Here is a 57671-nt window from a genome sequence, read left to right as displayed (position 1 = left end):
AACCATACGATCGGCGCAAGGCAGACCAGCGCCCAGCTTCCCAGCACCAGGTAGCGCAGCACCAGGCTTCCCGCCCGGCGGGACTTTCGCGCCTTTGTCATGGCGTTTTCCCCGAATGGAAGGCGCGCTTGACGATGGTCTGCGCCAGGATCGTCATCACGATCAGCATCAGCACCGAGGCGGCCGAGGCATAGCCGAAGCTGAACATGCGAAAGCCCTGGCGATAGATGAAGTAGCTCATCGTCTCCGTCGCGCCGCCAGGCGAGCCCTGCGTCATGATATAGACATTGGCGAACATGGTGGTGATATCGATGCCGCGCAGGGTCACCGCGACCACGATGATTGGCCGCATCATCGGCAGCGAGATGTTCCAGAAGATTGCGGGCCAGCTGGCGCCGTCGAGCCGCGCCGCTTCCTCGATTTCCTGGTCCTGCCCCTGCAGGCCCGCGACGAAAATGATGAACAGGAACGGCGTCCATTGCCAGACATCGGCGACGATCAGGATCAGGCGCGCCAGCCATTCCGAGCCGGTCCAGTCGACATAGGTCTCGACCAGGCCAAGCCGCATCAGGAGATCCGAAATCACCCGGCCATCGTTGAAGGCCAGCTTCCACATGAACGCGACAGCCGAGGGCATGAACAGCATGGGCATGAGAAAGACGATGCGCCAGCCGCGCACCAGCGGGTCGCGATAGGCAAAATAGGCCAGCGCCAGCGCGATGCCGGACTGCAGGGCAAGCGAGATGCTGCCGATGATCGCGGTATTGCCCAGCGCCGCCCAGAATTCGCGGTCGCGCAGGATGCCGGCGTAATTGTTGAGCCCGGCGAAAGTCCAGGAATTGAAGCGGACGACGAACAGGCTCTGATAAATGGCGAAAATGCCGGGATAGAGCGTGATCACCAGAAGGTAGATGACCGCCGGCCCGACCAGCAGGTAGGGAAACGCGCGGCGCAGCCAGGGGCTGCGCCGGCGCATCACGGCGCGTGGGAGGCTCGGGGTGGAAGCGCCACCCCAGCCGTGATTGGTGTGGACGCGTCCGTGGTCATCAGAACGGCAGCGCCTTGCCCTCGCCCTGGTAGAGGCCGGGCTTGATATCGGCAAAGGCGACAGGGCCGGTGCCGCCGCTGAAGCCGTTCTTTTCCATGATCGCCTTCCAGGCGGTCTGGCCGTTTTCCAGCGCTTCCTTGCCCGAGATCTGCCCGCTGATGGCGCGGTTGATCTCGTTGCCCAGGGCCTGCTCCATTTCGAACATGCCGGGCAGGCGCGGCGCGCACCAGGCGTGTTCGAGGCTGTTGGCCCACACTTCCATGGGCTGCGACACGGCGCGCAGCTTGGCGTTGGCCAGCACCGAGCGATAGCCGGGCGCGACGCCATTGGCATTGGCCTCGTTCATCGCCATGATCGAGGACGTGGTCAGGAAGGCCAGCATCAGGAAGGCGCCTTCCGGATTCTGCGCGCTGGCGGCCACACAGGAGGTCGACCCGGCAATATTGGGCGGGGCGAATACGCCGCCGGCGATGCGCGGCTCGTAGATGGTGACGAAGTCGTCGACGATCTTGGACTGGTCGGGGCGCATCGCCTGCGTCCCCGAATCCTGCCAGCTGATATTGGCGGCGACCTGGCCGCCCAGCCAGGCGGCGCGGTTTTCGCCCCAGCCAGCTGCCGACACGCCCTCGATGGCGTTTTTCTGCAGCGCCAGGATGATGTCCATGGCCTTGATGCCCGCCTCGCTGGTGAGCGTGGGGTTGAACTGCTCGTCGAACAGCTGCAGTCCGGCCTGGGCGCCAATGTGCTCCCAGGTATAGGTGGCCTAGAAACCGCGGGCGCCCATCATGCCGATGCCGCGGACATCGCCCCCCAGCTTGGCGGCTTCGCCCGTCACCCGGATCAGCTCGTCATAGCTGGGGACCGAATTGACGCGGTCGATCTCGCCACCCAGGATCGGCTCCATGATGGACTTGCGCAGATGCACCATCTGGATATCGCAGTCGAACGGCAGTCCCACCAGCTTGCCGCCGAAATAGCCGTAGTTCAGCTTGTACGTGTCATAGAAATCGTCGAGCGGCAGGTTCCACTTGGCGGCATAGTCGTCGAGCGAGGCCAGAAAGCCCGGCGCGGCGAAATCGCCAAGCCACGGCGAGAAAAATTGCAGCGCGTCGAACGAGGCATTGCCGGAAATGAATTCGGCGATCGCCTTGTCGTAAAAGCTGTCGTCCGGAATTGGCACCAGCTCGACCTTGATCCCCGACAATTGTTCGAACGGCACCAGTCCTTGGCCGGCCGACTCAAGATCCGCAGCGCCGATGGCGAAACGGACGCTCTTGCCCGCCTGCTCGGAGCGCACCTTTTCCCAATCCACGGTGCGGATCCAGTCTTTGGCCGGGTCCCACAGCGGGTCGCTGCTCATCTTGTAAAGCGTACGGTAATCCTCGCGCACGTAGCCATCGACGGAAATGCCGTCGAGCACGCCGTCAATGTCCGGCAGGTCCTGCGCGAAAGCAGGAAGCCGCAGGCTCGATGCCACACCCACGACACCAAAGGCAGTACCCATCCGCAACAGCGAACGGCGAGACATTTTCGATCCCAAAACCATAACTGATCATCCTCCCTGGATTAGGCTACTCCGTCGCGAAAAATCGTCTAGCCGGTTTCTTCTCCTCACTCCTCGGAGACAGCGGCATCGTACGGTCGCAAGGCGTACTTTCGTTACACTAAATTATCATGTGTTCAGACAATTTGCATGTCAACACCCAAAATACGCGGTTCGCGGTGCCGTATTATTAGAACTTATGATTTACAAAAGAACATATGTTCATTTAACTGAGGGTAGTTGGAGGAGAAGCATCGATGCCCACGAATGTCGCGCTCACCGGTTTGGCCAATGACTTGGCGTTGCGCGCTGCCGGAGGCACGCCCATCCGCATCGGATTGGTCGGCGCCGGGGAAATGGGCACCGATATCGTCAGCCGTGTCGCCCACATGACAGGCATCGAAATCGGCGCCATCAGCGAGCTCAAGCCCGGCGCGGCCCGCCGCTCGGTCGAAATCGCCTATGGCGATACCGAGCGCGCCGCCGAGGTCTTGACCACCGATGCCGCCAACGCCGCCATCGAGGCCGGCAAGGTGGCCGTGACCGACAATGTCCAGGTCCTGCTGGAGTCGGGGCTGATCGACGTCGTCGTCGACGCCACCGGAATTCCCGCCGTCGGCGCGGAGATCGGCCTGTCCGCCATGGAGCGTGGCAAGCATCTGGTCATGATGAATGTCGAGGCCGACGTCACCATCGGCGCTTACCTGCGCCACGAGGCCGAACGCCTGGGCGTAATCTATTCGCTCGGCGCCGGCGACGAGCCGTCATCCTGCATGGAGCTCATCGAATTCGTCAGCGCCATGGGCCATCGCATCGTCAGCGCCGGCAAGGGCAAGAACAATCCGCTCAACATCGACGCAACGCCCGACCTTTATGAGCAAGAGGCGATCAGCCGCCACATGAACCCGCGCATGCTGGTCGAATTCGTCGATGGCTCCAAGACCATGGTGGAAATGGCCGCCATTGCCAATGCCACCGGCCTCATCCCCGACCGTCCCGGCATGCACGGGCCGGCCGTCGGCCGCGACGAGCTCAATCGCGTGCTCGTGCCGCAATCGGCTGGCGGCATCCTCTCCTCGGGCGATGGCCGGGTCGATTACACCATTGGCAAGGGCGTCGCACCGGGCGTGTTCGTTGTCGCCGAAATGGACCATCCCCGCGTCCGCGAGCGGATGGAAGACCTCAAAATGGGCCAGGGCCCCTACTTCACTTTTTTCCGCCCCTACCATCTGACCTCGCTCGAAGTGCCGCTGACCTGCGCCCGCGTCGTGCTCTACGGCAAGGCCGATATGGTGCCCCTGCCCCAGCCGGTGGCGGAGGTCGGCGCGGTCGCCAAGCGGAACCTGCATGTCGGCGACACGCTCGACGAAATCGGCCAGTTCACCTACCGCGCCTGGATCATGGAGGCGGTCGAGGCCCGTCAGCATGGCGCCCTGCCTTGCGGTCTGCTGGCGGGCGCCAGGGTCACCCAGACGATCCGCAAGGGCGAGTTGATCACCAGGGCCAATACGCAAGTCCTTGCCGGCAGCAAGATCGCCATTTTGCGCGCGCGCCAGGACGCCATGCTGGGCCAGGCTTGAGAGGCAGATATGAACGAGATCGACAACCGCCCCTTCGCCATCCGCATCTACCCGGCCGAACGCCTGCGCGAGGCCTTGCACAAGATGTATCTGATCCGCGCCTTCGAGGAGGGCGCCGAGGACAGTTATACCCGCGGCCTGATCCACGGCACCATGCACCTGTCGATCGGCCAGGAAGCCAGCGCCATGGCCACCTGCATGGACCTGGCGCGCACCGACAAGATTACCTCGACCCATCGCGGCCATGGCCATTGCATTGCCAAGGGCGCCGATGTGGGGCGCATGCTGGCCGAGTTCTTCGGCAAGCAAACCGGCTATTGCCACGGTCGCGGCGGCTCGATGCACATTGCCGATATCACCACCGGCAATCTGGGCGCCAATGGCATTGTCGGCGGCGGTCTGCCCATTGCCGTTGGTTCGGCCCTGTCGGCGAAGCGGCTGGGCAAGCCCGATGTCACCGTCTGCTTCTTTGGCGACGGCGCCAACAATGAAGGCGCCTTTCACGAAGCTCTCAACATGGCCGCGATCTGGAAACTGCCGGTCGTCTTCGTTTGCGAAAACAACAAATACGGCATGTCGACCTCGACCGAACGTTCCACCGCCGTCAAACAGATCGCCGAGCGCGCCGCCGCCTATGCCATGCCGGGTGTCACCGTGGATGGCAACGACTTCTCCGCCATCGCCCAGGCCGCCCATGCCGCCATTGCCCGCGCCCGGGCCGGCGAAGGTCCGAGCCTTGTCGAAAACATGACCTATCGCTGGCGCGGCCATTCCAAGTCCGACCGCAACCGCTACCGCACCAAGGACGAGATCGAGTCCTGGATCGCGCTCGACCCCATCCTGCGCTTCCGGTCCGAGCTGGTTGCCCATGGCGTCATCAGCGAAGCCGACGGCGACACCATAGCGGCCACCGCCCGCGCCGAAGTCCGCGACGGCATCGAATTCGCCAAGGCCAGCCCGTCCCCCAAGCTCTCCGAAGTCACCCGCTTCGTCTATGCGGACGCCTGACATGAACGCCGTTGCCCCCGCCACCGAGACCCGCGTCCTGAGCTATGCCGAAGCCATCCGCGAGGCCATGGCCATCGCCTTGGAGCGCGACCCCACCGTGGTGCTGATGGGCGAGGATATCGGCGTCTATGGCGGCGCCTTCCAGGTGACCCTCGACCTCGTCGACCGTTTCGGCACCGATCGCGTCATCGACACGCCGATTTCCGAACTGGGCGGCGCCGGCGTTGCCGTTGGCGCAGCGCTGACCGGCCTCAAGCCCATCTTCGAGTTCCAGTTCTCCGACTTTGCAGCGCTGGCCATGGAGCAGATCGTCAATCAGGCCGCCAAGCTGCGCTACATGCTGGGCGGCGAGGCCGCTGTCCCGGTCGTCTTCCGCATGCCCGCGGGCTCTGGCACTGGTGCCGCCGCCCAGCACAGCCAGAGCCTTGAAGCCTGGTTCGGCCACGTCCCCGGCCTCAAGGTCATCCAGCCCTCGACGCCCGAAGACGCCAAGGGCATGCTCCTGGCCGCCCTCGACGATCCCGACCCCGTGCTGATCTTCGAGCACAAGCTGCTCTACAAGATGAAGGGCGATGTGCCCGAAGGCCATTACATCACGCCTATCGGCAAGGCGGCGATCCGCCGCCCCGGCAGCCAGCTCACCATCGTTGCCAGTTCCATCATGGTGCATCGCGCGCTTGAAGCCGCCGAGACCCTCGCCGCCGAGGGCGCCGAGATCGAAGTCATCGACCTGCGCTCGATCAGGCCGGTGGATCACGAGACTATCATTGCCAGCGTGCGCAAGACCGGCCGCCTGCTGGTGGTCTACGAGGGCGTCAAGAGCTATGGCGTCGGCGCCGAGATCAGCGCCATGATCGCCGAAAGCGATGCCTTCGATTTCCTCGATGCGCCCATCCTGCGCCTGGGTGGCGCCGAGTCGCCCATCCCTTACAATCCCGAACTCGAAAAAGCTGCCGTCCCGCAGGTCGATACCATTATCGCGGCAGCGCGCCGCCTCGTCCGGCGCGAGGTCTGACCCGCCATGCCCACCGAAGTCATCATGCCCAAGGTCGATATGGACATGACCCACGGCACCTTCGCCACCTGGCACGTCGCCGAGGGCGCCGAAGTCCGCCAGGGCGATCCGCTCTTTGATATCGAAACTGAAAAGGCCGCCATGGAGGTGGAAGCGCCGGTTTCCGGACGCCTGCGCCATATCGCCGCCCAACCCGGCGACCGCATTGCAGTCGGCGCCGCCATCGCCTGGCTCTATGCCCAAGGTGAAACCGAAACGCCGCCCCCCGCTGCCGCGACCTCGCCTCCGCCCCCAGTCCAGGCCGCCGCGCCCGTTGCAACCCAGGCAGCCGCAGCGCCTCCCGCCGCTCTCGACCTATCCAGCCCCCTCGCCACCCCGGCCGCCCGGGCCGCTGCGCGCCGCGCCGGCCTCGAACTCGCCGACATTGCCGGCACCGGTCCCCAAGGCCGCATCCAGCGCGACGACATCGACACCCTGGCCCGGGCCCCCGCGCCGACGCCTGCGGCACCCGCCATCTGGCATCCCCAGCCCGGCGCGCTCAACCTTACTCGCCGACCCGGCACCGGCATGCCGCTCCTGTTGCTGCACGGCTTCGCCGCCGACTCCAAATCCTGGGCCCCGCTCGAAAACGCATTGGCTGTCGACCGCCCCCTCATCCGCATCGACTTGCCGGGCCATGGCCGCTCCCCGCAGCGCAGCATCGACAGCTTCGCCGCGCTGGCCAGGATGCTGGTCGAGGCCTTCGACGCCGCCCTGCCGGACAGGGGCGCCACCCACATCCTCGCCCATTCCCTTGGCGGTGCCCTGGCGCTGGCCATTGCCGACATCCGTCCGCGCCAGGTATGAGCCTCACGCTCATCGCCCCCGCGGGCCTTGGCCCGCAGATCGATGCCGAGACCTTGATTGGCATCACCCGCGCCAGCCATCCCACGAGCCTTGCGCCCTGGCTGCGCAACTTGGTCGCCGATCCAAAGACCATCAGCGACCACTATGCCGCCGCCGCCTTCCGGCAGCGCACCGACCCGGCCATGCGCGCCGCCCAGGCCGATATGGCCAACGCCCTGTTCCGCGACGGCACGCAGACCTTCGACTTGCGCCCGGCGCTGGCCCGGCTGCAAGTCCCGGCACAGATCGTGTGGGGCCGGCAGGATCGCGTGCTGCCTTTCCAGCAGGCCCTGGCTGCTCGCGGCGAGTTCGGACTGCATCTTGTCGAAGGTGCCGGACATCTTCCACACTACGAGGTTCCCGAAAGGATCGCTCGAATTGCCATGCGGTTTATGGCAGGGGTAGAAGCATCGACCTAGATGTTACCCCTCGTGAGGCACGCATGGAGCCGGCCGTTATCGCCGCCCTTACCCAGAAGGAACCGGACCGCCTTCGGGCGAGAGCCGTCTGGCTTTACCACGTCGAAGGACGAACCCAGAACGAGATTGCCAATCTTTTGGGCATCAACCGCATCGCCGTGGTCCGCCTGCTTGCCGACGCCCGCCTGCGCAACGAAGTTCGGGTGACGATCTCCGCCCCGCTGGCCGAACTGGTGAGCCTGGAACGGCAGGTGGAGCTCCGCTTTGGCATCGGCCGCGTGGTGGTGGCCCCGTTCTCCGATCCCGAGGGCGATCCGACACGGGTCATCGCCGCCGCGGCGGGCAGCGTGATTTCGGCGCTCATGCGACCCGGAATGACCGTCGGCGTCGGCTGGGGGCGCACGCTTTACAACACCTTGCCCTTCATTTCAGGTGGCACGCTGGACAGCTTTCGTGTCGTTTCGCTCTTGGGGGGGATAGCGGCGGCACGCCGCTTCAACCCCGCCGAATTTGCCTGGCAGTTTGCCGAACTGTTTCAGGCCGAAGGCTTCCTGATCCCCGCCCCCGCCGTCGTCGACAGCCCCGATACCCGACATGCCCTGCTCGAGCGATGCGGCCTGTCGGCAATCTTTGAAATGGCCGAAAAGCTCGACGTCGCGATCTTGTCGGTTGGCGGCATCTCGTCGCTGACCACCAGCTACCGAACCGGCTACCTGTCGGAGTCCGACCGGCGGTCGCTCATCGATGCCGGCGCCGTCGGCGACGTATTGTACAATTTCATCGATCTGGATGGCGATATCGTCGATCACGAGGTCAACTATCGGGTGATCTCGGCAAGCCTGGACAAACTCAAGCGCACTCCCGAAAAACTGCTCATCTCCGGTGGCAGGGAAAAGCACAACGCCATCCGCGCCGCCATCCGCACGCTGCAGCCCACGACCCTGATAACGGACGAAATGACCGCGACTGCCTTGGTGACCACGGGCGTCAACGCCGCCTAGCCCAGTGCAATCGGGTGACGCCTGCAGGAGTCTGACCCCGGGATCGTCATGTCACCGCAGCAGTGCTCGCCTGCATTTTCCCGGATGAGTGGCCAGCACCGCTATGGCGGCGAACACGACGATAGCAATCGATCCTATGCCGGCGGTAGCCCACAATGCCGCTGGCACTCCGATCTGGCCCATCACCACGGCCAGGATGAAGGGCGAGACGGCCGAGGCCGTCTGCCGGGCGGAGGACAGCCATCCTAACTTGGCGCCGTACCGTTCGCGCCCATAAAGCTCGAGCGGCAAGGATCCCGATATGATGCTGGTCAAACCCGAGCCGAGGCCGAACATCACGGCGAAGGCGACGGCCCAGGCAATCGATGGTGCAGTCAGCGCTAGGATCGCAATGCCCACCGGGAGCAACAAGGCCGTGACGATACCGAGACGGGTCGCGGGAAAATCCTTGCCGAACATCATGTTGGTTAGCCGCGACAACACCTGGGCCGGCCCGAACAGGCTCGTTACCAGCAGCATGCCGCTGCCCATGCCGAGTGCGGTCAGGATGGGAACGATCTGCAGCAAAATGGCCGAGAGCACGAAGCCTTCGATGGCGAAGCCGAACAGCAATAGTCCAAAAGCCATCCGACGCCGGTTTACCGGCATAACGCCTTCGGGCCCGGCGCTCGGATCGCTGAGGGTCTCGCCTGCCGGTTCGCCGGCAAGGCCGGTCCCCATCCGCCCCAGCCGGAAATGCAGCGGCGCACAGACCAACAGGTTGATGGCGGCGAATATTCCGTACACGGCACGCCAATCCATAATGGACAGCAACGTTGCAGTAAGCGGCCAGAAGATGGTGGAGGCGAACCCGGCGATCAGCGTCAAATGGGTGATGCTGCGCTGCGCAGTGCGGCCGCCGAGCTGCACCAGCGCCGCAAAGGCCGCCGCATAGAGCACCAGCGTCGAGGCCAATTCCATCAGCAACAGCGCGGCGGAAAACAGATACCCATCTGCAGCGACCGCTGCCAGCGCCAGCGATGCGGCAGCGATTATGGACCCGATTGTCATCGTGCGCGCGGCCCCGAAGCGGTCGACAAGGTGTCCGCTGAAGGGGGAAATCAATCCTCCAGCCAGCAGGGCTATGGTCAGAGCGCCGAAAATCCATTCCGGCGGCCAGCCGAAGGTCTGCCCGATCGTCGGTGCGACCGCGCTGAACGAATAGTAGAGCGTGCCATAGCCAATGATCTGGGTCACGCCCAACGCCCAGATGGCGCGGGCCGGAATGCGCGAAGTCATGGTGAAGTCCTTGGACGGAGCGGTTAGCAGCAGCTCGTTTTGCCATGGGGTGCACAGCAGGCCGGTGCCGCCGCTTCCTGCTCTGCGCGGTGACGGGGCTTGCAGATGGCCGGACGGGCTGCGAGTCGCAGCACGGCGGTTTCGTTTTCGATGGCGACATCGGCGACGTCGAACACCTGCATGGGTTCGCCCGGACGGCTGACCTCAAAGGTCAGCCGGGCATCGCCGTTGAGCCGCACCTTGCGGTCCACCAGGACGAGGATGCCGCAAAACTTGGCCACGGTCATGAAGGTGCGCCCCTCGCTGGCCGCAATATCCTCGACCTGCAGCACGGTTTCCTGCCAGGCGTCGGGGTTGCCGCCGCAGTCCAGCGTGACGAAGGAACCCGCCTTGACCTCGGTAACATGGTAGCCGGGCTGGATGCGTCGGTCGGCGTAGTCGATGACCAATAGCTTGGCCTCGTGGCTTTCCAGCGCCGCCAGCAACTGGTCCAGCGAGGCGTCGGTCGGAACAAGAGGGGTGGCGTGCCCGTCCACGATGGGATATCCTTCATTTCAATTATTGTTGAGATATTGAAATGAAAATGGAAGAACATCAAGCCCTCAATGCGTTTGGTGCCTTGTCGCAGCAAACCCGACTCAGGATGGTCCGCACCCTTGTGGTCGCGGGGCCCGATGGCCTGGCCGCCGGAGCCGTCGGCGCTGCGGTGCGCGCTTCCTCATCAAGTGCGTCGTTTCATCTGTCGCACTTGGAAAGAGCTGGGTTGATCACCTCGCGGCGCGAGGCTCGCTCCATCATCTATTGTGCCAACTATGATGGCTTGGCCGGGCTCATCGCCTTCCTGATGGAGGATTGCTGCCAGGGTCGACCCGAGATTTGTGCGCCGGCTGCCCAGACGGCCGCAAATTGCCGCGTACCGACCTCCGCCGCATCATGAGCAATCTGGCCCGCCGCCTGGTGGCAGAAGGTCTGGGGACCGGGTTGCTGGTCGCCACCGTCGTCGGTTCGGGGATCATGGCGCAGACACTGACCACCGATTCGGGTTTGGCACTGCTTGCCAACACCCTCGCCACGGGCGCTATTCTGGTGGTGTTGATCACCATATTTGGGCCGATATCCGGGGCGCATTTCAATCCCGCCATATCATGGGTTTTTGCCCTTCGGAAAGAGCTGAAGACGGCAGACGCGGGGCTCTATATCCTGGTTCAGGTAATTGGTGGCGTCACCGGCACGATGGCCGCGCATCTCATGTTTGCCCAGTCCGTGCTGCAAGTGTCGACACACGTCCGCACGGGTGGGCCACAATGGCTTTCCGAGGGCGTAGCTGCCTTTGGCCTGGTCACCGTCATTCTGGCCGGACTGCGCTTCCAGCGGACTGCCGTCCCCTGGCTGGTCGGGCTCTACATCACCGCTGCTTACTGGTTCACCGCATCGACCTCGTTTGCCAATCCCGCCGTGGCCATCGCTCGGTCCCTGACCGACACATTTTCGGGCATCCGTCCGCTGGACCTGCCCGGGTTCATCGCCGCTCAACTGGTCGGTGCATTGCTGGGGCTGGCCCTGATGACCTGGCTGTTGCACGGACCGGGGCTGGCCATGGACGAAACGAAAGCTGCATCATGACAATCACCATCTACCACAACCCCGATTGCGGCACGTCCCGCAACACGCTGGCGATGATCCGCCAGTCCGGCGAGGAACCCAGGATCATCCTTTACCTGCAAACGCCGCCCGGCCGCGACACGATCAAAGGTCTGGTTGCGGCTTCCGGACTGACCCTGCGCCAGGCGCTGCGCCAGAAGGATACCCCTTACGCCGGCCTTGGCCTCGACAATCCCCATCTGGACGACGCGGCGCTGCTCGATGCCATCGCCATGCACCCAATCCTGCTCAACCGGCCTTTCGTGGTGACACAGCAGGGCACCCGGCTTTGCAGGCCTTCAGAAGTCGTGCTCGATATCCTGCCCAACCCGGATATTGGCCCGTTCACCAAGGAAGATGGAGAGGTCATCTTGAACGCGCCGGGCAGGCGCGCGCTCTGATGGACGACCGGCTCTGAAGCGATGAACTGCCCTGACCTGCACAGCGAGAGGCGCTCGGTACAACCTCAATCCGTCAGCATATCGAGAAAAGCCCGTAATGGCGCGGGCATGAAACGCTTGGAGAAATAGATCCAGGGACCCTCGAATCTGGTCCACCAATCCGCTAGGACCGGTTGCAACGTACCATCCGATAAATAGGGCATGAGCCAGTTCTCGAAAGTGCCGACAATGCCGCGTCCGTCGCGTGCAAAATTGATCGCCGCGGGTGCTGCATCGACCCCGATGATGAGCCGACCAGGTGGATCGAGCGTAAGCGTCTCTCCCGCCCGCTCGAAACTCCACTCTACGAGCGCGCCGCTGGAAAAGCGCATCCGCACACAATCATGCTTCAGGACGTCTCGGGGGTGCTGCGGAATGCCGCGCTCTTGCAGGTAAGACGGTGCCGCTGCATAGGCCAGGCGTTGGGTGCGAGGACCGATGGGAATGGCAATCATGTCTTGGGCCAAATGCTCTCCATAGCGGATGCCAGCATCGCAGCCTGCAGCGGTTACGTCGACGAGCCGATCTTCGACCATGATCTCGACCCGCACCTCGGGATGACGAGCCAGGAAGCGGTCGATGATCGGCGGCAGGATATCCACCATCACGGCACCGGTCACGTTCAGCTTGAGCAGGCCACGCACCGTCTGTTGTGCGCTCGCCGCATCCTGCAGCGCGGCCCGGGTCTCGATGAACAGCGGCGCGATTCGATTGGCGAGCGACCTGCCGGCTTCGGTTGCCGACAGGCTTCGGGTTGTCCGGATCAGAAGCGGCACGCCCAGTCGCAGTTCCAGCTGGGTGATCTTTTCGCTCACACTGGACGCAGAAAGACCAAGCCGCTTGGCTGCGGTCCGAAACCCGCCACTCTCCAGAACGGCCAGAAAGACCGACAGATCATCAAGGTGCATGCGCTCGTCATTGTTCGCCATGCCGATCAAGGTATGCGGTTTTTAGTCGATTCTCAAACCACCCAAAACAACGCTACACCGTCTGCACCGAGGCCACTTGGCCACAAGGAGCAATGCAATGACGAACAAGACGGCACTCATCACCGGTGCGAACAAAAGCATCGGGTACGAAACGGCGCGACAACTCGGCAAGCTGGGCTATCGGGTTTTGCTGGGCGCCCGTGACCTCGAGCGCGGGCGGTCGGCAGCACAAGCGTTGGTGGCCGAAGGCTTGGACATCCGTCCGCTATCGATTGACGTTACCGACGAAGCCAGCATACGCGACGCTGCGGCATGGGTTTCCGACCATGACGGAAAGCTGGATATCCTGATCAACAATGCTGGCATTCCAGGCCGGCAACCTGTTGCCCCGAGCGAGCAGGGCGTCGATGATATTCGGGCCATTTACGAAACCAATGTCTTCGGGCCAATCCGCGTCACCCAGGCTTTCCTGCCGCTGCTCAAGGCCGCGGAGCGTGCCAACATCGTCATGGTGAGTAGCGGATTGGGGTCTCTTGGCTGGCTGTCGGACCCGGCCAATATGTTCTTCGGCGTCAACATCCTGGGCTATAACAGCTCCAAGACCGCCTTGAATGCGGTCACCGTCGCCTTCGCCAAAGAACTGGCCGATACCGCCATCAAGGTCAACGCGGCCGACCCCGGCTACACTGCGACCGATTTTAACGGCCACACTGGCTATCGCACTGTCGAGCAGGCTGCCGCCGGCATCGTTTGGCTGGCTACGCTCGACGCCTCAGGCCCCAACGGCGCCTTTTACTTCGAGCAAACCCAGGTGCCCTGGTAAGGCCCGCTCGGGTTTACCGGCGGAAGGATCGGCGATGCGAGGCCAGGTCAGCCACAATGGTGACCCTCGCATCCCAGATGCAAGGAACCGTCGCGGCCGCTGCTCGCTCGAAGCACATGATGAACGGGCGGCGCCGTCTTCAGGCTGAAGATCCCAGCAGGTTGCGCACCTTGCGCGCAAAGGCGTCGAGCTGAAATGGCTTGTTCATCATGTGCATGCCATGGGCCAGATGCCCGTGGTTGAGCACGGCATTCTCCGCATAGCCGGTGATGAACAGCACTTCCAGGTTCGGACGCTTTTCCCGCACGATATCGGCCAGTTGGCGGCCATTCATGCCACCGGGCAGGCCAACATCAGTGATCAGCAGCGAAATTGACGTTTGTGCGTCCAGCATTCTCAGGGCCTCGCTGGCGTCGGCAGCCTCGATGACCCGGTAACCGAGATCGGCAAGATGCTCGGCAGCCACCATGCGGACCAGTGGCTCATCATCGACCAGCATGATGGTGGGCCCGCCGTTCACCTGCTGTGAGTCAGTCTTCTGTTGGCCATCGACCGCTTCATCGACTGCATCCCCGACAAGGCGCGGTATGTAGATGCACACCATGGTGCCCTCGCCGACTTCGGAATAGATGCGAACCGTTCCCCCCGATTGACCGGCAAACCCGTGCACCATGGACAGCCCAAGCCCGGTGCCTTGACCGACGGGTTTGGTAGTGAAAAAAGGCTCGAACGCCCGCTCGATGACGTCTGCCGGCATGCCCATCCCGGTGTCGCTGACACAAAGCGACACATATTGGCCGGGAACCAATCCACGCTCTTGGGCAGCACGTTCGTCCATCCAGCGGTTTGCGGTTTCCACGGTGATCTTGCCACCATCCGGCATGGCATCGCGGGCATTGATGCACAGGTTGAGCAGGGAATTTTCCAGCTGGCTCGCGTCCACGAAGGTTGGCCAGATGCCGGCCTTGCCAACCATCTCGACGGCTATCTCCGGACCGACACTGCGATGAATGAGGTCCAGCAGGCCCTCCACCAGCCGGTTCAAATCGGTAGGCTTGGGGTCCAGGGTCTGGCGTCGCGAGAAAGCCAAAAGTCGTTGCGTCAGGGCTGCAGCGCGGCGGGTAGCGCTTGAGGCCGCCGACAGGTATCGCTCGACCTCCCCGATACGACCCTGGGCGAGCCGTGTGGTCATGATCTGGAGGCTTCCGCTGACGCCGGCGATGATGTTGTTGAAGTCGTGGGCAATGCCACCCGTCAACTGCCCGACCGCTTCCATTTTCTGGGATTGCCGCAACGCTTCCTGCGCGGCTCGCAGGCTTTCTGCCGCGGCGGTTTCCTCGGTAATGTCGCGGCCGACGGTGTAGAAGGTGCCCGGTTCGACCCCCGGCACGGCCGACCAGGCAAAGGAGATGGGCAAGTTCTGGTCGGTGAGGAGCCGCACATGAAACTGGTGAACGGGTCGTCCCGCCTGCAATTCAGCAACCACGGCGCCTGTTTCGGCCAGGTCGTCCGGGTGGATGATTTCGCTGAAGGGATGGCTGGTCAAAAAGCTGTCGGGCCTGCCCAGACGGCGGGACCAGGCCGGGTTGATCGATCTCAGCATGCCCTCGAACGTGGCCACGGCGAACAAGTCGGGGCTCATCTCGAATATGCGGTCGCGCTCTTTCAAGGCGGTGGCCAGGCCTTCCTGGTTCGCAAGCACGCTGCCGGTTGTTTCGGTGCATATGCCGAACAGCCCCTCTACGCTGCCGTCCGACGCGACCATGGGGGTATAGGAGAAATTGAAGTATGCGTCCTCCACGGCGCCCCGCCGGTCGAGCCGAACAAAAAAGCCCGTCTGGTGGATCGCCTCGCCCTGGAAGGCGCGCTGCACGAGCGGCTCCAAACTGGTCCAGGCTTCATCCCACACCGCCTGCATCGGCCGGCCCAGCAAAGCTGGGTGTTTGCGCCCCATGATCGGAACGAACGCGTCGTTATAGAGCCATGTCCGCTCGGCGCCCCAGGCCAGGAACATTGGCTGCTTGCTCGCCAGCAGCAATTGGAGCATCGAGCGGAACGAAGCGGACCAGGACGAGGGAGGGCCAAGCGGCGTGCTGCCCCAGTCAAAAGACCGGATCTGTTGTGCCAGGTTCGTGTCGCTCAACAAGAAAAAAGGAACTTGGTCTTGGTCAGCGTCGGCCACGGCAGCTCCTGGGGTTGTCACCCCTACAACGCCGGACATCTGAATTGGCTTCCAAGAACAATTTCGTCACCCGAACACCATGACGACGGGGGCGCTCGCCCATCGGCCGGCCAGGCCCATGCATTAACCCAGCGCCGCAAGGCCTGCCGCCAGATCATGGTGCCGGAAGGGCTTGGTCAGGCGCGCAAGGTCCGGAGCGATCCCTTCGACGTCCGCATACCCGGACACGACCAGCACCTTCATCCCTGGCTGGCCGGCCAGCAGCGCGCGGGCAAGTTCCGTGCCGGACATGCCCGGCATCAAGTGATCGGTGACCAGCAGGTCCGGGTGCAGTCCGGCATTGACCAGCCGCAAGGCATCCTCGGCCGAACTTGCCTCGACGACGCTATAGCCGAGTTCGGTCAGCATGTCCGCCGTGCTGAACCGAACCAGGTCTTCGTCGTCGACGAGCAATGCGGTCCCCTTGCCGGCATCGGGTTGCATCACGCCCTCCACCGGCGGGTCCGCCGACGGCAATTGGCTGCTTTGCGGCAGCCAGAGCTCCACATTGGTGCCTATCCCCGGCGCACTGCGAATGGTGAGAGCGCCGCCCAGTTGCGAGGCGAGGCCATGCACCATGGACAATCCTAGGCCGGTTCCCTTGCCGATGCCTTTGGTCGAGAAGAATGGCTCGACGGCACGCTGGAGCGTCTCGCTATCCATGCCGGTGCCGGTGTCGGCCACGGATAACCGCATGTACGGGCCCGGCGCGACGCCGGCCCGGTGGTGCGGCCCGACCATTTCGGCGTCCACCGAGATGCGTAATGTGCCCCCGTGCGGCATGGCGTCCCTGGCATTCACGGCCAGGTTCAGGATCGCCATCTCCAGTTGATTGGGATCGGCATTGGCCAAAGGCAGACCCTCGGCGGCATCGACCACGACTTTGATCTGCGGACCCGTCGTACTCGACACCAGTTCGGCCATACCCCGCACGAGCGGCGCAAGATCGACACTCGTTGGCTGCAGCGGCTGTCGCCGCGCAAAGGCCAGCAGACGCTGCACCAGCGTTTTCGCGCGATCGGCAGCCAATATGGCCCGCGCCACCAGACGCTGTTCACGCTCCCCGTCCAGGCCCTTGCGCTGGAGCATGTCGAGCGAACCGACAATGGGCGTGAGCAGGTTGTTGAAATCGTGCGCGACCCCGCCGGTCAGGCTGCCCATGGCCTCCATCTTCTGGGACTGGCGCAATTGTTCTTGGGCAGCCTCGAGCAGGGCGGCACGGTCCTTGTCGGAAGTGATGTCACGGCCAGTGACATAGACCATATCTCCAGCGGGTGCGGCCACCCAGGAGATCCAGCGGATCGAGCCATCCTTGTGCCGCAGGCGATTCTCGATCGTGGGCTGTCCGCCATGGGCGGCGAACTGGTAGGCTTTGCTCGTTTTGGCGTGATCTTCGGCAATGACGAAGTCGTTGACGTGGCGACCGACCAACTGGTCGGGGGCATAACCGAGCGTCACGGTCCAGGCCGGATTGAGCCGCCGGAAAATCCCTTTGAAGTCAATCTCGACCATCAAGTCAGGGGAGGTGTTCCACATCCGGTCGCGCTCCGCGGTGCGCTCGACGACACGCTGTTCCAGCGTCTCGTTCAACCGACGCAACTCCTCATCCGCGCGTTTTCGGGCGGTGATATCGATGGCCGTTCCCAAGGCGCGCAAGCACCGACCATCCCGGTCGAATAGACCCACGCCCTTGGCGGCAACCCAGCGCACGACACCATCCTCCTTGCCGATGGTTCGGTACTCGACATCGTAGCTCGCCCGCCTGTCGGGATCGAGTGCGGAGGCGAAAGCGTCGCTGGTCATCGCCAAATCATCGGGGTGCAGGCCGCAATAGAAGTCTTTCATGCTGCACGCCACATCCGCGGAAATACCGAACGCAGCCTTGGTTCGGTCCGACCAGGTCAGGATGTCCGTGGTCAGATCGAGATCCCAGGTTCCCACATCGGCCGCCGCCACTGCTAACCGCAACGACTCTTCACTGACATGCAAATCGGTTTCGGCGCGGAGGCGTTCCATAGCCGTGCGGGCGCGCTCTGCCATTTCGCGGATCAACGCACGCTCTTCGGCCGTCCAGTTGCGGGCTGTTGCATGGTTGACGTAAAGCACCGCTGCCAGTCGTTCCTGCTCGATGATCGGCACGTTGACGAAAGACCGCGCACTGCGGCTCTCCAGTGCATGGCTGGCGCTGGCGGTGCGTGCATCGTCTCTCGCGTCCCCGATCGCGACGAACTCGCCGCGCTTGAGGCTTTCGATGAGCGAGCCATAGTCGTCAAGCTGCTGGACGCCCGCGAGTGAGGCAATGCCAGGCGCGTTCCAATCCCGATCGACGTGAAGGGTCTCCGCGTCCGGATCGATCGTGGCATAGCCGACCCGGCTGACGTCGAGCGTTCGTCCCAGGATTTCCGCGGCGGCATTGGCGACCTCGTTTGCTCCATGACTGGCCCGGATGCGATCACTGAATTCGACCAGAGCCAGCCGCCGTTGTTCGGCCTTTTTGCGCTCCGTTATGTCCTGAAGGACGGCGTAGAACCCCTCGACGTCCCCGCTCGCCGACAGGCGGGGCACGTAGTCGACATATAACCAACGCTCGCCGCCGGTCCGATAGGGCATGACATGCTCAAAGGAGAACGCCTCGCCGGCAAGGGCACGCCTTAGCTTCGGCGTCACCGCCAAATAGACCGCATCGCCGATCACATCCTTCAGATGTCGCCCGATAAGCTCGTCGGAGCGCTTGCCGAACCAGTCCTGGTAGGCGGCGTTGACGAAGCGATAAACCTCGTCGCGGTCGACATAGCTGATCAGCAGCGGCAGGCTATCGGCCATGACCTGCAGGTCATACTCGCGATCTCGCAATGCCACTTCCGCCTGGTGTTCGGCGGTCCGGTCGCGAAAGATTTTCAGATAGCCGCCACCATCCTGATGCTGCCGCATCAACAGGCCCGAACCCCAAAAACGACTGCCATCCTTGCGCATGTGCCAGCGCTCGTTGACGGCCCGCCCGTGCTCCCGGGCCAAGCTGATTTCGCGCTCCGGCGCCCCATCGTCACGGTCTTCCGGCGTAAAGAAAATGGCACCGTATTGTCCGAGCACTTCGGCGTCGGAAAACCCCATCATCCGCTCGGCCCCTTTGTTCCAGCCGGTGATACCGCCGCTGGCGTCCAATGCGATGATGGCGAAGTCGTCGGCGCCCTCGACGATCTCGCGGTAGCGCTCCTCGCTTTCGCGCAAGGCCTCGCGCACGGTATGGGCGGCGGTAACGTCTTGACCTTCGCAGAAAATGCCGACGACCTGGTCCTCCTCGATAATCGGGGCGTACACGAAATCCATGTAGATCAGCGTCTCGTCGCTGTCCGACACCCGTCGGTACCGGGCTGGCGCACCAAGGCGGGTAACGCGCTCGCCGGTCCGATACACCTGGTCCAAAAGCTCGTGGAAGCCCTGCCCCGCAATGTCAGGGAACGCCTCTTGCACCGGCTTGCCGATCCAGTTAGCGCTGTCGAACAGGCGCCGATGGGCCTCGTTGACGAACTCGAACACATGCAGGGGTCCGCGCATGGTACAGATGAAGCCTGGGGCACCGTCGAACATGGTCCGCTGGCTTTTGGCCTGCTCCAGGGTCCGCCGGTCGGCGAGCACCTTGTCCGTGGTCTCGGTAGCGGCGCAGTACAAGCCGGCGATCTTGCCGGTTTCGTCGCGAAGCGGCGTATATGAAAAAGTGAAGTATCCGACCGGCAGGCCTGGCCGACCGGCCAGCGGGATCGGCAGATCGACGAAGTGTTGGGCGTCGCCAGCCATGGTCGCCTCGACGATCGGGCGGAACTGGCTCCAGATCTCTGCCCACAATTGGGCAAAGGGTTTGCCGATGCCGGGATGCTTGGCTCCGACTATGGGCAGGTAAGTGTCGTTGTAGAGCGAGATGAGCTCGTCACCCCAGGCGACATAGACTGGTGCCGCCGAGTGAAGCATGAGGCTGACAGCCGTCTGCAGCACCGTCGACCAACGCTCTGGCGCACCCAACGGCGATCGCGTCCAATCGTGCGCACGAATGAACGCACCCATTTCGCCGCCGCCGGAGAGAAAGGGCAAGTCTGGATCCATTGCGGGCACTCACCTCTCCCGTTGGCCCAAGCCGTGCCGAGATTGACGTCTGAGCAAATGTTTAGCCCACAACGTCGCGGGCGTCATGCCTACGGTGTCCCGGATCAGGAATATGCCCGATTGGTGGGAAACATGCAGGGCTAAGCCGGGCATCGTCGTGACCTCCTCTCAGACAATAGCCGGATTGGCGTTAACCGCTCCTCCCCTTTGGGGCCGCAACAAGCCCCTGACGATTGTTGCATCTAACCGGACTTTTGCTGTGGTCTGGCAAGGACCGCATAAACGTTTGTGCGGTCCCGCGAAAAACACATTACTTATACCTTTGAAATACCTGCATTTAGTCTTACAAGAACACCTGTCTTTCCCGCCTAGACCGCACCAAATAATGGAAATTCCCCTCTAGAACACATCGCAATGCTTAGTCGATTGAATTCTCAGGGAGGTTTCGCGTGCCGGGCGCTTTAGCGTTGTTTGCGCCGGAATGAACTACAGCTCTGAAGTGCAATCCTTGGCGGGAACGAAGTGTAGTCGAGTATACCCTTTTATCACTAAGCTTCAAATTTCGAGGCCCGGAGCGCTCAAAATACCCAGAAACGCTGGATTTCGAGAGCAGCCCGGCCCCGATTGATTCCTCGGATCCACCCAGCACAAAGCGTTCCGAACTGTAGTGGATGACCATAACTCTGGCGTCGGCGATAACAACGAAACGTTCTTTGCCGTGCAGCGCATACTGGAGATTATGCGCCTAGAATTCGCCGGAGATCGGCGTCCTGGTCGCTTCCTATTCGGCAATCCCGATGACGGGCCGATGCCCGCGGAAGCGATGTTCCCAAGGAAACTAATCCAACCCGACGTCATTAAGGACCGCCTCCAGTTATTGCTATCGGACGGAGCGAAACCCAAGCCGCTCAGCCAAAAACACGCAGTCATTAACCTCTCTGGTCGGCACCTGGGGCTCGTCATGGATGTCGGTCTCCACATCAACGTTGGCGGAGTACGCCCAGACGCGCTCGGATGCTCGCCTATGCAGGTTTACCGGATTCTTGAGGAACCCTCGTAACCCCCTATCGGCGTGACCAAGTATCTCCGTCAACCAGCCGGCATAGGCCAATCGCGGCCTTTGCCCTTCTGCGCGATCAGCGAGAAACGCTCTATAAAGAAGGCTGCCAGTTCGCGCTGGAAGTCCCGGCGCCTCCAACCAAGCGAAGTAGCGCTCCTGCGAAATGCTGTAATACGCCCGCCTCGCCGGCTGCGAGCGGGTCCACCACCCACAGGGCATCATTGCTCATGTCACTAGGATGGTTGACCAATCAGCGCCAATACAATCCGCTCGGCGCAAGTCCCGATGAAAAGCGAACGCACTGGTAGTTGGACGTACGATTTGACTTAGCTGCGGCCAAACTCATCCTCGATCCTGACGATGTCATCTTCGCCAAGATAAGACCCCGTCTGCACCTCAATCAACTCGAGGAGAATTTTGCCGGGGTTGGTAAGTCGATGAGTGCAACCTAGCGGCAGATAGATCGACTGATTTTCGGACAGCACCTTAACGACACCGTCGACCGTGACTTCGGCCGTTCCGCGAACGACGACCCAATGTTCTGACCGATGATGGTGTCGCTGCAAACTGAGTTTCTTGCCAGGATTAACGAACAGTCGTTTGACCTGAAATCGCTCGCCCTGCACCACTAGCGAATATCCGCCCCAGGGCCGGTAAGCCGTACGATGGATTTCGGTCAACGAGCGGGTGTCGGTATCGGCTTTGAGCTTCTTGGCGAGGGCTCCGACTTTCTGGGATTGCGATAGCTTACCGACAAAAATCGCATCTTCGCTGGCAATGACGGCAACGTCATCGAGCCCCTCGACGACCACATGCGCCTTGTCCGTAAAAATCATTGCATTGGAGGTATTGGAAAGGGTCGAACCGCCAATTCTCACATTGCCGTCGCCGTCCTTAGGATGGGCCGACCATACAGCATCCCATGAGCCCAAATCGGACCAGGAGAAGGTGACCGGCAATACCGCGGCCTTGCTAGTTCTCTCAAAAATAGCGTAGTCGACTGAAATATCTGGCGCTGCGGAAAACGCAGCGTCGTCTAGGCGCAGAAAATCCAAGTCCTGCCGTGCCGCCCCAAAGGCATTGGCAGCGGCGGCATAGGTCTCTGGCGCCAGCTGTTGACACTCGGCGAGGAAGGCTGCAACGCCAAGCATGAACATCCCGGAATTCCAAGAAAAATTCCCAGCACTGAGCATGATGTGTGCGCGATCCGCAGTAGGCTTCTCCACAAAGCGTTTCACTTTACGAACACCATCGGCCAGAGCCTGATCTGCGTCGATATAGCCATACCCAGTTTCAGCGCGAGTTGGCTGGATGCCAAAAGTTACCAACCATCCCGCGGCTGCCGCCCGCGCCGCACTGTCGATGGCGTTGGCATAGTTTTCGCCCATCTCGATAGCGTGGTCGGAGGCGAGTACATGGATCACGGCATCGGGATTGTTAGCCGCCGCCGCAAAGGCAGCCACAGCGATCGCAACTGCGGTATTGCGAGATGACGGCTCAAGCAAGATAGCGCCGGGGCTGATGCCAATTTCCTGAGCCTGCTCGGCAACGATGAAGCGATAATCCGAATTGGTTACAATTATCGGCGCGGAGTATCGAGCATCAGCGGCGCGCAGCAATGCCTGCTGGAATAGCGAGGTATCGCCGAGCAGGTTGAGAAACTGCTTTGGTCGGGCAGAGCGCGACATCGGCCAAAGGCGAGTTCCCTGACCACCAGCCAGAATAACCGGAATTATATTAACCACGACGAGCCCTGCTTCACCACTGCGAGCTGGGCAACCGTGCCCAGCTGATTTAATGGGAGCGATGCCTGCAACCCGGGGCCTCTGTCCATGAATCCATAGTGTTTGTCCAGATGCTTTATATGGTTCGCCTCGGCTTGGGAAACTAGCCCGGCCGTCACTACAGTGTCTCTGAGCTTATTGATGATTGTCAGCAAGCCCGATATATCGACATCGTCATACGTGCCTAATCGCGCCCACGGTCTGGCGAAGCCGATTTGACTCGGTAGACGCATAGTACATTGACCAGGCTGACCCAGTGCCGATGCGAGAATATCAGCCAAGCATGCGCATACGTCGGCCCTTGGTGGGGAATTGCACAACGGCCTTGAAATCGAATTAAAGGTCTGTCTTCTGGTATGTTGAAAACTTCCTCTTCGCGCCCGAACGCTGCAAGCGTTCCGGACCTGCTTGATATCGTTAGACGGGGCGCAGCAGTTAGGCGGCATCGTTTCGCGCGGATCTTCGGGCGCTGACACCGGCGGTGCTGCTTGCCGCCTTAGGCCAGTCCAGCGTCTATGCTGCATTCATTATCGCTGCGAACAGGAGCGATTGGACAAATCTGGCCTTCGTCTGTGCGGCATTGGCGATCGTGTCGATTACCGTTGGATCGCTCGTCATCGCGCTGCGGCGAAACCAGTTTCCGCTGTCAACCGCCTTGGTGATAAGCGTGATAACCTTCAATTTCGCCGTGGCAGTGCTATCGGCGTTGCGGATACTGCTGAGCTATACAGGCTTAGCGACCTCGGCCCCCATTTTGATCGCGGTCATGGTCCATGCAAATATCAAGTTCCATCGTGGTCGGCGGGATCGGGTCAGATTGCTTGATTTCCGTGGCGCCGACGTCGTTAAGGCCCAACTGAGCAAGGACATCAGGATCGTCACACTCGATGACCTAGAAGTTGCCAATTTCGATCGCATTCTGATCGACTCCGATAGTCACCATTCAGCGGAATGGTCGAGGTTCCTAAACAGGCTCTACATGCTGGGAATTGAGGTTTCGCCCTGGATGCACATGGAAAGTAGCGTCGGGCGAGTTGATATTGACAGCTTCGATCTCACCCACCTCGCTTATAGCCCCAGCCAAGTCTATTACTCCCAAGCCAAGCGGGTGATTGACGTGACCGCTGTGCTGGTTTTAGCCCCCATCGCCATACCGATAGGTCTTCTCGCCTGGCTCTACATTCGAGCCATAGACGGGGGACCCTCGATTTTTGTTCAGGACCGGCGTGGCCATGGCGGCAGCACCTTTCGCATGTACAAGTTCCGCACTATGCAAGTCAATTCGGAGGCCGGCGCTACGCAGTCAGGTGATCACCGTATTCTCCCAGGATGCCGGTTTCTAAGGCTGTTCAGGATTGACGAAGTCCCCCAGCTGGTGAATATTCTTCGCGGGGAAATGAGCTGGATCGGTCCGCGCCCCGTTTCGATGTCCATCGCGGAAGCCCTTGAGGACAGTATTCCCCAATACATCAATCGTCAGCTGGTATTGCCGGGCCTGACAGGTTGGGCGCAGGTCTCGCACGGATATGCGAGCAATCACGACGAAGAAATACAAAAACTCAGCTACGACTTGTATTACATAAAACACATGTCATTTGATCTCGACGCGGTAATCTTGTTTAAGACCGTCAATACGCTTTTATTTCGGACGGGTGCGAAATAGATAGCGCGCTAAGGTCCGCCAAGGCTGGCGCTTGGCGGCCAGTTTTGGCGAGCGGCGCTGTCGCTACCTGACATTGGAAGCTGCCTGCCCTCGGCACATTAGACCCCCGCAATGCCGCTACCCGCTCTGATTCTTGTGAATCCGACACAATAGCGTTATGGCACGGCACAAGTTCGCCTCGGGGCCCACATAGCGCCGTAAACCGGGCATATCGACCTGACGAGTAATGCAAAGGACAATAAGATTGAGCAAGAAGGTCGCCCTTATCACCGGGATAACGGGCCAGGATGGCGCTTATCTATCTGAACTCCTGTTGGCCAAGGGCTATTCGGTCCATGGCATAAAGCGCCGGACGTCCCTTTTCAACACCACTCGAATTGATCATCTCTATCACGACCCGCACGAAACAGGCGTGGACCTGACGCTTCACCACGGTGACATGACCGATTCGTCGAGCTTGATGCGCATCATCCAGCTCGTACAGCCCGACGAGATTTACAATTTGGCCGCACAGAGCCACGTTCAGGTTTCCTTTGAGGAGCCTGAATATACCGCCAATGCCGACGGCTTGGGCGCGTTGCGCATCCTTGAAGCCATTCGCATTCTGGGGCTAGAGAAGAAGACCAAGTTCTATCAGGCTTCCACATCGGAGTTGTATGGTTTGGTTCAAGAGACACCGCAGACCGAGACGACGCCGTTCTATCCGCGTTCGCCCTATGCTGTCGCCAAGCTTTACGCCTACTGGATCACCGTCAATTACCGCGAATCTTACGGGATTTATGCCTGTAACGGCATCCTGTTCAACCATGAGTCGCCCATCCGTGGCGAAACGTTCGTCACCCGCAAAATCACGCGAGCCTTGGCTCGCATAAAGCTGGGCGTCCAACAGAGCCTCTATCTCGGCAATCTGGACGCACTGCGCGACTGGGGACATGCCCGCGATTATGTAGAGATGCAATGGCTCATGCTGCAGCAAGAGCAGCCGGAAGATTTCGTGATCGCTACGGGCCAGCAATACTCCGTCCGGGAATTTGTGGTCGCCGCAGCATCCCATCTCGACGTTGCGATCCGCTGGGAGGGCCAGGGGGTCGATGAAAAAGGCTATGACGAAAAGACCGGACAGTGCATCGTCGCCGTGGACCCACGGTACTTTCGGCCTGCCGAGGTCGAAACCCTGCTCGGCGACCCCACCAAGGCGCGGGAGAAGCTGGGGTGGACACCTGCGACAAGCTTTGCCGACCTTGTACATGAGATGATGGACGCGGACCTCAAGTCCGCCGAGAAAGACGAGCTGGTCAAAAAGCACGGCTACATGCATTTCGCGCCCAAGGAATAGTCTGGTGAATTTGCGGAAGCTCAAGCCAAATCCCAGAATTCTCGTTACGGGATCTGGCGGCGTTTTGGGTCGGGCTGTGCTTGAGCAGCTCAACCTGAACACGTTCACCAATGTTATCGCTCCGAGCAGGTCCGAACTTGACCTGCTCGATGGCGAGAAGACGCTCGACTTTGTTCAGAACAACAGACCCGACGTGGTTATTCACCTGGCATCCGTGGTTTTCGGGTTGGCTGGGAATATGAAGAACCAGATGCTGTCGATTGAGCAGAATACAATGCTCAATAACAATCTGTTCTCCGCCCTCCACAAGCTGCCACCTGAATACGTGTTCTTTGCTGGCACCGTTGCGTCCTATCCCTACCCCTACAAGTCACTGCCGTTGCGCGAGCAGGATTTTTTCGATGGCCTGCCGCACCGGGGCGAGTTCGGTTATGCCAGCGCAAAGCGGCATGCCTACAACTATCTCAGCCTGTTGAAGTCCGAGGCGGGCATAGACTTCACCTACGGCGTCTTCACCAATTTGTATGGTGAAGGCGACAGGTTCGATATCGGCAACGGGCATGTCATTCCTTCCCTGGTTTCAAAAGCCTATTCCTGCTTCAATGACGGCAAAGCCCTGGAGGTCTGGGGCGACGGCTCGGCTGAGCGCGACTTTTTGCATGCCGAGGATGCCGCACGGGCGATCGTCCATTGCGTGAGCGTCGTTGCGGACGATCTGGTCAACATATCATCGGGTACTGCGGTAACGATCCGAACCGTGGCGGAAACGATCGCGGAGATAGCCGGCCTAAAAGCTGTGCAGTTCCAGGCGGACAAGCCCGTCGGCATTCCTAGCCGTGTTGTCGACAACGGCCTGCTAACGGCACTTGGTTTCGCACCAGCGATCGGCCTGGCGGTCGGATTGCAGCGGACCTATGAGTGGTACGCCAACAACTTTACCGAGGCACGTAAATGACAAAAATGGCCATCGTTTCCAGTTACTCGGAGAGTTGCGGCAACGCCACCTTTACCAAAGTGCTACACGACACGATCCGGCAATATAGCGATTACGAGGTCGAGGTCGTCGAACTGGACCTGAACTTGCTACAGTCAGTCCAGGGAACGATCCGGGCCGCCGCAGCGCGTCACATCGATGATTTGTGCAGCCGGCTGGCAAAGTTCGACTACGTCAACATTCAGCTTGAGGCCGGCCTCTATGGCACCTTGCCTGGCGACATTTTCCGGCGACTGCGCAAACTGATGCGCGCCAACCCCAATACGAGTGTCACACTACATTCGCCCAGATTGGTGGCAAACCCTACGTCAGGTCGTAGCGCCATCAAGCAATTTCTCAGCTTCCATATCAAATCCGCCATGAAGACCATGATGTCGGATTATCAGGCCAGCATCCATAACAGGCTCAACAGAAGGCTCGTGGAGGAAGCCGTCCGCAATGGCCACGCCGCGATCGTTCACACCAAGCGCGCGCAACGCCAGATCAAGACCTTCTTTGGATACGACAACGTTCACGTCCATCCACTGCGCCTCGTACCGGAAGGATTTCAGGCCAGCCGTTCGACGCTAGACAAAATCAAGGCCGGCCTTGGCATGGACGAGAATGCCGTTCTGATTGGGGTCTTCGGCTATATCAGTCGAAACAAGGGACATTTCGACGCTCTCGATGCCCTAAGCCAACTGCCAAGCAACTATAAATTGGCCATTTTCGGGCGGCAGCACCCGCAGACCATCAGGTCCGACGGCAGCAAGGATGAGTATCTCGCCAAGATGGTAAAGATGGTGCGGCGTAATCCGATGTTGAATGGCCGCGTGTTCTTTCTTGGTGAACTGGGCGACGAGGACTTCCTGCAGGTCGCAAGTGCGGTCGACGTGGCATGGTTGCCCTATTATGAAAACGGCCAGGACGGATCTGGCATCGCATCGATTGTCATGGACGTTTGCGGGCGAGTGCTGGCTTCCGCGTCATTTGCATTCGACGAGCTCAACAAGCTGATCCCGTACAAAAATGTCGCTCGCTTCGATATCGGCAACGAGCTTGAACTGGCTACCAAAACCCAGATGGTCATGACCCAGGCACTGCCGACAAAGCCTTATGGCGATGAAGGCACCTACAACATCCGCAGCCAGGCTCTTTCCTATGTTCAGGCTTCAAAGTCCGGCAGGTAATCGTGTTCGATGGCAGTGAAGCTGTCCGGATCGAGGTGTGACCCGGTCCGCACCTCGATCAGTTCCACCGTGATCTTGCCCGGATTGACGAAGCGCCGCACAGAGCCCGCCGGCAGAAGGATCGAACGGTTCTCGGGCAGCAGGCTCACGACGCCGTCAATGCTCACTTTGCCGGTGCCGCCCACAACGACCCAATGCAGGGAGCAGCCAAGCTGCTCCCCCAGCACCAGGGCGTTGCCGGGCTTGACAAATAGCCGGGTGACCCGGAAGCCCTCGCCCTGCAGCACAAGTGAGTAACTGCCCCAGGACAAAGCGGCAGTCCCGCCATTTACGGTCAGATTCCGTGTACCGGAACCTTCGCGCAGGCTCTTGACCAGCGACCCGACCTTCTGCGCCTCAGAGAGCTTGCCGACATAGATTGCGTCCGCACAGGCAATCGCGGCAATGTCATCGAGCCCCTCGACGACAACGTGCGCCCGGTCGGTGATGACCAGGGAATTGGTAGTGTTGGACAGCGTCGCCGGCCCTCGGACGCCATTGTGCAATTCGTCTTTCTCGGTGAACCTCCAGACGGCGTCCCAAGACCCCATGTCCGACCACTCGAAAGACACCGGGAGCACCGCGGCAGATTTGGTCCGTTCAAGCACCGCCGCGTCGATGGTGATATCGGGTGCGCTGGCGAATGCATACGGGTCCGGGCGGACGAAGTCACAGTCGGCCTTTGCGGCTGCAAGGGCGGCGCTGGCGGCGTTGACGGTCTGCGGGGCCAGGACACGGCACTCTTTCAGCAAGGCTTCCGCGCGGGCCATCAACATGCCCGAGTTCCACAAATAGCCGGCTGCCAGCATCTCTTGGGCACCCGCACGATCCGGCTTGCCGACAAAGCGCGCGACTTCGGCCATGTCGCCCTCGATTGCGGGGCCCCTCTCGATATATCTATAGCCGGTTTCCGGTATGGTCGGCCATACACCGAAATTGACGAGCCTGCCGGAGGCCGCCGCCGTTGCGGCAAGATTGATAGCCCGCCAATAGTCGTCATTCGGCGTCACGGCGAGATCGGCCGGCAATATATGCAGAGTTGTGCCGGGACCGAAATTCCGAGTGGCCATGAGAGCGGCGGCGGTGATCGCTGCGGCGGTGCCCCGTGCCACCGGCTCAAGCAAGATGCCGGACAGTGGTGCTCCCATCTCCAGCGCCTGCTCGGCAACGTGGAACCGATAGTCTGTATGCGTAACCACTAGCGCCGGCATGTAGCGCTCTACTTTGGCGACGCGCTTCAATGTCTCCTGGAACAGGCTCTGCGGGCCGGTGAGGCGGAGGAATTGCTTGGGTAGCGCAGACCGCGACATCGGCCACAGCCGCGTCCCCCGCCCGCCCGCCAGGATCACCGGCACAATCAACTGGTCCATCTGGGCACCGTGCCATATGACCGACCTCGTGTATCAAGCAAACCAGGTTGGTAGCAGCTCATAAGGTTAGCTCATCTGCTCTTCATCGCCGGAGCCTGCGCGATGGAACAGAGTGAACTTATCCCGCTCTAACGGATGGAAGCTGGCGAAGAAAAACTTCGTTGCCGATTGCCAAGTGGCGCGCCCATCACTCCCAGCGGCGCTTTCCGAATAGATCAGCGTTATTCCGACTATTGGGTTGTAGCTAGTGCTGCCCGTCCCGATCGCAACCCGCAGCCTGCTTGCATGCACGCGTTTTGAGTTAGGTCCTACCATGCCAAAGGGAACCTGATCTTCGGAAACGGAGTGAGTACCGATTTGATACCACTCTGTCTGGACCAAAACCGAGAAGGCGGGAGTCTGACCAGAATTCTGAATTTCCGCCCAAACAGTGACGCCGTCTTTGTCCACCCAAGCCTTGGGGACACTAAGATATGGGCGAAGCTGCTTCCGGTTTGCGACAATCGCGGCATTCGCGGTCGCCCTAGTTGCGTCCAGAGTCTGCTCGATCCACAGCACTCCCAGGACGCCGGTGATTGTCGCAACACACGCACATATAGCCATGGCCCATTGCGGCATATCTTGCCAAAATCGAAATCGCCCGTGCTAAGCATGTATCGCGCGCCCGTCTCAAAAAGCGCGACGAAGACAATAGCACCAAGGATCATCGCTAGGGCCACAGGCGCAGATTGGTCGTTTCTATGTCTGTTAGACATTGCAGTAGAAGCGCCGTTTATTTGCCCTCGATAGCTAATTGCGCACGTTGGCCCCTTAGAAGGATTGCCTGTTCAGCCCTGCGTTGGGCCCCTGTACCCAGCATGTATTCGGCGCTACAGTCCCGCGAATTCCACCTGCTTGCCGTGTTCCAGTTTCATAAACTTCTGGCAGAACATCTTGAGCAGGGCATCCGAATGGGAGGCAAGGACAAAGATGCTCGCCTTCTCGATGAACTCGGCCATGCGGCGCTGGGCCTTTTCCTGAAAATCCGCGTCGCCGGCGCCAAGCACTTCATCCACGATGAGTATCTCCGGATGAACCGCGGTTGCGACCGCGAACAGCAGCCGTGTCGTCATGCCGGCAGAATAGGTGCGCACGGGCATGGATAAAAAGCCGCCTAGCTCGGTGAACTCCTCGATACTGGCTATCGACGCCTCGGCGGAACTGTGGCTGGAGCCGAGCAGCATGGACATGCGAACGATGTTTTCATAGCCGGTCAGTTCGACATCCAGGCCCGCCCCAAGACCAAAAACCGTTGATATCTTGCCAGTCGCGGTCACGCTGCCCATGGTCGGCTGAAATATTCCCGCCATCGTCCGCAACAGTGTCGTCTTGCCGGCGCCGTTGTGGCCCACCAGGCCAAGACGGTCGCCTTCCTTGAGTTCGAAGTTTATATTGTCGAGCGCCACGACAGTCTTGATGCGACGGCTTTGTTGGGCAATGCGTCCGCCCGTGCTGACGGCGATCAAGCTGTTGCGCAGCGACATGCTGGACGAGTTGTAAATGGGGTATTCAACCGAAACCCCCGACATGCTTAGACTGACCATGATCTTCCTAAACCCAATAGGGCAAACGCCCGGCTTTTTTACCCGTGAGCCACAAGGCAAAAAGCCATGTCACCGCGGTGAGCGCTAGCACGACAAGGTAACTCGTCGCACTTGGCACATCTCCCATGATCGGATCGCGCACAATTCTGATCAGGTGAGCCAAGGGGTTGAATTCCAGCAACATCTGAGCGCTGCCCAATTGCCTCGTTTGAAATATCACCGGACTGAGGAAGAACATGATCGGCATAAAGGCGGAAATGAGGGGTTCCAGGTCGCGGTACCGTGAGCCGATCAACCCGAATATCTGGATGACCGAAACCATGTTGAGGACGACGATGGCCAGGCCAACAATCGACAGGAATGCGGCAGGAGACAAGGTCTTGGGAAAGATTGCGAACACCACGACGACCACGACCAGATTATGCGCTAGATTGATCAGCTGACGGAAAACCAGCTGAATGGAGAAAATGAAGCTGGGCGACTTTATGTTGGTTATCGCGGTCGCCGAGCGCGCGAAAACACCGGCAGATTCGGTAATGCATCCGGCAAGAAATTGCCACACGACCAGACCTATCGTGAGCGACGGGACAAAGGTCTCGAAGTCCGAATTCAGGAGGATACTCCAAACAAATCCCAGACCGGCTACGCCTATGGCCGTTCCGAACACCAGCCAAAGTGGTCCAAGCACGCTGCGACGATAGCGGGCTATCGTCTCCGTCCAGGCAAAGTATAATGGCAATTCGCGCCTCGACCAGGCCTGGGAGAGATCCGCAAAGCCAGCCCGAATGGCCATTGATTCATCATGCGGCATAGTTGGTTCCAACATTCTCACAGAATTTCGTCGATGACATCCTGCGATGCAGACGATTCAAAATTAGCGGGGCTCGGCGCGTTGCCGACCAGCCCTGGAGGAAACTGCCATACACGGTAATTTATCGGCAATCCACCGCTGAGCGCAGGCCCATCTGCACCAACATGGGGCCAAGCCTGTTGACAAGGTGACTAGCCAGGCTGGCTTATTGTAACAGCCGCACAGACGGCCCCTGGGCAGGTCGTCCCGCGAGACCGCAGCCATCGACAAGACGCTATTTCTGCCTCGCCATCTGTTGCAGCTTGAGAAATCAACATTCGGTAAAGTCATCCATTGAAAGTACTGCATTTTTTTAAGACCTACCTCCCCGAGAACTTCGCTGGAATCGAGAGGGTTATCTGGAATATTGCCGAAGGCACCTATCCCCTGGGTGTGCGCAGCGACGTACTTTCGCTGAGCCGCCAGCCATCAGGCGCACCACTGCCGATCGCAAATCACTTCGCCCATCAGGCCAAGCTGGACATCTACCTGGCGTCGACCGGCCTATCGCTATCGGTTTTCAGGACGTTCGAGCAATTGTCGAGGGACGCCGACATCGTGAACTTCCATTTTCCGTGGCCGATGATGGATGTGGTCCATCTTCTCAAGCCGCCGAAGTGTCCGACCGTCGTGACCTATCATTCGGACATAGTCCGCCAGGAACTTCTGTTGACCCTTTATCGTCCGCTTATGCATCGCTTCCTGGGCAGGGTAGATCACATAGTGGCAACCTCGCCGAATTATCTCGAAAGCAGCCCGACCCTCCAACGCTATCGTAACAAGACATCTGTCATCCCGATAGGAATTGACGGAACCAGGCCGACGTTTACCCTCGCTACGCTGTCGAAATGGCGCGAGCGCCTCGGCGCGGGGTTTTTTCTGTTCCTGGGTGTGCCCCGCTACTACAAGGGTCTCGAATTCCTCATCGAAGCGGCCAAAATTTCCGGCCTTCCGCTAGTCATCGCGGGCGCTACCAGGGCGGAGGTCGAGAGCCTGGTTGATGGCGATCTGGGCGGCGTCCAGATTGTCGGAAAAGTCTCAGATGAAGACAAGGAAGCTTTGCTCGAATTGTCGAAAGCCTTTGTTTTTCCATCGCACCTGCGCTCGGAGGCCTTTGGCGTTGCCCTGGTCGAGGCGGCCCGCGCCGGTCGGCCAATGATTTCCTGCGAAATTGGCACGGCTACAAGTTTTGTCAATAGCGATGGCCTGACCGGGATCGTCGTCCCTTCAAGAGACGCACGCGCGCTCGCCAGTGCGATGACACAAATGTCGCAGAATGACGAGATCACCCGGAAAATGGGATGTCAGGCGAGGGATTGGTTCGAGAGTAACTTTACTGCCGAAACAATGGCGCGTGGCTATCGCGATCTTTATGAGCAAATCCTGACCCGGCAGCGCGACCGCGATTAGCGAGGAACACAGACCTGGGAATATGCGATCCGCAAACGTTGGGCTTGGCCGCCTCTGGCAGATGAGCTGCGGTTGTAGGACGGTGCCGGTCATTAAGATTTTACACCCATCACTTGCAAGATACCCTGCATAGTGGTTTGGCACTTGGCGATCTTGACAATGGAAAGGGGCAGCATCTGATGTCTTATTGGCAACAACGAGATCAGTTTTGCGAGGCTATTTTGGCCCCACTGACCCTCAATGGCCGCGGGCTGGAAGTAGCGCCGTATTTCGACCCGCTGACGGACAAGACCCAGCTCAATGTACTTTACGCTGATTGCCTGTCCACCGAGCAAATCCGCAAGAAGGCCTCGGAAAATCCAGACCTGCGGACGTTTGCAGTTCCTGATATCGCCATAGTCTGGACGCCTGGAAAGGCACTACGCGACTGCATTTCCACGGGTGTGTCATTCGACTTCGCCGTCGCCTCGCATGTTTTGGAGCACGTACCCAACCCCGTGGGTTGGCTAAACGAAATTTTGCAGGTGATGAAGGTTGGCTCGGTTCTGGCGATCATCCTGCCGGACAAGCCGGCGACCAGCCACTACATGCGTCAAGAAACAACCGATTCTGAACTAGTAGGATGGTGGCTCGAGAGGCCTGCTATCCCCACACCGTCGCAGGTCTACGACCTCTTGAGCAACGGCTATCAGCGGAAAGATGGGGAGCCGCTGAAGTTCATGAAAAACTTCTCTGCTTCGCAACTTCGCCGGAGCTATGAGGACCATGAAGTCATGAACTTTACGCTCTGGAGCTTCAACGAGCGCCACTATCTGGATGTACATTGTTCGGTGTGGACGCCCGAGCGTTTTGTCTCCGCCATGAAACGTATGGGTGCGCTTGACCTTCTCAATGTCGAGGTAAGCGACTTCAACTCCCAAGAGCTGGACTTTGCCGTTCACCTCACCAAGCTCGGCGAGCCGTCGTCAACAGTCCCAGCCGTCAAGCCGTCAGAGCTGCGTTCGGTAGCCAAGACCGGTCTCCGGCAATCCAGGCTTTGGAGACGCGCTGCATCTGCACGTCGCCGGCTATTTGACGCGCTATCGTGCTAAATCCCGAATAACGGGGAGGTTGAGGACTGGGCGCACGGATGTGCTGGACCCAGGTATCCATCGGTACCCTAAACCATGGTCCGACCCATTCTCGTATGATACCAGTCGCCCGCGCATATTGGGTATAAGCATTCAAGGATTTGCTGATGACGGCCGAAGCAGACATAGATTTGATCGTCCTGAACACGTTTTTTCCCAACAAAACCGGTGTGCTGGTTGAAATCGGCGCGGCGCGGCCTGACTATTTGTCGATTGGCGCGCGTTTTCGGTCCTCGGGTTGGAAGGTCATCGCCGTCGAGCCAAACCCGGACTTTTGCGAAGCCCATCGTGCTGCAGGCCACGAGATACTCCAATATGCCTGCAGCGATGAAGAGTCCGACGATGCCAGCTTTTCGTCGACTCGCTGGGGTCGAACTACATGGGCGGCAAGGTTTCTTTCGAGAGCTTTTCCTCGCTTGGCATCAAGGATCAGTTCGCCGATCTGCTCGACACGGTCAAGGCCCAGACCAACGTTACCACCATCCCCGTAAGTGTTCGCAAGCTCGATACGATCCTCAAGAAGCACCATCCGGAACTGTCGCGGTTTGACGTGCTGGCCATCGACGTGGAAGGCTGGGAGCTAAACGTTCTGCGCGGTACGGACTTGGGCAAATATCGGCCGTCCCTGGTAATCCTCGAAAATGTCTTCAAGGATCCGGCTTACGGTGAGCACATGGAAAAATGCGGATACACCTTGTGGGAGACCCTCGAGCCAAATGAAGTGTATGTTCGAGAGAGCTTCGTAAAACGATGGGTCCGGCGCATCCTCGGATAACTTGCCTCGGGTGGATCACGCTATGCACGAGCTGATCCGGCGTGCTGCCCTGCCTCCATCAGCCGCCCAGGTAAGCGTCGACCATGCTATCGATGACCTGAGCCACGCCAACCTTCGGCAAAGGCGCGATTGCGGCCAGTCGCGTCAGGCTGACGTCAAATCTGGCCCTTAGTTCGGCCGTGGGGCGCTCTTCGACGATATGCGCGCCGATCGCCAGGCCATGCCGCGCAAAGGCAGACGTGACGACATCCCGCGCAAAGACTGTGGTGCCAGAGGCGATCACAAGGTCGGGCACCAGCGGCTTCGTGCCGAGGTGGGCCACGATTGCCATGAACTCCTCGGCCGAGCCCCAGTCTATCCAGAAGTTCAGCGTTCGCAGCGACAATAGGCTCGACGCGCCCGCCCTGGCGAGGGCGATGGTCTTGGCAATATCGGCCAGAAGGTATCCTTGCGACCGGCGCGGCGAATCGTGGTTGAAGAAGATCAGGTTCGTGGTCTCGATCCCATGGTCGCGACGATACTGGGCCATCAGGTCGCGCGCCGCGATCTTGCCGATCGAATAGAGGCAAGACGCGCCGATTGGCGTCGATTCATCGACCATACCGGTCATCGACGGCAAAAATATCTTGCTCGAGCTGGCATAGATTATCCGCATGTGAGGCAGGCACGTTCGCGCCACTTCCATGGCGGCATGCAAGGCCAGCACATTGACATGCATCATAGCGGCCCAGGCAGCCTCATAGGTGAAGCCGGAGCCGGTAGCGCCGTGGACGGCCGCAAAGTGGTAAAAATTGTCCGGCCTTGCAGCAAGCAGCAGTTCAGTAAGCTTGGCGAGATCGGCGGCGTCGAGGCAAACGTAGCAAAATCCCTCTTGCTCGGGGAGATAGCGCGATGTTGCATCGCGCCCTATGCCAATGACGGAGTGGCCCAGAAGCAGCAATTTCTCGCACAGGTAGCTGCCGTCCTGGCCATTGGCGCCGAGCACGATCGAGAGCATGGCCCGGCCCCTACTCGCTGAACAACAGGCGTTCCATGCTGGGCGTATCGTCGGTGGATTGAATGGCTTGGTCGTAATTGTCCCTGGTTACGATATCCACCGATGGCAGCGGAAAGATCATCTTGGTGCCGGACATGATCGCGTCCCGCTCGCGCGCGAGGAACTCACCCTTGAAGTGCCAGGGCAGCACTAGGTAATAGTCCGGCTTGAGCGCCCGGGACTCTTCTTCGGAGACAATCGGAATATCGGTGCCCAAGGTGCGGGATCCGACCTTCTGCGGATTCCGGTCTGCCGCGCATTCCACGATGACGCGATTGATACCATACCATTGCAAGAGCACGTTGCCCTTGGTGGATGCGCCGTAGACGTGAACGCGTTCGCCTCGTGCTCGAATATCGAACAGCACCTGCGTGAGGTCCGCCCGCGATTTCTCGATTCTTTGGAGGAAGGCCGCATAGGGCTTTGCGGTATCCAGTTCCATCTCGAATTCATTGATCCGGAGCTTGGACAGAAACAGCCGGTCATCGGCTGTGCCATAGGAGTTATTGTTGGCATGGCAGGCATAGCAGCGGATGCTACCACCGTTGATCTCGTTGATTTCCGCCTTGAAGATTCTGAGGCCGGCCATCCTGGCAATCGCTTCGATGACGTTGAGGTTATAATACTCCAAATGCTCGTGGCAGATCGTGTCGAACGAGTTCTGCAAAAGCATGAGCGGGAGGTAGGAAACCTCGAACACCCAGATGCCCTTCTCATTGAGAAGCGACTTTACGCTGGAGGCAAAACCAACCGGATCTTCGAGATCGTAGAACATGGCGATGGACGTGACCGCATCCAGTCCAGCAGTCGGCAGGGCGGACATGGCCTGGACCGTCGGGAAGATCGTGTTAATGATTGTGATATTGCCTTCAATTTCATTGGCGATATCTGATGGGTCTACGCCGTAGAGGGTCGAGCCTTCCGGATAGTTGGAAAGCAAAGTGCCATCATTGCACCCAATGTCCAGCACTGCGGGTGTCGCCACCTTAATCTGGTTGAGGACACTGGCAACGATTCCCGCGAGATGCTGGCGCATAGTATTGTTGGTGCCGGAACGATACCAATAATTCGCATAGAGAATTTCCGGCGGGAAAGAATGCGCCAGTTGAAGCAGGCCGCAGCCCCGTTCATTCTTGGTGACATCGCAGCGCACGAGCTGGGTAGGCAGCTTGCGCATGGGCGGTTTTACCGAACCTGGCTTGGCAAACGAGCCCTGCAGGTATTGCTCGCCCAAATCAACGGCCGGTGTAAGATGGGCGGAACCACAAATCCTGCAGGTTTGACGGTATGTCGGATGCAAGTCTAGATCTCCAATAATGCCAGAAACGGCGTGCCCGGCTCTATCTGGAACAGATCAGGGGCTGGGCCAGTACATTCGTTCGCCGGCTTGCGACAAGCCGGGCGCCCCTGCGCGGCATTGTGGTTATGCGGTTCCGCGTTGCGCTACGAGGCTGGCAAAACCGTATAGCATCTCAACTCCGTTCTCCGAAATAGTGAAATCGAGCGGGCGCTTGTTCCAGTCCGGCTCATCCACCAGCTTGACGTCGCCCATGGCTTTTACGAGCCGTTCCATGTCTGCATCGGTATAGAGTCGCACATCGGTGGACGGCTTGGCCTGGTCCGGAGTCCAGCCGTTGTCATAGTCGCAGGTAAGGACGATGAAGCCGCCTGCCGTCGTCATGGATGCCATATCGGCGGCGAAGGTTTCGTCATCGGGCACGTGCTCGATCACCGAGGTCGAGAACACGATGTCATAGGTTTCGCGCAGTTCCGGATGCTGCTTGCAATAGGTCCGCAGGTCCACATTCAAGGCAGGATCGATTTCGTCCACCTTGTAGCCCAGGGCCTTGAGGCTCATCGAGGCGGTGTCTTCATAGCTGCCGACGCAAAGCATCTTGCGATGCTTCCTGCGCTTTGCGAGCTGCTCGACCGCGGCCAGCATGAAGCCTTGCTGCACGTTCGCCTCGGGTATCTTCCGCGCCATGGCCGCCGGCTCCAGCGCCCAAAGCGTCTGGATCGCACTGGCGTAATGCTTTCTCGCCGCATCGTCCAACACGGTGTTGAACTTTGCCACGGTGACGACGGGCCACTTCAGGCGCTTGGGCGGCCTGATGCGGCCCAATAAGGCGCGCCCCTTCCGCTTGGCAAACGAAAGTACCCTGCGCATCTGGTACAGGCCTCGACCGCCCCCAAGTTTCGCCTTCAATGCCTCCTGAACCTCGATTGCCTCTGCATAGGCCTTTCTGAGATGATCGATGTCACCGGACATCTCGCTAGAGCCGCTTGCCGGGCTGGCGGCAGCATGCCCCAGATGGTGGACCAGATCGGACAATTTGGCCGTGTCGGTGTGATTGGCGAAACCGCTTCGCCCAAGTTCCACCGCCAGTCGCTTGATGAGCGCGGCCATGGTCTCGGGCGTATAGGTGTTCTTGGCTTGGCTCATACGCTCCGACTTGCCGGCATCGAAGAACATGATCCGATCTCTGAGGTCTAGATAATTGCCGACGTCGTACATCTCGAAACAGTCCCCGTACAATCTCTTGTAACCGAGGAATAGCATGGTGTGCGTGGCGACGATGGGCCGCCCGAGCTCGAAGGCCATGGACCCGACGCCGCTCGCCGTTTGACCCGCATCGTGATAGGGTACAACGACAAAGTCGCTATTCTGCATGGCCTGCCGGAACGCGTCATCCCCCAGGATGCCGGCAAAGCGGATTCTGCTTTCGAAGCCGGGCGTCCTTGCCCCTATCTCCGACGTCGTGTTCAGCAGGTCGGTGACATTCTCGTCGGTCTGAAAAGGCTTTAGCGAGAATGGATGGGCTCCCCCGACGATGAGCAGCTTATATTGGGGCGGCAGGTGTTCGAGCGCCCGCATGACGTTGCTGTTATCCTTATACTTGGACATCGCCCCGAACACGCCGACGACGACGTCTTGTTCGTCAAAGCCATACTTTTGCTTCCACGCCTTTGGATTGCTGTTCGCAGCAAGGCGGGCTTTTTCAGCAGCGGTGACAAAAGCCAGCGGATGGCTTGAAACGTCGGTAAAGCCATGGACCGAACGCAAAAGCTCCGCCTCGCTCTCGGAGTGGGCCACTATCTTGAAGGGGTGGGCAGCGTCGCGTTGCGCAATTTCCAAGAAAAGCTCCGCCTGCGCGACGGCAAATTCGCCACTTTTCCCGACGTCGACATCCACGCGATGCACGATCAATATCAGCGCCTTTGCAGCGGCGCAGCATCGCGATATCCGCTCCTTGCAGGCCTTCAGGTCATTTCCCCAAATGCCGAATTCCAAGTCGATCGTGACAAAATCAAAATCTGCCAAACTTTCGCAGATATCGTCGATGTGCTTTTCTGCGCGCGCCCGCTGAGCCGCCGGCCTCATCAATATGGCTGATTTAATATCGAAGACGGTGACGTCAAATTCTCCCGAATAAGACTGTTCCCTTAGCCGCGCGTACGCTGCTATGCCGCATGAATTGTCGTCGTAATTGCTTACGATCGCTAATCTGGGTTTCATGTCGGTCGCTCCCGAAGTCCTGTAGTATTAGTTAGTCGTTCACAATTTTTCGGCGGCATAGACTGACAAGTTGGTTTCGGTAACACGAAGCCAGGCTCAGACCAACAGCTGTTCCCTTGGCAGTCGGGTTTGGGAATGTTTTTGAAACGCGCGGCCGCTGTGAGAAGGGCCTTTAGGGTAGTACGAGGGCCACACCGGCCAAGTTACGCACTACCACATTCACAATTTTGATCGGTAGGGCGAGAAGAAGCATCGACACCCCGCAAGGCACAAATTGGTTCCGAAACGATTTGACTTAAATGCCCTGCGCCAACTGTCCCAAACTTGATATATTATATCAACGACTTAGTCTCATTTTTGGCGCACCGGAGGAATTCAAATCCCCGGCCTCTGCCTTCGGAGGGCAGCGCTCTATCCAGCTGAGCTACGGGTGCATATGTCCTGCTGAGAGGTTCCTCAACTGAACGGCGTCAACCTAGCTAAACCTTCTGGAAGGCGCAACATCCAATACACACAGGTAGAACGAAGTACCAAGTGCCTGACGGGGCCGAAAACTTGCAACTTGATGGGGCGACCTTTACGTTCCCGCGGCAAGCGCTCGAAGCCGGGCCACGCTCGCATCCACTTTTGGGTGACGATAACGAAGCAGGCCTTTCATATCCACGTGCCCCGAAAAGTCCATCACCTGCTCGCTAGTCCAGCCAGCATCAAAGCACCGAGAAATTGCCTCGTGCCTAAAGTCGTGCCACCTCAGCGTTGCGACACCTGGTAAATCCGACCTTCCCAAACGGTCGGCCCGCTTGGCGGCTCGACCTCGGGCATTTTCAAAGGCCTTCTTGAGTGCGTTTCCAGTGACCTGGAATATCTTGGTGTCACCGCCTGTCCGCGTCAGACTTTCGACGATATTCTGCGCTACTAGGGTCAACAAGATATGGCGGCCACGACCATTTTTTGCGTCACGCAGCCAGATTGTTCCGCGATTAGGGTCGAAGTCCTGCCATTCAAGCCGAAGGCATTCGCCTCTCCGACAGCCTGTCTCCAGCGCAAATCTTGCCGTCAGGAAAACCAGAGGGTCCTTCGCGCTCGATAACTCTCCAAATAGAAACTCCTCTTCGTCCGCTTTTATCCGACGAACACGTTCGTCAATCGCACGGGGCGGCCGGATATGTTCGAGAGGCGAGTACTTCAGTCCAGCCTTTCGGGCCGCCGCGGCAAAGATTGGCTTGAGCAGCGTGAAGTCACGCAGCACAGTATTCGGCTTAACGATTTCCAATCGCTCCGCGATCCAGTCCTCGAACATGTCTTCATGGTCGCAAAATGCGGCGCAAGACAGTACCCCAACGCGATTGCATATGCCGCTTTATCGACAGGCAGTCGCATATTCGCTTGGACCTTCTTGGCGATCGCGACAGCTTCTTCGCCACAGGCGTCGAGCTTTAGCTTGCCTGCCAATCGGCGGCGGAGGCCGTCAAGCAGTTGCCGCGCGAGTTCGTTTCCGCCGCCTGTCGCGGCCCTCGATAGGTCTGCAGTCTTCGAGTTTGTCATGGTTGCCCTCGGACACCGGCAAGGCCGGCCATCGTGTTTGGACGACACTGCAGCCTGCATAGAATTCTTCTCTTTTGTTCAGGAATTCTGCCGCGAAATGCACGAAAACGGCGTGATCGATCGCCCCTTTAATCCACTTGGCAACGTACATGAGTGTGCCATGGTGTTTGACATGACCAGCGGGTTGATGGGTCAATTTGTCAGGCTTGTTCGACGGGCTCTGAAGCGCGCCCTGCTTGAGGGCAAGACGGCACTCGATTGGGAGACTTTGTGCCTTTCTTATTCTACTTGGAGAAAACTCGACAAAAGCCTAGGCCGGTACGACCCCTGCGTCAGGGCCCTAAGCCAAATACCGTTTTGGCCGTTCGAGGAGTGGTGGGGGCATCCAGGCAATGATCGATATCGATAAAGTTCTGCCTCTTATCGTCGTCACCCCGCCATTTCCCGATGAAAGTTTCCAGGGGTTTTTTGCCAGAACTCTGTCGAAAACTGCTGCCCGAAGCAGAAATTTGGGACTCGCTTTGGCAACCGTGGCGCCAAGACCAAGAACAAAGAGAACCTTCTTTTCTGTTGTTGAACTTGCCAACTTAGCGACGCTACTGAATGTGGACGTAGCGTTGCTCACAACAATGTCGCTCCCTGACGTAAGTCGGAAAAGACATCCGTTAAAGCGTGTAAGGAGCTTTTACGGAACTCGTATCCCATTTTCTATGGTTGACCTAAACGTACGCAGAATTTCGCCAACTGCGCTTGGAAATAGCAGCTTTCATCGCGCAATGTGGACCCTCAAACTTTTCCATCTGGATGGAGAAACGCTAGAACTTTTGATGTCCCGCTGCCCAGTGTGCAACCAGCAACTCGGATGGCAGCGATCTGTTCACCCAGCAGCTTGTGATACTTGCGTGGATAATGCCGGCCGCAGCAATGTTGACCTCAGAGATTACCCATCTGGACCATACGAAATGGAAGATCCTGATGCGTACCGATATGTGTATTCGCTGATAAACCCCATCACGGAAGGTCAGTATGAAAGTCCGCAAGATTTCTCTGGTGTAAGCCGCGCCGTGTGTTTCGAGGCGATTTTCGCCATGGTACGCTGGATGCTTCAAGAGCCGATTACTCGAAGCACTCTATCGTCACCGAAGGAGGGAATTTATCAGAAAATTGGTCCTGAGGTGGTGGCGTCTGCCGGTCGATACTTTTTGGGGGGTTTTCGAGGGTTGCGAGACTTCGAGACCCAATTTCCAGGCGTGTCTCATATTCGATCATTCGGGGTAATTGTCAGTCTCAACAACTATCTTGGGGCAGGCGTAAAATCTTTATTCGAAGACGTTTTGAGACCATCTCGAGCGCGCCTAGCACCAATTGGTTTACGGTCAGTTGATTGGCTCTATGCGCGAAGCGCAATGCCAAAAGCCGCTATTGAGTTTAGCAGACCGCGAAATGAGCGACAGGTGGAGCGGCACGCAAAAAGTCGTGAGAGAAGATAGGGTCCGGGCGCTCGAACCACTCTATCGAGACATTCTCAGCTTCAAACGCTGCTCGGACATTCTAGGGCTCACTTCGCCAGAAATCACCAAGTTGATTGCGCTTGGTGTGTTTCATCAGGTGCCAGGCGTCATAAGCCTCGGCACCGTAAATAGACAGTTTTTGAGCGGGGCATCCGTGACTGAGGCCTTGAAAAAATTAGACAACAAAGCCCAGCGCTCTGAACTTCGCGCAGAATTAGATTTTCGACGTTCATGTTACCGGACGCCCTTCCCTATTTTTTGCGCCTTAGCGGCGGCGCTCGATGATGAAGTTGAGGTGTGTTACACCAATTCCCCATTGCCTTGTTGGTCAGATGCTTACGGGCCGCGTTCTGCCACTCAATTCAAGAACGCTATTGTTCGGATTTTTAACTCCTCGGTTGCGCGTTAGTACGTTTCACGCATGTGTTGGCGGAATTTCGGCACGATATTGTTGTTGCGTTTTAGCGGGATTTGATGCGCTTTAGCTGGGACCGCATAACGTTGCATCGCCGCCACAATACCCGCTCACAACGTTGCGAGCGATTGCACCTGTTAAGATTTGCGGCGTATTGATTTCCCATGCGCGGTGCGGCTGACCAGGGTTTCGAGTCGACGCCGTGTTGACCGCATCAGCGTCGCCGGAGTTTTCATGAACAAGTTTTTGGTTTGCCTTTTCGCCGCTCTTGCCGGCGTTGGCGGGACCATGCCGGCGCTGGCGCAGGACAGTGCGGCCGCGATCCCGACCCGGGTCGTCATCGCCCCGCCCCAGAGCGCCACGGCCCGGATCATCAAGGATGCATTGTCTTCCGCCTATTACGGCGCTGCCAAGGGCGGCACTGCGTATGGGGAGGCCCAGAAGCTTTACTTTTTTTATGGGGAACGCCATTTCGAGCCGATCTGGCTCACCCAGGCCCCTTCGGGTGATGTCGCCTTTTCGGCTTCCGCCCAGAAAATCCTTAAGCTCTTCCTGCAGGCTGGCGCCGAAGGTCTGCGCCCCGGCGACTACCTGACCCCCGATCTCGACGTGGCCGGCGCCAAGGGCGATCCCCTCAAGATGGCCGCGCTGGAAACCGCGTTCTCCGCAGCCGCCATGCGTTATGCCAGCGATATTTATACCGGCCGCATCCGCCCGATGTCGATTTCGGAAAACCTCGACATCCAGCCCAAAAACCTTGATCAGTCGGCCCTGATGCTCAAGCTTGCCGCCAGCGACGATCCTGGCGCGGTGCTCGCCGCGCTCGAGCCCACGCATCCCGAATTTCTGGCGCTCAAGGCGGCCCTCGCCACGTTCGATGATGGCAGCGTCACCCAGCCCGTCACCATCCCGGCCGGCGTCACCCTCAAGCCTGGTATGACCGACGACCGCGTGCCGCTGCTGCGCCAGCGCTTCGAATTGATCGCCGTGCCCGATACGCTCTATGACGACATGCTGGTGGAAGCGATCAAGACCTTTCAGGCCAGCCTCGGACTGACCACTGACGGCGTCATGGGCCCGGCCACCGTCGCCGCGCTCAATGGCGGCTCGGCGATCACGCGGGCTGATATCGTGGCCAATATGGAGCGCTGGCGCTGGATGCCGCGCGATCTGGGTGCCTTCAACGTCCTGGTCAACCTGCCCGAATATCGCCTGGCCATCAATCGCGACGGCAAGGAAGTGTACACCACTCGCGTCGTGATTGGTGCCACCGCCCACCAGACGCCGATCTTTTCCGACGCGATCCGCCACATCGTGGTCAATCCCTACTGGAACGTGCCCGCCTCGATCATCGCCAACGAGATCGCGCCCAAAACGCGCGCCAACCCCGGCTATATCGCCAGCCAGAACATGGACCTGCTCTATAACGGCAACGTGGTCAGCGCCTCCTCGGTGGATTGGCTGGCGGTCGGCAACAGCTTCCCGTTCCGCGTGCGCCAGCGCCCCGGCGCCGGCAATGCCCTGGGCCAGATCAAGTTCCTGTTCCCCAACAAGCATGACGTGTACCTGCACGACACCCCGTCCAAATCGCTGTTCGCCCGCGACTATCGCGCCTATAGCCATGGCTGTATTCGGGTGCAGAACCCCATGGATTTCGCTGATGCCCTGATGGCCAACGAAACCACCATCACCCGCGCTTCGCTCGAAGCCATGTTCGGCACCCGCGAGACCTGGGTCAATCCCGAGCACCAGATCCCCGTCCACCTGGCCTACTTCACCCTGCGGGTCGAACCCGACGGGTCGCTCCGCTCGTTCGGCGACGTCTATGGCCACAATGCCAGGCTGATCGAGGCGATGGGCCTCAATAGCCCCACGACACTGGCACCGCCCGCACCCGTGTCGATCGAGGACACCACCCTCTCCCCCTGATCCATTGCCCCACAGGCAATGTGCGATGCCGCTGGAGGTGCCCGCAACGATCAGGCGGGCGTCGCTGCGTTAATATCCGCTTCACACTTTGGCCTTGGTTCAGCCCGCATTTACCGCTAAAAATGCAACGGTACGGCCTTGAGGGGACATGAAAGGCTCACCATTCGTTAGCGTTAACAAGTTCTACGCGACTTTGCGCTAACCTTTATCGATCAGCAGCAACCGGGCAGAGTTCAGCGTGACGGGGACAGCTTTTTTGATACGCAACCATATTGCGCGGCTCGTTGCCGCAATCCTTTTGAGCATCATGGCCTTGCCGGCGCTGAGCACAGCCGCCAGCGCTGCCAGCGAGCGCAGCCTTTATCTTTACTATACTCACACCGGCGAGACCGCGCGCATCGTCTTCAAGCGCAACGGCCAATATGTCCAGGCCGGGCTGAACCAGCTCAACCAGTTCCTGCGCGATTGGCGCCACAACGACCCCGCGAAAATGGACCCAGCTTTGTTCGATCTGGTCTGGGAAGTCTATCAGGAAGTCGGCGCATCCCAGCCGATCAACGTCGTTTCCGCCTATCGCAATCCGGCCACCAACGCCATGCTGCGCCAAAGCTCGTCCGGCGTTGCCGAAAATTCCCAGCACATGCGCGGCCGCGCCATGGACTTCTTTATTCCCGGCATTTCGCTGACCAAGCTGCGCGCCACCGCCATGCGCAAGCAGGTCGGCGGCGTCGGCTTCTATCCCACCTCGGGCAGCCCCTTCGTGCATCTTGATACCGGCAATGTGCGTGCCTGGCCGCGCATGACCCGCGCCCAGTTGCAGCAGGTCTTCCCCGACGGACGCACCCTGCATCTGCCCACTGATGGCAAGCCGCTATCCCAGGACGGCCGCAACTATGCCCAGGCCCAGTGGCAGCAATGCCATACCGTGCCCTGCAATGGCGGCAGGCGCTACAATGAAACCGCGGTTGCCAGCAATGACAAGCCCGGCTCCGGCCGGTCACTGGCCGATATGTTCTTCGGCAAGGGCGATGCACCAGCTGCCGCCGTTGTCACGTCGGTACAAACCGCCTCGGTTGCACCCGGCCAGATTGTCGCCAATGCCCCCGTTCCGATGAACCGCCCGGCCGCGCTCGGTGTGCCCGCCAGCATGGCCGCGATCGATCAGCCGCCTGCTTTGCCCTTCTCCACCACCGGCAGCGCACCGCTCGATGACGCCGAAATCCTGTCTGCCAGCGCAGCACCGTTTCCAGCGATGAAATCGCAGTCCATGCTGGTCGCAACGGCCGCAGCGCTGCCCGCCGGCAGTCCGGAAACCGCCGTCACCGCACTTGCCGCGCTCACCGCTCCCGTGCCGCAGCCCCGGCTGCAGATGAGCAACCCGCCGCCCGAGATCGTCACCGCCTACGCGCCGGTCCTGACCCAGGACCCTCAATCCCAGCGCGCCCTGCAGATGATCATCGATCGCAATTCCACGGCCGGCACCGCGCCTGCAACGCCCATAAAGACCTTTGGCGTGCTGCCGCCCCTGCCCGGCACCGCTGCCAGCCTGCGCACCGCCTCGCTCGGTGGCCAGCCGTCCGGTGCCGCCCTTGCAGGGCTGTTCGACCGGACCTTCGACGCCGTCCAGCAGCAACCCCACAACGCGCCCATGGCGGCAGCACTCGCCGCTCGCGTGGCCCGTCCCGCCGCGAATGAGATGCGCGATGTCGAGCTGATCGCACCCGACCTCGAACATGTCGCCGAGGTCTTCATGGTCCCCGCCGTCATAAGTTCGGACCATTTCGCGGTCATCTTCGACCATGACGAGGCCGATTTCGATCCTACTACGGAAATGGGCCGCTATGTGACGGTCATGGGCGTCGGCGACGTGCCCGCAGAGTTCAGCGCCGTGCGTTTCGAGCCCGGCAAGCCGCTCGACAGGGTCATCGATTAAAGGCGCGCCTTCGCCCAATTTCCGGCATCATCGCCCTTTAGCCCTGAGCCACTGCGTTTGGCGCTGTGCCCTGTGATGGTTGCAAAGCCAGGGCCTTCGGCCTAGACGTGGTCCATCGTTTTCTGTGCTTGGCAAAGGATGTCCCGCTTGCCCGACAAGCCGCTCACGCCCCTGCTTGATACCGTCCTGACACCCGCCGATCTGCGCGCCATGCCGCGCGAAAACCTGTCGGCTTTGGCTGACGAGCTGCGTGCCGAGGTGATCGACGCCGTTTCGGTCACCGGCGGTCACCTGGGCGCGGGTCTGGGCGTCATCGAGCTGACGGTGGCGCTCCATGCGGTGTTCGACACCCCCTATGACCGCATCATCTGGGACGTTGGCCACCAGGCTTACCCGCATAAAATCCTGACTGGCCGGCGTGATCGCATTCGCACCCTGCGGCAAAAGGCCGGCCTTTCCGGCTTCACCCGCCGCGCCGAAAGCCAGTATGATCCATTCGGCGCCGGCCATTCCTCGACCTCCATCTCCGCCGGCCTCGGCATGGCGGTTGCGAGCGATTTGCAGCATGAGCCGCGCAATGTCATCGCCGTCATCGGCGATGGCGCCATGTCCGCCGGCATGGCTTACGAAGCCATGAACAATGCCGGCGCCATGGATGCCCGCCTGATCGTCATCCTCAACGACAACGACATGTCCATTGCGCCACCCACCGGCGCCATGAGCGCCTACCTGGCGCGGCTGGTCTCCAGCCCCACTTATCGCGGCATGCGCGAAACGGCCAAGTCGCTGACCAAGCGCCTGCCGCAATTTTTCCACGAGCCCGCGCGCCGCACCGAGGAGTTTGCCCGCTCCTTCTTCACCGGCGGCACCCTGTTCGAAGAACTCGGCTTCTACTATGTCGGCCCCATCGACGGCCATAACCTCGATCACCTGCTGCCCGTGCTCGACAATGTTCGCGATGCCGATGATGGCCCCATCCTCGTTCACGTCGTTACCAAGAAAGGCAAGGGCTATGGCCCGGCCGAAGATTCTGCCGACAAGTATCACGGCGTGTCCAAGTTCAACGTCATCACCGGAGCCCAGGCCAAGACGCCTTCCAACGCGCCGTCCTACACCAATGTGTTCGCCGAAGCCCTGATCCAGGAAGCTGCTGACGATCCCCGCATCGTCGCCGTCACTGCCGCCATGCCTTCGGGCACCGGGCTCGACAAGTTCGCCGAGATTTTTCCGACCCGCATTTTCGACGTCGGCATCGCCGAGCAGCACGCGGTAACCTTCGCGGCGGGGCTTGCCACCGAAGGCATGCGCCCGTTCTGCGCTATTTATTCGACGTTCCTGCAACGCGCCTACGACCAGGTGATCCACGACGTGGCCATCCAGCACCTGCCGGTGCGGTTCGCCATCGACCGGGCCGGCTATGTCGGCGCTGACGGTCCCACCCATGCCGGCAATTACGACGCCGCCTATCTCGGCGCTGTTCCCGGCATCGTGCAGATGGCGGCAGCCGACGAGGCCGATCTCAAGCATATGGTCGCCACGGCCACCGCCTATGATGATGGCCCGATCGCCTTCCGCTATCCGCGCGGCGAGGGCATAGGGGTCGATCTACCCGCTCGCGGCATCGCCCTGCCCATTGGCAAGGGCCGCATCATGCGCCAGGGCTCGACCATCGCGATCCTGTCTTATGGCGCGCGCTTGGCTGAAGTCCTGGCCGCCGCCGACCGGCTCGCGGCGCTTGGCCTCAATCCCACCGTCGCCGATGCCCGCTTCCTGAAACCGCTCGACGAGCAGCTGATCGCGCGCCTGGCCGAGCAGCACGACGTCTTGCTGAGTGTCGAGGAAGGCTCGATCGGCGGCTTCGGCAGCCATGTGGCGACGTTCCTTGCCATCAGTGGCCTGATGGACGGCAAGTTGCGTTTCCGGCCCCTGATGATTCCAGACCATTTCGTCGAGCACGCCAGCCAGGCCGACATGTACGCCGCGGCCGGGCTCGACCGTGCCGGCATCGTCGCCACCGCATTGACGACGCTCGGCTATGACGAGGCCGCCATGGCCGCCGCCCTGGGCAAGATTAGCTAGAGCCCTTGCGGTTGGCCGCCCGCTTTATTTCCAGGTGAACGCGCGGGTCACCGCATAGTTGAATACCGAGCTCATCACCGCGCCGGCCAGGCCCGCAACGAACGTCTGGTGCCGCAACTCGTAGATGCCGCTCGCCACCGAGATATTGGCGATCCCGCCCAAAGCGCAGATCGCGTAAAACCCGATCAATCCGAACACCAGCTTGCGGCCACGCAGTCGCCGGTCGGCATAGGTCAGGTTATTGTTCAAGAAGAAATTCCAGGTCATCGCCACCAGCGTCGCGGCAATCTGGGAAACCACGAAGTTTGCGCCCAGCCCCGACGTGAACACCCCCAGCGTCGCCATATGGACGACAACGCCGGTTACCCCGACAAGACCGAACAGCAGGAAGCTGGGCGGCAGCACGCCGCCGCTGAGCTTGGATGCCCATAGCCCTAGATATTGGATCACGATCAACGGGTTCATTTTGCTTTCGCCCGCATGGCGCGGCCGGAACACATAAGGCACTTCGGCAATCGTCAGCGGCTTGCCGCCACGGGCCGATGTCACGATCAGATCGATCAATATCTTGAACCCGTCGCTGGCCAGCTTGGGCGCTACCGCCTCGAACCGATCGCGGCGCACCAGGAAAAACCCGCTCATCGGGTCGCTGATCGGCTGTCCGGCGATCATCGCCGCCATCCTGGTCGCCATCTGGCTGCCCGACAGCCGCGCGGCGCTCAGACCCTCTCCGGCCGACCCCTCGCCCGCAAAGCGCGTTCCCACCACCAGATCCGCTCCGGCCAGTGCCTTGTCCAGCATTTGCGGCAGAATGGCTTCGTCATGCTGCAGATCGGCATCGATGACGGCGACGAACGGCGCCGCAGTTGCCGCCATGCCCTCGACGCAGGCCGAAGACAGGCCCCGCCGTCCAAAGCGCCGGATGCAGCGCACATTGGCGTAAACCCGGGCCATTTCGTTGACCACATCGGCCGTCCCATCGGGACTGTTGTCATCCACGACGATCATTTCCCAGGCTGTCTCACCCAGCGCGATCGCCGTTTTCTCGTATAGCAGCTCGATATTGTCCCGCTCGTTGAAGCTGGGAACGATAACCGCCAATTGTGGAGGATGGCCGGTGCCGATTGTGTTGCGCAGGTCGTCAACTCTGGCTTGGCCATCAACTTGCATCATTAACACATCCGCTACGCTGAATTTTTTCTAACTGGCAAAAAGCACGAAAGGCGCCTGCGGTTGCATGCAAGTCTGCAATGGCAGCCCTGCGCAAGGCGCACATATCGGCCCGGCGCATCCCATGGGATGAGTTGACAAGCATGCGCGCGCCCGGCCATCTCATCGCCGCGACCTCACAGCAATGGAATTTAGCCTAGTGCAGCAGATGCTCCAGCCGGCAACGACACGCCGTTCCCGCGCCGCGATGATCGTTATTCTGCCCATGGTGTTTCTGCTGCTCGGCCTCGCCCTGCGGTTCCTGGCCTTTCGCATGTCTCGTCCCGAACTCGATCCGTCGGGATTTATCCAGTCGATGTGCCGCTGGGATTGCGGCTGGTACATCAAGCTGGCCCAGACCGGCTATGATCCCTATCCGGTCCCCAGCCGCATCAATGCCGGCAACTGGGCCTTCTTTCCGTTCTATCCGCTTCTGGTCGGCGCCGTTCGCACGCTGCTGCCGTTTCCCACCATCGTGACCGCGACCATCGTCTCGCTGCTCACCACTTATGCCGCCGCCATCGCCGCCTGGCCTTTGTTCAACAAGGATTTGCATGCCTATACGCTCTATGCCGCCTACCTGCTGAGCGGGCCGTTTTCATTTTATTTCACCAGCTTCCTGACCGAGCCGATGTTCGTGCTGACCATGACCCTGGTGTTTGTCATGCTGGCGCGCGCCAACTATCTCGGCGCAGGCCTCGCCACCGCCTTCCTGTCGGCGACCCGGATTGTGGGCGTCTTTGCCGCCCTGTCGCTGGTGCTGCAGGCAGCGCTCGACCATCGCGCCGATACCGGATCATGGCGCGGCCTGATCCCCGCCTTTCTCAAGCACCCGAACCTGCTGCTGGCCATCTTCATCGCCCCACTTGGCGCCTTCGCCTATATGGCCTTCCTGCATTTCTATGTTGGTGACGGCCTGGCGTTCCAGCATGTGCAACGCGCCTGGGGCCGCCCCTTCGGTAATCCGGTGTTCTTTGTCTGGCAGGGCCTGACCTCCTGGCCGAGCGAGGGTTATTGGCCAACCTCCTCGCAATGGCTGGCACTGGCCGCAACGATCGGCATCGCCTTGACCATCACCCTGGCCGTTCGCCGGCAATGGGCCCAGGCGCTGTTTGCTGCCATTGCACTCATCCTGCCGCTCTTTGCCGGCTTGGCCTCGATGATCCGGTTTACCAGCGCCATGGTGCCCATCGTCGTCATGACCATGCAAGTGCTGGCCTCCCGGCGCTGGCTGTTCGTCCTCAGCCTCGTTCTCATTGTAGCGCTGGGCTACCTCATTCCTCTGGCCTGGTTGGGCAACAATGTCGCTCTTGTCTGATCCCAGGCCCGGCTCGGCCCGCTTCATCGCCACCTATGGGGCGGTAGCCGTGCTAGCCCTGCTCGAATTGGCCATCGCATGGCAGGCCATTCACCCCGACGTGCCCCCCGATTACCGCGCCTACTATATCGATCAGACCACCACCTGCATGCGCCAGCCCGTCAGTGGTGCCTATAGCCTGGGCGCCACCATCGACTTCCGCTCCGGCGGGGACGACACCACCGAACTGCGCCCCTGCGGCTGGGAAGGTCCGGCCGGCGACGGCCTGCACCTGTTGGGCGAAACCGCCCGCCTGCGCTTTGCCGTGAGCGAGCCCAATGGCTCGCTCACCCTGACGCTGGCGCTGAGTGCCATCAACACGGACGGCGCCCCCGATCAGCGCGTTGTGGTCTCGGCCAACGACACACCCCTGGGCACTGCCATCGTCGCGCATGGGCAAAGTGCCACCGTGTCCTTTGCCATTCCCGCCGGCCTCGCCACGGCGACCGGGCTGTTGGACATCGTCCTCGATGTTCCCGACGCCGTGAGCGGTCGACCCGGCGACTCCAACACCCGCAAGCGTTCGATCAAGCTGACCGCGGCGACCCTGTCGCCGGCCTGATCAGCTGTCCTGCTTCAGGTAATTGTCGCCATCGATCACCAGCAACTCGTCCGAACCCACTTCGGGCTGGAACAGGCTGAGCGTCTTGGTTTGGCCATCCTCGCCTTCCAGCGCGATGCTGAACCCGTCCACCCGGTAATGCCCCGCCTCGTTCGGCTTGTCATCACCACCGGTCACCGACGTCGACCCACCGCCGGTGTCGTTGCTCGAGGAAAATCCGGACCAGCCGGTCATGGTGAAGCTGCCATCGGGCCGCATCGTCAGGATACGCTCCGAGGAAACGCCGCCCGACGAGGTCGCGGTCATGCCGCTCGAGGCCCAGAAATAGCGCCAGCTGCCATCGAACTGCGTATCCGCGTCAAGCGGCGGAATGCGGTTATAACTGTCATCCCCGATGGTTAGCTCATCCCCGCTTTGGGTGAACGCCTCGCTCTCCACTTCGGTAATGCCGTATTCGTCGGGCGCGCCGGTGATCTCGATCTGGCTGGCTTTGCTGAACAGCCCGCCGCCCTTGAGCGCATAGGTGCCGCAATCGTCCGGCGTTGCCTGGCAATGGTCGGCCACGCTGACCCCGCTGGCCGGAATCTGCTCGCTGTACAGCCCCGAGGGACCAAACGCCTTGATGACGCTTTCACTCTGAAAATCCATCCCGCCAAACACATTGGGCATCAGGCTGGTCTGCAGACTCGTGAACACTCCATCCACGCCGCCGCCGCCCGGCGCCTTGACGCCGCTGGGTTCAGCCTGGTCGGACGGTCGCAACGAGCGCACCATCTGCTTGAACGCCGCACGCGGCGCTTCGTCGGCATCCGAATCCAGATTGAGCTGGATCATCATCAGGAAATATTGGCCGTCCGCCATCTCCACGCCGGCGGTGGTCGAGCTCAACAGGATGTCGTCGCGATAACCGCAACACACCGATTGCAGGCGTGCCCGATGCCCGTCCAGCGTCAAGCCATCGCGCTCCAGGCTCGGATCTTCGTCCTTGAGTTCGGGCACGGTGCTCGCAAGCACGTCGAAATTGGCGTCGAACCCGCCTTTGCTCTGTGGCCCGATCACCTGCACGAGCACGCCGCCCGAGCTGCCGTCCTCATTCTTTATGGCGGTTTGCAGCATCAAGCCGCCGGCCTCGCCCTCCTGGCGCTTCCACCCCTGCCCCACCGCAGGCAAATCGAACTGCGCCTTGCCGATCCTGACCGTATCGTCCGCCGCGCTGGCCCCAACGACCGTGCCCAGCAGCACCAGGCTCCCCAATATCGCCTTCAGCATCTCAACCCTCTTGAACGCTCTAAAAGGTTGAACTTTCAAGCCCACATGCGGCAGGAACATGACAGCGCAAGCCTCGCCGTTACGCGTCGACATCGTGATGGCGCGGGCCAGACTAGTGCGGCAGCTTATAGCGCGACCCCTCGCAGCCGTTCTTGGCCCAATAGTCCCTGACAGGAACATACGAGCCACTCGCCAGGCTCTGGACCTGCGCCGTATAGGCCATCGCCCGGCATTCGTCGGTGCCCGCCACCACATGCACCATTTCATGCAGGATCGTCGTCTCGCGCAAGGCGTCGGCACCAGCTGAAAAGAATTGCGGACAGATCGTCAGCACCACAGCGCCCTGCGTGATCGCCGGCGTGACATAGGCCGCGAACCCGGCACAGAGCCCCCGCCCATTCTCCGCGACGCTGATCTGCACTGCCAGCGTCTCGCCCCACACGCTCGAGGCAAACCGCAGCCGCGTCAGCGCATTCCGGTACTCGCTTGTGGGCACGCCCATGCTGGTGTCACCCAGCGCGCCCGACACCTGCCCGAAAGTTTGCGCCGCCGCCGCCAAGGCGTCCTCGATCAGGCGCGTCTCCTGCGCCTGGGCAGCATGTGTCAGCCCCAGCCCGCAGATCAGCGCCGCGACGGCCCGGCGCAACACCGGCCGTTCTCCCCGGGTCAATCCTCGCTCGGCGCCGCCACCATGCCCAGAGCCGACAGATAAAGCTCCAGGATCGCCTCATGCTCCTGGCGTTCGCTGGCATCCTGCTTGCGAATGCGCACGATTTCGCGGATCACCTTGGTGTCGAAGCCATTGCCCTTGGCTTCGGCATAGATTTCCTTGATGTCGGCGGCGATGGCGGCCTTTTCCTCTTCCATGCGCTCGATCCGTTCGATGAACGCACGCAATTGGTCCTGGGCAACACTCTCTTCAGCCATCGATTGCATCCTCTGCTTTGAACGCCTGCTTTCAATCCTAGTGCGGCCTCGGGTTCAAGCGCTTTCCCCTCCAATCCACACGCGCTTGCCCCCAAGCCCCCATTTCGGTCAAATCATCCCTATGGCCATTGACGCAGGCTCCCCTTGCGCTCAAAACGATGCCTCCGTCCCCATGATATCCGGCATGCCCTTGCATAAACTTCGTCTTGGCCTCGCCCTTGTCGGCGCGCTGATCGCCAGCGTTTTGTTTTTCTCGCTGCCCGCCCGGGCCGATTTGCGCGTCTGCAACGAAACCGCCAATCCCTTGACCGTCGCCCTTGGCTACCGCGCCGAGCGCGGCTGGATGAGCGAAGGCTGGTGGCAGACACCACCCGGCGATTGCCGCGTCCTCTATCAGGGCGATCTGGAACGGCGCTTCTACTACCTGTTCGCCGCCGACGACATTGCCGGGGGCGCCTGGGATGGATCGGTGTTCATGTGCACCCGTGACGAAACCTTCACAATATTCGGGGTTGAGGATTGTCTCGCGCGCGGCTATGAGCGCACCGGGTTCTTTGAAATCGATACACAAAATCGGAGCGATTGGACCTTGCAACTCACCAATGGTGGCGACGGTCCGGGCACCGACGCTGTCGAGGGCGGCGACGATCCGACCTTTCTGGTCGATCCGGATACGCCGGGAGCCCCGCCACTGCCCGACGACATGCCGATGGACGGTGCGTCGGACCTGCCGCTTGATGAGGCGCCCATGGATGGCGAACCACCAGCGCCGAACAACTGACGACCAACCGGACGGATACGCCATGAGACGCTTGAGACGCGTAAAGATCGTCGCCACACTGGGACCTGCCAGCCAGGACGAGCGCATGATCGAGGAACTCGCCCGCGCCGGCGCCGACGTGTTCCGCATCAACATGAGCCATGCCAGCCACGAGCTGCTGCACCAGACGGTGGCGCGCATCCGCAACGTGGAAAAAACCCTCAACCATCCGCTGGGCATTCTGGTGGACCTGCAGGGCCCTAAGCTGCGCGTGTGGAAATTTGCCGAAGGCGCCGTCCATCTGGTCGCCGGCCAGAAATTCATTCTCGACAGCACCGATGCCCCCGGCACCATCGAGCGCGTTTACCTGCCCCATCCCGAAATCATTGAAAGCGTTTCCGTCGGCGATCGGCTGCTGCTCGATGATGGCAAGCTGGCCCTCAAGGCCACCCGCGTCGGCAATGGCGCCATCGAGACCGAGGTCATCTATGGCGGCAAGCTGTCCGACAAAAAGGGCGTCTCCCTGCCCGACACCCTTTTGCCAACGGGCGCCCTGACGCAAAAGGACCATGCCGATCTGCTCGAAGGCCTCAAGGCCGAAGCCGACTGGATAGCGCTGAGCTTCGTGCAACGGCCCGAGGACATCATCGATGTTCGCAAGATCGTCCAGGGCCGCGCCGGCGTCATGGCCAAGATCGAAAAGCCCCAGGCCATCGAGCGGCTCGAAGAGATCATCAAGCTGTGCGACTCCATCATGGTCGCGCGCGGCGACCTTGGCGTCGAACTGCCGCTCGAAACCGTGCCGGGCCTGCAAAAGCGCATGATCCGCATGGCGCGTCGCTACGGCAAGCCGGTAGTCGTTGCCACCCAGATGCTGGAATCCATGATCACCGCGCCCGTGCCGACCCGCGCCGAGGTGTCCGACGTCTCGATCGCGGTGTTCGAAGGTGCCGACGCCATCATGCTATCGGCCGAATCGGCATCGGGGCAATATCCCGTCGAAGCCGTCTCGACCATGAACAGGGTGGCCATTGCCGTCGAAGGCGACGCCAATTATCGCGGCATTATCCGCGCCTCCCAGACCGAGCCGGAAGCCACCGCTGCCGACGCCATTTCCGCGGCAACCCGCCAGGTGGCCGAAACGCTCGACCTGGCCGCCATCGTCACCTATACCGCCTCCGGCTCCACCGGCATTCGCGCCGCGCGCGAGCGTCCTGCCAAGCCGATCATCGTGCTGTCGCCCAACCAGCGCACCATCCGCCGCATGTCGGTGGTTTGGGGCGTCCATTGCGTGCAGACCGAGGACGCCGTGAGCCTTGAGGACATGGTCGACCGCGCCTGCGTCATCGCTTATCAGGAAGGTTTTGCCCGTCCCGGCGACCGCATTGCCATCACGGCCGGCATTCCCCTGGGCACGCCCGGCGCCACCAACATGCTGCGCATCGCCTTCGTCCGCCAGGACGGCGCCGGCTCGAGCTGACCAGCATTGACCTTGAACAAATAAGGGCCCGCGCAAGCGGGCCTTTATGTTCGACATGGAGGTTCGCCTCAGCGCCGCGACGAAAACACGCGATCGGCAATGCGGCTGTTCCGGCTCGCCACGATCCCCGGGATCAACAGCGCGTCGATCAGCCACCACAGGCCAACGACAAACCACAAAAAGCCCAGCAACCCAAACGAGACCAGCGTGATCACCAGCGTCACGGCCGATAGAACCAGCATGACCATGCCGCTGATCGGCCGGCTGAGATAGAACCGATGCGCTCCCACATAGCCAAGAAAAAACCACAGCAGATAGGCAACGAGCAGCGACTTCTTTTCGATATCGTACTGGGCCGAGGTTCGATCCATGGTCATGGCATTGTCTCCGTTTTCTCGAAGATGGGACGAATTTTCCTCCGGTCAAGTCCTGCAGCCCGATCGACGCGCTAGGCTTCCAGCAGGCTCTTAAGCGCCAGGAAGTCGGTGGTAATCCACTCCACCGCCGAGCTGAACTCTGCGTCGCTCATCCCCTCGCGGCGAAAGAACATGAAACTCAGCTCGCTCCCCTCTTCGTTGGCGACGACCCGCATCGGATTGTAGATGACCTCCCCGCCCGGCGCAAAAATGGCATGGTCGAGCACGCCATGGGGATTGGGCGGGCTGAAGCGGAAATGCCGCAAGCCGAACGGCGTCTCTGCCTGCCAATCGCCGTTGTCCAAAGGCTTCAGGCTACCCTTGTCCACCGCCGCCCACTGCTCGTAGTTGATGGGCGTGGCGAGATACGCGTAAACCTCTGCCAGCGGTCGCAGGATCGAAACACTGATGGTATGCGTGCGCCGCATGCTCGTTTCCCGGCGCCGACTCGACGGCACAAAAGCAGCAAAGCCCGCTTTCGCGGGCTTTGCAATTCATTGCGAAAAAGCGATGGCTCAGCCTTGGCGAGCCTTGTAGCGCTTGTCCACCTTGTTGATGATATAAACGCGCCCGCGACGGCGGACGAGCTTGTTCGCGCGGTGGCGAGTCATCAGCGCCTTCAGCGAGTTGCGGA

50 protein-coding genes and 1 tRNA gene (1 of these 51 running past the window's edge) are annotated in these 57671 nt (G+C 60.4%); 25 read left to right on the top strand and 26 right to left on the bottom strand.

Annotated features, from left to right (window positions below; translation table 11 throughout):
* From ACFE8X_RS14460 to ACFE8X_RS14445, 4 genes are all read right to left on the bottom strand, one after another.
* Nucleotides 1–101, bottom strand: the beginning of a protein-coding gene (locus ACFE8X_RS14460) for a carbohydrate ABC transporter permease (protein WP_375452190.1). The gene continues 745 nt to the left of window position 1, outside the view; the window shows 101 of its 846 coding nt (coding positions 1–101); the start codon lies at nucleotides 99–101; the stop codon falls past the left edge of the window.
* Entirely contained in the window at nucleotides 98–976 is an 879-nt protein-coding gene (locus tag ACFE8X_RS14455; protein WP_375452189.1) for a carbohydrate ABC transporter permease, read from the bottom strand. Before ACFE8X_RS14455 ends, ACFE8X_RS14460 begins: the two co-directional genes overlap by 4 nt.
* 70 nt (nucleotides 977–1046) lie before the next feature.
* A complete protein-coding gene (locus ACFE8X_RS14450; protein WP_375452188.1) occupies nucleotides 1047–1712 on the bottom strand; it encodes a hypothetical protein in 666 nt (221 codons plus the stop codon).
* A 99-nt stretch (nucleotides 1713–1811) separates the two neighbouring features.
* Nucleotides 1812–2576 carry an ABC transporter substrate-binding protein gene (locus ACFE8X_RS14445; protein ID WP_375452187.1) on the bottom strand — a complete coding sequence of 255 codons (765 nt, stop codon included), beginning with the start codon at nucleotides 2574–2576 and terminating at the stop codon, nucleotides 1812–1814.
* Nucleotides 2577–2848: 272 nt separating this feature from the next.
* Between ACFE8X_RS14445 and ACFE8X_RS14440 the strand changes: the two genes are divergently transcribed.
* From ACFE8X_RS14440 to ACFE8X_RS14415, 6 genes are read left to right on the top strand one after another with little or no spacing between them, the layout of a single operon-like run.
* Nucleotides 2849–4171 (top strand): NAD(P)H-dependent oxidoreductase, encoded by a 1323-nt coding sequence (locus tag ACFE8X_RS14440; RefSeq protein ID WP_375452186.1) that lies wholly within the window; start codon nucleotides 2849–2851, stop codon nucleotides 4169–4171.
* A gap of 9 nt (nucleotides 4172–4180) precedes the next feature.
* Nucleotides 4181–5179 carry a thiamine pyrophosphate-dependent dehydrogenase E1 component subunit alpha gene (locus tag ACFE8X_RS14435; RefSeq protein ID WP_375452185.1) on the top strand — a complete coding sequence of 333 codons (999 nt, stop codon included), beginning with the start codon at nucleotides 4181–4183 and terminating at the stop codon, nucleotides 5177–5179.
* A gap of 1 nt (nucleotide 5180) precedes the next feature.
* The gene (locus ACFE8X_RS14430) at nucleotides 5181–6194 is read left to right on the top strand and encodes an alpha-ketoacid dehydrogenase subunit beta (RefSeq protein ID WP_375452184.1); all 1014 of its coding nucleotides are present in this window, start codon (nucleotides 5181–5183) and stop codon (nucleotides 6192–6194) included.
* 6 nt (nucleotides 6195–6200) lie between these two features.
* Nucleotides 6201–7040: an alpha/beta fold hydrolase gene (locus ACFE8X_RS14425; RefSeq protein ID WP_375452183.1), complete on the top strand. Its 840-nt coding sequence runs from the start codon at nucleotides 6201–6203 to the stop codon at nucleotides 7038–7040.
* Complete coding sequence (locus tag ACFE8X_RS14420) at nucleotides 7037–7498, top strand: alpha/beta fold hydrolase (protein ID WP_375452182.1); 462 nt, start codon at nucleotides 7037–7039, stop codon at nucleotides 7496–7498. The genes ACFE8X_RS14425 and ACFE8X_RS14420 overlap by 4 nt, the downstream gene beginning before the upstream one ends.
* A 23-nt stretch (nucleotides 7499–7521) precedes the next feature.
* The gene (locus ACFE8X_RS14415; protein ID WP_375452181.1) at nucleotides 7522–8499 is read left to right on the top strand and encodes a sugar-binding transcriptional regulator; all 978 of its coding nucleotides are present in this window, start codon (nucleotides 7522–7524) and stop codon (nucleotides 8497–8499) included.
* 51 nt (nucleotides 8500–8550) lie between these two features.
* Here ACFE8X_RS14415 and arsK read toward each other — a convergent pair whose 3' ends face one another.
* On the bottom strand, nucleotides 8551–9777 hold the full coding sequence (gene arsK, locus ACFE8X_RS14410) for an arsenite efflux MFS transporter ArsK (RefSeq protein ID WP_375452180.1): 1227 nt from the start codon (nucleotides 9775–9777) through the stop codon (nucleotides 8551–8553).
* A 23-nt stretch (nucleotides 9778–9800) separates the two neighbouring features.
* Nucleotides 9801–10313 (bottom strand): DUF6428 family protein, encoded by a 513-nt coding sequence (locus ACFE8X_RS14405; protein WP_375452179.1) that lies wholly within the window; start codon nucleotides 10311–10313, stop codon nucleotides 9801–9803.
* Between the two features lie 47 nt (nucleotides 10314–10360).
* Between ACFE8X_RS14405 and ACFE8X_RS14400 the strand changes: the two genes are divergently transcribed.
* From ACFE8X_RS14400 to arsC, 3 genes are read left to right on the top strand one after another with little or no spacing between them, the layout of a single operon-like run.
* Entirely contained in the window at nucleotides 10361–10714 is a 354-nt protein-coding gene (locus ACFE8X_RS14400; protein ID WP_375452262.1) for an ArsR/SmtB family transcription factor, read from the top strand.
* A complete protein-coding gene (locus ACFE8X_RS14395; RefSeq protein WP_375452261.1) occupies nucleotides 10711–11400 on the top strand; it encodes an aquaporin in 690 nt (229 codons plus the stop codon). The genes ACFE8X_RS14400 and ACFE8X_RS14395 overlap by 4 nt, the downstream gene beginning before the upstream one ends.
* On the top strand, nucleotides 11397–11819 hold the full coding sequence (arsC, locus tag ACFE8X_RS14390; protein WP_375452178.1) for an arsenate reductase (glutaredoxin): 423 nt from the start codon (nucleotides 11397–11399) through the stop codon (nucleotides 11817–11819). The genes ACFE8X_RS14395 and arsC overlap by 4 nt, the downstream gene beginning before the upstream one ends.
* 65 nt (nucleotides 11820–11884) lie before the next feature.
* On the opposite strand, the gene ACFE8X_RS14385 is transcribed toward arsC, so the two are convergent.
* Nucleotides 11885–12787 (bottom strand): LysR family transcriptional regulator, encoded by a 903-nt coding sequence (locus ACFE8X_RS14385; RefSeq protein ID WP_375452177.1) that lies wholly within the window; start codon nucleotides 12785–12787, stop codon nucleotides 11885–11887.
* Between the two features lie 97 nt (nucleotides 12788–12884).
* Here ACFE8X_RS14385 and ACFE8X_RS14380 point away from each other — a divergent pair, with 97 nt between their 5' ends.
* On the top strand, nucleotides 12885–13610 hold the full coding sequence (locus tag ACFE8X_RS14380; protein ID WP_375452176.1) for an SDR family oxidoreductase: 726 nt from the start codon (nucleotides 12885–12887) through the stop codon (nucleotides 13608–13610).
* Between the two features lie 139 nt (nucleotides 13611–13749).
* On the opposite strand, the gene ACFE8X_RS14375 is transcribed toward ACFE8X_RS14380, so the two are convergent.
* The 3 genes from ACFE8X_RS14375 to ACFE8X_RS14365 all read right to left on the bottom strand — a co-directional run bounded on the left by ACFE8X_RS14375 (nucleotide 13750) and on the right by ACFE8X_RS14365 (nucleotide 22734).
* Complete coding sequence (locus ACFE8X_RS14375) at nucleotides 13750–15657, bottom strand: ATP-binding protein (protein ID WP_375452175.1); 1908 nt, start codon at nucleotides 15655–15657, stop codon at nucleotides 13750–13752.
* A 258-nt stretch (nucleotides 15658–15915) separates the two neighbouring features.
* The gene (locus ACFE8X_RS14370; RefSeq protein ID WP_375452174.1) at nucleotides 15916–19917 is read right to left on the bottom strand and encodes a PAS domain S-box protein; all 4002 of its coding nucleotides are present in this window, start codon (nucleotides 19915–19917) and stop codon (nucleotides 15916–15918) included.
* 1398 nt (nucleotides 19918–21315) lie between these two features.
* A complete protein-coding gene (locus ACFE8X_RS14365) occupies nucleotides 21316–22734 on the bottom strand; it encodes a mannose-1-phosphate guanylyltransferase/mannose-6-phosphate isomerase (protein WP_375452173.1) in 1419 nt (472 codons plus the stop codon).
* A gap of 520 nt (nucleotides 22735–23254) precedes the next feature.
* On the opposite strand from ACFE8X_RS14365, the gene ACFE8X_RS14360 reads away from it, so the two are divergent.
* The 4 genes from ACFE8X_RS14360 to ACFE8X_RS14345 all read left to right on the top strand — a co-directional run bounded on the left by ACFE8X_RS14360 (nucleotide 23255) and on the right by ACFE8X_RS14345 (nucleotide 27935).
* On the top strand, nucleotides 23255–24436 hold the full coding sequence (locus ACFE8X_RS14360; protein WP_375452172.1) for a sugar transferase: 1182 nt from the start codon (nucleotides 23255–23257) through the stop codon (nucleotides 24434–24436).
* 244 nt (nucleotides 24437–24680) lie between these two features.
* Nucleotides 24681–25772: a GDP-mannose 4,6-dehydratase gene (gmd, locus tag ACFE8X_RS14355; protein ID WP_375452171.1), complete on the top strand. Its 1092-nt coding sequence runs from the start codon at nucleotides 24681–24683 to the stop codon at nucleotides 25770–25772.
* A gap of 4 nt (nucleotides 25773–25776) precedes the next feature.
* Entirely contained in the window at nucleotides 25777–26727 is a 951-nt protein-coding gene (locus tag ACFE8X_RS14350) for an NAD-dependent epimerase/dehydratase family protein (RefSeq protein WP_375452170.1), read from the top strand.
* The gene (locus ACFE8X_RS14345) at nucleotides 26724–27935 is read left to right on the top strand and encodes a hypothetical protein (protein ID WP_375452169.1); all 1212 of its coding nucleotides are present in this window, start codon (nucleotides 26724–26726) and stop codon (nucleotides 27933–27935) included. The genes ACFE8X_RS14350 and ACFE8X_RS14345 overlap by 4 nt, the downstream gene beginning before the upstream one ends.
* Here ACFE8X_RS14345 and ACFE8X_RS14340 read toward each other — a convergent pair.
* The 4 genes from ACFE8X_RS14340 to ACFE8X_RS14325 all read right to left on the bottom strand — a co-directional run bounded on the left by ACFE8X_RS14340 (nucleotide 27911) and on the right by ACFE8X_RS14325 (nucleotide 31738).
* A complete protein-coding gene (locus ACFE8X_RS14340) occupies nucleotides 27911–29344 on the bottom strand; it encodes a mannose-1-phosphate guanylyltransferase/mannose-6-phosphate isomerase (protein WP_375452168.1) in 1434 nt (477 codons plus the stop codon). The genes ACFE8X_RS14345 and ACFE8X_RS14340 overlap by 25 nt on opposite strands.
* A 66-nt stretch (nucleotides 29345–29410) precedes the next feature.
* Nucleotides 29411–29902, bottom strand: a complete 492-nt coding sequence (locus ACFE8X_RS14335) for a hypothetical protein (protein ID WP_375452167.1) — start codon at nucleotides 29900–29902, stop codon at nucleotides 29411–29413.
* A 311-nt stretch (nucleotides 29903–30213) separates the two neighbouring features.
* Nucleotides 30214–30867, bottom strand: coding sequence for an ABC transporter ATP-binding protein (locus ACFE8X_RS14330; RefSeq protein WP_375452166.1), 654 nt, complete (start codon nucleotides 30865–30867; stop codon nucleotides 30214–30216).
* A 67-nt stretch (nucleotides 30868–30934) separates the two neighbouring features.
* A complete protein-coding gene (locus ACFE8X_RS14325) occupies nucleotides 30935–31738 on the bottom strand; it encodes an ABC transporter permease (protein ID WP_375452165.1) in 804 nt (267 codons plus the stop codon).
* Between the two features lie 333 nt (nucleotides 31739–32071).
* On the opposite strand from ACFE8X_RS14325, the gene ACFE8X_RS14320 reads away from it, so the two are divergent.
* The 3 genes from ACFE8X_RS14320 to ACFE8X_RS14310 all read left to right on the top strand — a co-directional run bounded on the left by ACFE8X_RS14320 (nucleotide 32072) and on the right by ACFE8X_RS14310 (nucleotide 35092).
* On the top strand, nucleotides 32072–33187 hold the full coding sequence (locus tag ACFE8X_RS14320) for a glycosyltransferase (protein ID WP_375452164.1): 1116 nt from the start codon (nucleotides 32072–32074) through the stop codon (nucleotides 33185–33187).
* A gap of 113 nt (nucleotides 33188–33300) precedes the next feature.
* Nucleotides 33301–34278, top strand: a complete 978-nt coding sequence (locus tag ACFE8X_RS14315; protein ID WP_375452163.1) for a methyltransferase domain-containing protein — start codon at nucleotides 33301–33303, stop codon at nucleotides 34276–34278.
* Nucleotides 34279–34696: 418 nt separating this feature from the next.
* A complete protein-coding gene (locus ACFE8X_RS14310) occupies nucleotides 34697–35092 on the top strand; it encodes an FkbM family methyltransferase (protein ID WP_375452162.1) in 396 nt (131 codons plus the stop codon).
* A 58-nt stretch (nucleotides 35093–35150) separates the two neighbouring features.
* Here the strand turns inward: ACFE8X_RS14310 and ACFE8X_RS14305 are convergent, their stop codons facing one another.
* The 5 genes from ACFE8X_RS14305 to ACFE8X_RS14285 form a co-directional block, all read right to left on the bottom strand.
* Nucleotides 35151–36089, bottom strand: coding sequence for a GDP-mannose 4,6-dehydratase (locus tag ACFE8X_RS14305; protein WP_375452161.1), 939 nt, complete (start codon nucleotides 36087–36089; stop codon nucleotides 35151–35153).
* 10 nt (nucleotides 36090–36099) lie between these two features.
* A complete protein-coding gene (locus ACFE8X_RS14300; RefSeq protein WP_375452160.1) occupies nucleotides 36100–37428 on the bottom strand; it encodes a class I SAM-dependent methyltransferase in 1329 nt (442 codons plus the stop codon).
* 123 nt (nucleotides 37429–37551) lie between these two features.
* On the bottom strand, nucleotides 37552–39645 hold the full coding sequence (locus tag ACFE8X_RS14295) for a hypothetical protein (RefSeq protein ID WP_375452159.1): 2094 nt from the start codon (nucleotides 39643–39645) through the stop codon (nucleotides 37552–37554).
* A 358-nt stretch (nucleotides 39646–40003) separates the two neighbouring features.
* A tRNA-Arg gene (locus tag ACFE8X_RS14290) sits at nucleotides 40004–40079 on the bottom strand.
* A 143-nt stretch (nucleotides 40080–40222) separates the two neighbouring features.
* On the bottom strand, nucleotides 40223–40945 hold the full coding sequence (locus ACFE8X_RS14285; protein WP_375452158.1) for a tyrosine-type recombinase/integrase: 723 nt from the start codon (nucleotides 40943–40945) through the stop codon (nucleotides 40223–40225).
* A gap of 637 nt (nucleotides 40946–41582) precedes the next feature.
* Between ACFE8X_RS14285 and ACFE8X_RS14280 the strand changes: the two genes are divergently transcribed.
* The 4 genes from ACFE8X_RS14280 (at nucleotide 41583) to dxs (ending at nucleotide 49057) form a co-directional block, all read left to right on the top strand.
* Nucleotides 41583–42680 carry a hypothetical protein gene (locus tag ACFE8X_RS14280; protein WP_375452157.1) on the top strand — a complete coding sequence of 366 codons (1098 nt, stop codon included), beginning with the start codon at nucleotides 41583–41585 and terminating at the stop codon, nucleotides 42678–42680.
* A gap of 670 nt (nucleotides 42681–43350) precedes the next feature.
* Nucleotides 43351–45045 carry a murein L,D-transpeptidase gene (locus ACFE8X_RS14275; RefSeq protein ID WP_375452156.1) on the top strand — a complete coding sequence of 565 codons (1695 nt, stop codon included), beginning with the start codon at nucleotides 43351–43353 and terminating at the stop codon, nucleotides 45043–45045.
* 256 nt (nucleotides 45046–45301) lie between these two features.
* Nucleotides 45302–46978, top strand: coding sequence for a DUF882 domain-containing protein (locus ACFE8X_RS14270; protein ID WP_375452155.1), 1677 nt, complete (start codon nucleotides 45302–45304; stop codon nucleotides 46976–46978).
* A gap of 147 nt (nucleotides 46979–47125) precedes the next feature.
* Complete coding sequence (dxs, locus tag ACFE8X_RS14265) at nucleotides 47126–49057, top strand: 1-deoxy-D-xylulose-5-phosphate synthase (protein ID WP_375452154.1); 1932 nt, start codon at nucleotides 47126–47128, stop codon at nucleotides 49055–49057.
* 24 nt (nucleotides 49058–49081) lie between these two features.
* Here dxs and ACFE8X_RS14260 read toward each other — a convergent pair whose 3' ends face one another.
* On the bottom strand, nucleotides 49082–50230 hold the full coding sequence (locus ACFE8X_RS14260) for a glycosyltransferase (protein WP_375452153.1): 1149 nt from the start codon (nucleotides 50228–50230) through the stop codon (nucleotides 49082–49084).
* A gap of 196 nt (nucleotides 50231–50426) precedes the next feature.
* Here ACFE8X_RS14260 and ACFE8X_RS14255 point away from each other — a divergent pair, with 196 nt between their 5' ends.
* Entirely contained in the window at nucleotides 50427–51584 is a 1158-nt protein-coding gene (locus ACFE8X_RS14255) for a hypothetical protein (RefSeq protein ID WP_375452152.1), read from the top strand.
* Entirely contained in the window at nucleotides 51568–52185 is a 618-nt protein-coding gene (locus ACFE8X_RS14250; RefSeq protein ID WP_375452151.1) for a hypothetical protein, read from the top strand. The genes ACFE8X_RS14255 and ACFE8X_RS14250 overlap by 17 nt, the downstream gene beginning before the upstream one ends.
* Here ACFE8X_RS14250 and ACFE8X_RS14245 read toward each other — a convergent pair whose 3' ends face one another.
* The 3 genes from ACFE8X_RS14245 to ACFE8X_RS14235 form a co-directional block, all read right to left on the bottom strand.
* On the bottom strand, nucleotides 52186–53454 hold the full coding sequence (locus ACFE8X_RS14245; RefSeq protein ID WP_375452150.1) for a hypothetical protein: 1269 nt from the start codon (nucleotides 53452–53454) through the stop codon (nucleotides 52186–52188).
* A gap of 112 nt (nucleotides 53455–53566) precedes the next feature.
* On the bottom strand, nucleotides 53567–54124 hold the full coding sequence (locus ACFE8X_RS14240) for a hypothetical protein (protein WP_375452149.1): 558 nt from the start codon (nucleotides 54122–54124) through the stop codon (nucleotides 53567–53569).
* A complete protein-coding gene (locus tag ACFE8X_RS14235; protein ID WP_375452148.1) occupies nucleotides 54121–54381 on the bottom strand; it encodes a DUF2312 domain-containing protein in 261 nt (86 codons plus the stop codon). The genes ACFE8X_RS14240 and ACFE8X_RS14235 overlap by 4 nt, the downstream gene beginning before the upstream one ends.
* Before the next feature lie 184 nt (nucleotides 54382–54565).
* Between ACFE8X_RS14235 and ACFE8X_RS14230 the strand changes: the two genes are divergently transcribed.
* Nucleotides 54566–55162: a DUF1036 domain-containing protein gene (locus ACFE8X_RS14230; RefSeq protein WP_375452147.1), complete on the top strand. Its 597-nt coding sequence runs from the start codon at nucleotides 54566–54568 to the stop codon at nucleotides 55160–55162.
* Nucleotides 55163–55184: 22 nt separating this feature from the next.
* Nucleotides 55185–56621: a pyruvate kinase gene (gene pyk / locus ACFE8X_RS14225; RefSeq protein ID WP_375452146.1), complete on the top strand. Its 1437-nt coding sequence runs from the start codon at nucleotides 55185–55187 to the stop codon at nucleotides 56619–56621.
* Between the two features lie 68 nt (nucleotides 56622–56689).
* Here pyk and ACFE8X_RS14220 read toward each other — a convergent pair whose 3' ends face one another.
* The 3 genes from ACFE8X_RS14220 to ACFE8X_RS14210 all read right to left on the bottom strand — a co-directional run.
* Nucleotides 56690–56998, bottom strand: coding sequence for a TM2 domain-containing protein (locus tag ACFE8X_RS14220; RefSeq protein ID WP_375452145.1), 309 nt, complete (start codon nucleotides 56996–56998; stop codon nucleotides 56690–56692).
* A gap of 71 nt (nucleotides 56999–57069) precedes the next feature.
* A complete protein-coding gene (locus ACFE8X_RS14215) occupies nucleotides 57070–57465 on the bottom strand; it encodes an SRPBCC family protein (protein WP_375452144.1) in 396 nt (131 codons plus the stop codon).
* 87 nt (nucleotides 57466–57552) lie between these two features.
* A partial coding sequence (locus tag ACFE8X_RS14210) for a ribosomal protein bL36 (protein ID WP_375452260.1) occupies nucleotides 57553–57671 on the bottom strand: 119 nt, incomplete at its 5' end.

This window comes from uncultured Devosia sp., assembly GCF_964244875.1.
GTDB lineage: Bacteria > Pseudomonadota > Alphaproteobacteria > Rhizobiales > Devosiaceae > Devosia.
Note: the sequence above shows the minus strand (reverse complement) of the source record. Positions and strands in the feature narration are given on the sequence as shown.

Excerpts from the sequence above, each read along its gene's own strand:
- ACFE8X_RS14310 (WP_375452162.1), top strand. The coding sequence starts at position 34,697 with ATGGGCGGCAAGGTTTCTTTCGAGAGCTTTTCCTCGCTTGGCATCAAG.
- ACFE8X_RS14325 (WP_375452165.1), bottom strand. The coding sequence starts at position 31,738 with ATGCCGCATGATGAATCAATGGCCATTCGGGCTGGCTTTGCGGATCTC.
- ACFE8X_RS14220 (WP_375452145.1), bottom strand. The coding sequence starts at position 56,998 with ATGACCATGGATCGAACCTCGGCCCAGTACGATATCGAAAAGAAGTCG.
- ACFE8X_RS14375 (WP_375452175.1), bottom strand. The coding sequence starts at position 15,657 with ATGCTCCAATTGCTGCTGGCGAGCAAGCAGCCAATGTTCCTGGCCTGG.
- ACFE8X_RS14345 (WP_375452169.1), top strand. The coding sequence starts at position 26,724 with ATGACAAAAATGGCCATCGTTTCCAGTTACTCGGAGAGTTGCGGCAAC.
- ACFE8X_RS14280 (WP_375452157.1), top strand. The coding sequence starts at position 41,583 with ATGATCGATATCGATAAAGTTCTGCCTCTTATCGTCGTCACCCCGCCA.
- ACFE8X_RS14330 (WP_375452166.1), bottom strand. The coding sequence starts at position 30,867 with ATGTCGCTGCGCAACAGCTTGATCGCCGTCAGCACGGGCGGACGCATT.
- ACFE8X_RS14250 (WP_375452151.1), top strand. The coding sequence starts at position 51,568 with ATGTCGCTCTTGTCTGATCCCAGGCCCGGCTCGGCCCGCTTCATCGCC.
- arsK (WP_375452180.1), bottom strand. The coding sequence starts at position 9,777 with ATGACTTCGCGCATTCCGGCCCGCGCCATCTGGGCGTTGGGCGTGACC.
- ACFE8X_RS14235 (WP_375452148.1), bottom strand. The coding sequence starts at position 54,381 with ATGGCTGAAGAGAGTGTTGCCCAGGACCAATTGCGTGCGTTCATCGAA.
- arsC (WP_375452178.1), top strand. The coding sequence starts at position 11,397 with ATGACAATCACCATCTACCACAACCCCGATTGCGGCACGTCCCGCAAC.
- ACFE8X_RS14245 (WP_375452150.1), bottom strand. The coding sequence starts at position 53,454 with ATGCTGAAGGCGATATTGGGGAGCCTGGTGCTGCTGGGCACGGTCGTT.
- ACFE8X_RS14445 (WP_375452187.1), bottom strand. The coding sequence starts at position 2,576 with ATGTCTCGCCGTTCGCTGTTGCGGATGGGTACTGCCTTTGGTGTCGTG.
- ACFE8X_RS14380 (WP_375452176.1), top strand. The coding sequence starts at position 12,885 with ATGACGAACAAGACGGCACTCATCACCGGTGCGAACAAAAGCATCGGG.
- ACFE8X_RS14305 (WP_375452161.1), bottom strand. The coding sequence starts at position 36,089 with ATGCTCTCGATCGTGCTCGGCGCCAATGGCCAGGACGGCAGCTACCTG.
- ACFE8X_RS14420 (WP_375452182.1), top strand. The coding sequence starts at position 7,037 with ATGAGCCTCACGCTCATCGCCCCCGCGGGCCTTGGCCCGCAGATCGAT.
- ACFE8X_RS14260 (WP_375452153.1), bottom strand. The coding sequence starts at position 50,230 with ATGATGCAAGTTGATGGCCAAGCCAGAGTTGACGACCTGCGCAACACA.
- ACFE8X_RS14340 (WP_375452168.1), bottom strand. The coding sequence starts at position 29,344 with ATGGACCAGTTGATTGTGCCGGTGATCCTGGCGGGCGGGCGGGGGACG.
- ACFE8X_RS14440 (WP_375452186.1), top strand. The coding sequence starts at position 2,849 with ATGCCCACGAATGTCGCGCTCACCGGTTTGGCCAATGACTTGGCGTTG.
- ACFE8X_RS14455 (WP_375452189.1), bottom strand. The coding sequence starts at position 976 with ATGCGCCGGCGCAGCCCCTGGCTGCGCCGCGCGTTTCCCTACCTGCTG.
- ACFE8X_RS14450 (WP_375452188.1), bottom strand. The coding sequence starts at position 1,712 with ATGGACATCATCCTGGCGCTGCAGAAAAACGCCATCGAGGGCGTGTCG.
- ACFE8X_RS14400 (WP_375452262.1), top strand. The coding sequence starts at position 10,361 with ATGGAAGAACATCAAGCCCTCAATGCGTTTGGTGCCTTGTCGCAGCAA.
- ACFE8X_RS14425 (WP_375452183.1), top strand. The coding sequence starts at position 6,201 with ATGCCCACCGAAGTCATCATGCCCAAGGTCGATATGGACATGACCCAC.
- ACFE8X_RS14395 (WP_375452261.1), top strand. The coding sequence starts at position 10,711 with ATGAGCAATCTGGCCCGCCGCCTGGTGGCAGAAGGTCTGGGGACCGGG.
- ACFE8X_RS14230 (WP_375452147.1), top strand. The coding sequence starts at position 54,566 with ATGCCCTTGCATAAACTTCGTCTTGGCCTCGCCCTTGTCGGCGCGCTG.
- ACFE8X_RS14415 (WP_375452181.1), top strand. The coding sequence starts at position 7,522 with ATGGAGCCGGCCGTTATCGCCGCCCTTACCCAGAAGGAACCGGACCGC.
- ACFE8X_RS14435 (WP_375452185.1), top strand. The coding sequence starts at position 4,181 with ATGAACGAGATCGACAACCGCCCCTTCGCCATCCGCATCTACCCGGCC.
- ACFE8X_RS14285 (WP_375452158.1), bottom strand. The coding sequence starts at position 40,945 with ATGTTCGAGGACTGGATCGCGGAGCGATTGGAAATCGTTAAGCCGAAT.
- ACFE8X_RS14275 (WP_375452156.1), top strand. The coding sequence starts at position 43,351 with ATGAACAAGTTTTTGGTTTGCCTTTTCGCCGCTCTTGCCGGCGTTGGC.
- ACFE8X_RS14215 (WP_375452144.1), bottom strand. The coding sequence starts at position 57,465 with ATGCGGCGCACGCATACCATCAGTGTTTCGATCCTGCGACCGCTGGCA.
- ACFE8X_RS14430 (WP_375452184.1), top strand. The coding sequence starts at position 5,181 with ATGAACGCCGTTGCCCCCGCCACCGAGACCCGCGTCCTGAGCTATGCC.
- ACFE8X_RS14385 (WP_375452177.1), bottom strand. The coding sequence starts at position 12,787 with ATGGCGAACAATGACGAGCGCATGCACCTTGATGATCTGTCGGTCTTT.
- ACFE8X_RS14295 (WP_375452159.1), bottom strand. The coding sequence starts at position 39,645 with ATGAAACCCAGATTAGCGATCGTAAGCAATTACGACGACAATTCATGC.
- pyk (WP_375452146.1), top strand. The coding sequence starts at position 55,185 with ATGAGACGCTTGAGACGCGTAAAGATCGTCGCCACACTGGGACCTGCC.